At 47.7% G+C, this 55305-nt stretch carries 62 protein-coding genes, 3 rRNA genes and 1 pseudogene (2 of these 66 cut by a window edge); 48 read left to right on the forward strand and 18 right to left on the reverse strand.

The window, feature by feature from the left end; genetic code table 11:
• The 21 genes from rpsC to rplQ all read left to right on the forward strand — a co-directional run.
• On the forward strand, nt 1-29 hold the end of the coding sequence (gene rpsC, locus ACUZ8J_RS01320) for a 30S ribosomal protein S3 (RefSeq protein ID WP_011070621.1). 664 nt of this gene lie to the left of the window's left edge; 29 of the gene's 693 nt are visible here — the last part of the coding sequence; the start codon falls outside the window, past its left edge; it ends in the stop codon at nt 27-29.
• 11 nt (nt 30-40) lie between these two features.
• Nucleotides 41-451, forward strand: a complete 411-nt coding sequence (gene rplP, locus ACUZ8J_RS01325) for a 50S ribosomal protein L16 (RefSeq protein ID WP_006083593.1) — start codon at nt 41-43, stop codon at nt 449-451.
• Nucleotides 451-642 (forward strand): 50S ribosomal protein L29, encoded by a 192-nt coding sequence (rpmC, locus tag ACUZ8J_RS01330; protein ID WP_007644429.1) that lies wholly within the window; start codon nt 451-453, stop codon nt 640-642. The genes rplP and rpmC overlap by 1 nt, the downstream gene beginning before the upstream one ends.
• Nucleotides 642-890, forward strand: coding sequence for a 30S ribosomal protein S17 (gene rpsQ / locus ACUZ8J_RS01335; protein WP_011070622.1), 249 nt, complete (start codon nt 642-644; stop codon nt 888-890). Before rpmC ends, rpsQ begins: the two co-directional genes overlap by 1 nt.
• Nucleotides 891-1068: 178 nt before the next feature.
• The gene (rplN, locus tag ACUZ8J_RS01340) at nt 1069-1437 is read left to right on the forward strand and encodes a 50S ribosomal protein L14 (RefSeq protein WP_011715463.1); all 369 of its coding nucleotides are present in this window, start codon (nt 1069-1071) and stop codon (nt 1435-1437) included.
• An 11-nt stretch (nt 1438-1448) separates the two neighbouring features.
• A complete protein-coding gene (rplX, locus tag ACUZ8J_RS01345; RefSeq protein WP_011070623.1) occupies nt 1449-1763 on the forward strand; it encodes a 50S ribosomal protein L24 in 315 nt (104 codons plus the stop codon).
• A 12-nt stretch (nt 1764-1775) separates the two neighbouring features.
• Nucleotides 1776-2315 carry a 50S ribosomal protein L5 gene (gene rplE, locus ACUZ8J_RS01350; RefSeq protein WP_011715464.1) on the forward strand — a complete coding sequence of 180 codons (540 nt, stop codon included), beginning with the start codon at nt 1776-1778 and terminating at the stop codon, nt 2313-2315.
• A gap of 10 nt (nt 2316-2325) precedes the next feature.
• Nucleotides 2326-2631 (forward strand): 30S ribosomal protein S14, encoded by a 306-nt coding sequence (rpsN, locus tag ACUZ8J_RS01355; RefSeq protein WP_011621030.1) that lies wholly within the window; start codon nt 2326-2328, stop codon nt 2629-2631.
• Nucleotides 2632-2655: 24 nt separating this feature from the next.
• Nucleotides 2656-3048 carry a 30S ribosomal protein S8 gene (rpsH, locus tag ACUZ8J_RS01360; RefSeq protein ID WP_007644434.1) on the forward strand — a complete coding sequence of 131 codons (393 nt, stop codon included), beginning with the start codon at nt 2656-2658 and terminating at the stop codon, nt 3046-3048.
• A gap of 10 nt (nt 3049-3058) precedes the next feature.
• Nucleotides 3059-3592: a 50S ribosomal protein L6 gene (gene rplF / locus ACUZ8J_RS01365; protein WP_011715466.1), complete on the forward strand. Its 534-nt coding sequence runs from the start codon at nt 3059-3061 to the stop codon at nt 3590-3592.
• A gap of 10 nt (nt 3593-3602) precedes the next feature.
• A complete protein-coding gene (rplR, locus tag ACUZ8J_RS01370; protein ID WP_011715467.1) occupies nt 3603-3953 on the forward strand; it encodes a 50S ribosomal protein L18 in 351 nt (116 codons plus the stop codon).
• A 12-nt stretch (nt 3954-3965) separates the two neighbouring features.
• Entirely contained in the window at nt 3966-4469 is a 504-nt protein-coding gene (gene rpsE / locus ACUZ8J_RS01375) for a 30S ribosomal protein S5 (protein ID WP_007644438.1), read from the forward strand.
• A gap of 6 nt (nt 4470-4475) precedes the next feature.
• Nucleotides 4476-4658 (forward strand): 50S ribosomal protein L30, encoded by a 183-nt coding sequence (gene rpmD, locus ACUZ8J_RS01380; protein ID WP_007644440.1) that lies wholly within the window; start codon nt 4476-4478, stop codon nt 4656-4658.
• Nucleotides 4659-4661: 3 nt separating this feature from the next.
• A complete protein-coding gene (gene rplO, locus ACUZ8J_RS01385; protein WP_011070628.1) occupies nt 4662-5096 on the forward strand; it encodes a 50S ribosomal protein L15 in 435 nt (144 codons plus the stop codon).
• Between the two features lie 7 nt (nt 5097-5103).
• Nucleotides 5104-6444, forward strand: a complete 1341-nt coding sequence (gene secY, locus ACUZ8J_RS01390; RefSeq protein WP_011621032.1) for a preprotein translocase subunit SecY — start codon at nt 5104-5106, stop codon at nt 6442-6444.
• 21 nt (nt 6445-6465) lie between these two features.
• Nucleotides 6466-6579, forward strand: a complete 114-nt coding sequence (gene rpmJ, locus ACUZ8J_RS01395; RefSeq protein ID WP_006083579.1) for a 50S ribosomal protein L36 — start codon at nt 6466-6468, stop codon at nt 6577-6579.
• A gap of 115 nt (nt 6580-6694) precedes the next feature.
• Entirely contained in the window at nt 6695-7051 is a 357-nt protein-coding gene (gene rpsM / locus ACUZ8J_RS01400) for a 30S ribosomal protein S13 (RefSeq protein ID WP_089066698.1), read from the forward strand.
• A 14-nt stretch (nt 7052-7065) separates the two neighbouring features.
• Nucleotides 7066-7458 (forward strand): 30S ribosomal protein S11, encoded by a 393-nt coding sequence (gene rpsK / locus ACUZ8J_RS01405; protein ID WP_006083577.1) that lies wholly within the window; start codon nt 7066-7068, stop codon nt 7456-7458.
• Between the two features lie 31 nt (nt 7459-7489).
• Nucleotides 7490-8110 (forward strand): 30S ribosomal protein S4, encoded by a 621-nt coding sequence (gene rpsD, locus ACUZ8J_RS01410; RefSeq protein WP_011070631.1) that lies wholly within the window; start codon nt 7490-7492, stop codon nt 8108-8110.
• 24 nt (nt 8111-8134) lie between these two features.
• A complete protein-coding gene (locus tag ACUZ8J_RS01415; protein ID WP_446692859.1) occupies nt 8135-9124 on the forward strand; it encodes a DNA-directed RNA polymerase subunit alpha in 990 nt (329 codons plus the stop codon).
• A gap of 40 nt (nt 9125-9164) precedes the next feature.
• The gene (gene rplQ, locus ACUZ8J_RS01420) at nt 9165-9560 is read left to right on the forward strand and encodes a 50S ribosomal protein L17 (protein ID WP_011621033.1); all 396 of its coding nucleotides are present in this window, start codon (nt 9165-9167) and stop codon (nt 9558-9560) included.
• Nucleotides 9561-9633: 73 nt separating this feature from the next.
• Here the strand turns inward: rplQ and ACUZ8J_RS01425 are convergent, their stop codons facing one another.
• From ACUZ8J_RS01425 to ccmA, 7 genes and pseudogenes are all read right to left on the reverse strand, one after another.
• Complete coding sequence (locus tag ACUZ8J_RS01425) at nt 9634-10197, reverse strand: ABC transporter substrate-binding protein (protein ID WP_446692860.1); 564 nt, start codon at nt 10195-10197, stop codon at nt 9634-9636.
• Complete coding sequence (locus ACUZ8J_RS01430; RefSeq protein ID WP_446692861.1) at nt 10191-10628, reverse strand: hypothetical protein; 438 nt, start codon at nt 10626-10628, stop codon at nt 10191-10193. The genes ACUZ8J_RS01425 and ACUZ8J_RS01430 overlap by 7 nt, the downstream gene beginning before the upstream one ends.
• 114 nt (nt 10629-10742) lie before the next feature.
• Nucleotides 10743-11228, reverse strand: a complete 486-nt coding sequence (gene ccmE, locus ACUZ8J_RS01435; RefSeq protein WP_109287942.1) for a cytochrome c maturation protein CcmE — start codon at nt 11226-11228, stop codon at nt 10743-10745.
• Nucleotides 11225-11425, reverse strand: a complete 201-nt coding sequence (ccmD, locus tag ACUZ8J_RS01440) for a heme exporter protein CcmD (protein WP_011621036.1) — start codon at nt 11423-11425, stop codon at nt 11225-11227. The genes ccmE and ccmD overlap by 4 nt, the downstream gene beginning before the upstream one ends.
• Nucleotides 11425-12169: pseudogene (locus ACUZ8J_RS01445) on the reverse strand (heme ABC transporter permease). The gene ccmD and the pseudogene ACUZ8J_RS01445 overlap by 1 nt, the downstream one beginning before the upstream one ends.
• Before the next feature lies 1 nt (nt 12170).
• Nucleotides 12171-12857 carry a heme exporter protein CcmB gene (gene ccmB / locus ACUZ8J_RS01450; RefSeq protein ID WP_011621038.1) on the reverse strand — a complete coding sequence of 229 codons (687 nt, stop codon included), beginning with the start codon at nt 12855-12857 and terminating at the stop codon, nt 12171-12173.
• Nucleotides 12858-12868: 11 nt separating this feature from the next.
• Entirely contained in the window at nt 12869-13519 is a 651-nt protein-coding gene (ccmA, locus tag ACUZ8J_RS01455) for a cytochrome c biogenesis heme-transporting ATPase CcmA (protein ID WP_446692862.1), read from the reverse strand.
• Nucleotides 13520-13844: 325 nt separating this feature from the next.
• Between ccmA and ACUZ8J_RS01460 the strand changes: the two genes are divergently transcribed.
• The gene (locus ACUZ8J_RS01460; protein ID WP_374917640.1) at nt 13845-14144 is read left to right on the forward strand and encodes a c-type cytochrome; all 300 of its coding nucleotides are present in this window, start codon (nt 13845-13847) and stop codon (nt 14142-14144) included.
• Between the two features lie 85 nt (nt 14145-14229).
• Here ACUZ8J_RS01460 and ccmI read toward each other — a convergent pair whose 3' ends face one another.
• Nucleotides 14230-15477, reverse strand: a complete 1248-nt coding sequence (gene ccmI, locus ACUZ8J_RS01465) for a c-type cytochrome biogenesis protein CcmI (protein ID WP_126513270.1) — start codon at nt 15475-15477, stop codon at nt 14230-14232.
• A 399-nt stretch (nt 15478-15876) separates the two neighbouring features.
• On the opposite strand from ccmI, the gene ACUZ8J_RS01470 reads away from it, so the two are divergent.
• The 8 genes from ACUZ8J_RS01470 (at nt 15877) to ACUZ8J_RS01505 (ending at nt 26524) form a co-directional block, all read left to right on the forward strand.
• Nucleotides 15877-17856 carry a heme lyase CcmF/NrfE family subunit gene (locus ACUZ8J_RS01470; protein ID WP_126512271.1) on the forward strand — a complete coding sequence of 660 codons (1980 nt, stop codon included), beginning with the start codon at nt 15877-15879 and terminating at the stop codon, nt 17854-17856.
• Nucleotides 17857-17867: 11 nt separating this feature from the next.
• Nucleotides 17868-18422, forward strand: a complete 555-nt coding sequence (locus ACUZ8J_RS01475; RefSeq protein ID WP_109287945.1) for a DsbE family thiol:disulfide interchange protein — start codon at nt 17868-17870, stop codon at nt 18420-18422.
• Complete coding sequence (gene nrfF / locus ACUZ8J_RS01480) at nt 18419-18898, forward strand: heme lyase NrfEFG subunit NrfF (RefSeq protein ID WP_011621044.1); 480 nt, start codon at nt 18419-18421, stop codon at nt 18896-18898. Before ACUZ8J_RS01475 ends, nrfF begins: the two co-directional genes overlap by 4 nt.
• Nucleotides 18895-19476 (forward strand): TlpA disulfide reductase family protein, encoded by a 582-nt coding sequence (locus ACUZ8J_RS01485; RefSeq protein ID WP_109287946.1) that lies wholly within the window; start codon nt 18895-18897, stop codon nt 19474-19476. Before nrfF ends, ACUZ8J_RS01485 begins: the two co-directional genes overlap by 4 nt.
• A 478-nt stretch (nt 19477-19954) precedes the next feature.
• A 16S ribosomal RNA gene (locus ACUZ8J_RS01490) occupies nt 19955-21496 on the forward strand.
• Between the two features lie 357 nt (nt 21497-21853).
• Nucleotides 21854-24744 (forward strand): 23S ribosomal RNA (locus ACUZ8J_RS01495).
• Between the two features lie 131 nt (nt 24745-24875).
• Nucleotides 24876-24991, forward strand: a 5S ribosomal RNA gene (gene rrf / locus ACUZ8J_RS01500).
• Together the 16S, 23S and 5S rRNA genes form the textbook arrangement of a ribosomal RNA operon.
• Nucleotides 24992-25249: 258 nt before the next feature.
• Nucleotides 25250-26524: a CinA family nicotinamide mononucleotide deamidase-related protein gene (locus ACUZ8J_RS01505; protein WP_041416675.1), complete on the forward strand. Its 1275-nt coding sequence runs from the start codon at nt 25250-25252 to the stop codon at nt 26522-26524.
• Nucleotides 26525-26623: 99 nt separating this feature from the next.
• On the opposite strand, the gene ACUZ8J_RS01510 is transcribed toward ACUZ8J_RS01505, so the two are convergent.
• Nucleotides 26624-27169, reverse strand: a complete 546-nt coding sequence (locus ACUZ8J_RS01510; protein WP_086904083.1) for a DUF1439 domain-containing protein — start codon at nt 27167-27169, stop codon at nt 26624-26626.
• On the reverse strand, nt 27169-29838 hold the full coding sequence (gene ppc / locus ACUZ8J_RS01515) for a phosphoenolpyruvate carboxylase (RefSeq protein WP_086904084.1): 2670 nt from the start codon (nt 29836-29838) through the stop codon (nt 27169-27171). The genes ACUZ8J_RS01510 and ppc overlap by 1 nt, the downstream gene beginning before the upstream one ends.
• Before the next feature lie 665 nt (nt 29839-30503).
• Between ppc and argC the strand changes: the two genes are divergently transcribed.
• The 5 genes from argC (at nt 30504) to argH (ending at nt 35951) form a co-directional block, all read left to right on the forward strand.
• The gene (gene argC, locus ACUZ8J_RS01520) at nt 30504-31484 is read left to right on the forward strand and encodes an N-acetyl-gamma-glutamyl-phosphate reductase (protein WP_446692863.1); all 981 of its coding nucleotides are present in this window, start codon (nt 30504-30506) and stop codon (nt 31482-31484) included.
• A 31-nt stretch (nt 31485-31515) separates the two neighbouring features.
• A complete protein-coding gene (gene argB, locus ACUZ8J_RS01525) occupies nt 31516-32298 on the forward strand; it encodes an acetylglutamate kinase (protein ID WP_203432533.1) in 783 nt (260 codons plus the stop codon).
• A gap of 12 nt (nt 32299-32310) precedes the next feature.
• Nucleotides 32311-33216 carry an ornithine carbamoyltransferase gene (locus ACUZ8J_RS01530; RefSeq protein WP_011624429.1) on the forward strand — a complete coding sequence of 302 codons (906 nt, stop codon included), beginning with the start codon at nt 32311-32313 and terminating at the stop codon, nt 33214-33216.
• Between the two features lie 60 nt (nt 33217-33276).
• Nucleotides 33277-34500 (forward strand): argininosuccinate synthase, encoded by a 1224-nt coding sequence (locus ACUZ8J_RS01535; RefSeq protein WP_011624428.1) that lies wholly within the window; start codon nt 33277-33279, stop codon nt 34498-34500.
• A gap of 83 nt (nt 34501-34583) precedes the next feature.
• Nucleotides 34584-35951 carry an argininosuccinate lyase gene (gene argH, locus ACUZ8J_RS01540; protein ID WP_446692864.1) on the forward strand — a complete coding sequence of 456 codons (1368 nt, stop codon included), beginning with the start codon at nt 34584-34586 and terminating at the stop codon, nt 35949-35951.
• 61 nt (nt 35952-36012) lie between these two features.
• Here the strand turns inward: argH and ACUZ8J_RS01545 are convergent, their stop codons facing one another.
• The gene (locus tag ACUZ8J_RS01545; RefSeq protein WP_446692865.1) at nt 36013-38532 is read right to left on the reverse strand and encodes a penicillin-binding protein 1A; all 2520 of its coding nucleotides are present in this window, start codon (nt 38530-38532) and stop codon (nt 36013-36015) included.
• 191 nt (nt 38533-38723) lie between these two features.
• On the opposite strand from ACUZ8J_RS01545, the gene ACUZ8J_RS01550 reads away from it, so the two are divergent.
• The 9 genes from ACUZ8J_RS01550 (at nt 38724) to ACUZ8J_RS01590 (ending at nt 47734) form a co-directional block, all read left to right on the forward strand.
• The gene (locus ACUZ8J_RS01550; RefSeq protein WP_086904088.1) at nt 38724-39803 is read left to right on the forward strand and encodes a pilus assembly protein PilM; all 1080 of its coding nucleotides are present in this window, start codon (nt 38724-38726) and stop codon (nt 39801-39803) included.
• Nucleotides 39791-40375 (forward strand): PilN domain-containing protein, encoded by a 585-nt coding sequence (locus ACUZ8J_RS01555; RefSeq protein ID WP_086904089.1) that lies wholly within the window; start codon nt 39791-39793, stop codon nt 40373-40375. Before ACUZ8J_RS01550 ends, ACUZ8J_RS01555 begins: the two co-directional genes overlap by 13 nt.
• Nucleotides 40372-41010: a type 4a pilus biogenesis protein PilO gene (locus tag ACUZ8J_RS01560; protein WP_446692866.1), complete on the forward strand. Its 639-nt coding sequence runs from the start codon at nt 40372-40374 to the stop codon at nt 41008-41010. Before ACUZ8J_RS01555 ends, ACUZ8J_RS01560 begins: the two co-directional genes overlap by 4 nt.
• Complete coding sequence (locus tag ACUZ8J_RS01565; protein WP_011718625.1) at nt 41010-41525, forward strand: pilus assembly protein PilP; 516 nt, start codon at nt 41010-41012, stop codon at nt 41523-41525. Before ACUZ8J_RS01560 ends, ACUZ8J_RS01565 begins: the two co-directional genes overlap by 1 nt.
• Nucleotides 41526-41546: 21 nt before the next feature.
• Entirely contained in the window at nt 41547-43601 is a 2055-nt protein-coding gene (locus tag ACUZ8J_RS01570; protein WP_446692867.1) for a type IV pilus secretin PilQ, read from the forward strand.
• Nucleotides 43602-43820: 219 nt separating this feature from the next.
• The gene (gene aroK / locus ACUZ8J_RS01575) at nt 43821-44336 is read left to right on the forward strand and encodes a shikimate kinase AroK (RefSeq protein ID WP_011718623.1); all 516 of its coding nucleotides are present in this window, start codon (nt 43821-43823) and stop codon (nt 44334-44336) included.
• Nucleotides 44337-44341: 5 nt separating this feature from the next.
• Entirely contained in the window at nt 44342-45421 is a 1080-nt protein-coding gene (aroB, locus tag ACUZ8J_RS01580; protein WP_446692868.1) for a 3-dehydroquinate synthase, read from the forward strand.
• A gap of 18 nt (nt 45422-45439) precedes the next feature.
• Complete coding sequence (locus tag ACUZ8J_RS01585) at nt 45440-46846, forward strand: AAA family ATPase (RefSeq protein ID WP_446692869.1); 1407 nt, start codon at nt 45440-45442, stop codon at nt 46844-46846.
• 48 nt (nt 46847-46894) lie between these two features.
• Complete coding sequence (locus ACUZ8J_RS01590; protein ID WP_446692870.1) at nt 46895-47734, forward strand: Dam family site-specific DNA-(adenine-N6)-methyltransferase; 840 nt, start codon at nt 46895-46897, stop codon at nt 47732-47734.
• Nucleotides 47735-47758: 24 nt separating this feature from the next.
• Here the strand turns inward: ACUZ8J_RS01590 and ACUZ8J_RS01595 are convergent, their stop codons facing one another.
• Nucleotides 47759-47944: a DUF2970 domain-containing protein gene (locus ACUZ8J_RS01595; RefSeq protein WP_446692871.1), complete on the reverse strand. Its 186-nt coding sequence runs from the start codon at nt 47942-47944 to the stop codon at nt 47759-47761.
• On the reverse strand, nt 47944-48309 hold the full coding sequence (locus tag ACUZ8J_RS01600) for a hypothetical protein (protein ID WP_249556415.1): 366 nt from the start codon (nt 48307-48309) through the stop codon (nt 47944-47946). The genes ACUZ8J_RS01595 and ACUZ8J_RS01600 overlap by 1 nt, the downstream gene beginning before the upstream one ends.
• Nucleotides 48310-48571: 262 nt before the next feature.
• On the opposite strand from ACUZ8J_RS01600, the gene rpe reads away from it, so the two are divergent.
• The 3 genes from rpe to trpS are packed head-to-tail and all read left to right on the forward strand — an operon-like array spanning nt 48572 to nt 50968.
• Nucleotides 48572-49249 carry a ribulose-phosphate 3-epimerase gene (rpe, locus tag ACUZ8J_RS01605; protein ID WP_446692872.1) on the forward strand — a complete coding sequence of 226 codons (678 nt, stop codon included), beginning with the start codon at nt 48572-48574 and terminating at the stop codon, nt 49247-49249.
• Nucleotides 49249-49932 carry a phosphoglycolate phosphatase gene (locus tag ACUZ8J_RS01610; protein ID WP_446692873.1) on the forward strand — a complete coding sequence of 228 codons (684 nt, stop codon included), beginning with the start codon at nt 49249-49251 and terminating at the stop codon, nt 49930-49932. Before rpe ends, ACUZ8J_RS01610 begins: the two co-directional genes overlap by 1 nt.
• Nucleotides 49933-49969: 37 nt before the next feature.
• On the forward strand, nt 49970-50968 hold the full coding sequence (gene trpS / locus ACUZ8J_RS01615; RefSeq protein ID WP_011624823.1) for a tryptophan--tRNA ligase: 999 nt from the start codon (nt 49970-49972) through the stop codon (nt 50966-50968).
• Between the two features lie 106 nt (nt 50969-51074).
• Here the strand turns inward: trpS and ACUZ8J_RS01620 are convergent, their stop codons facing one another.
• Nucleotides 51075-51947, reverse strand: a complete 873-nt coding sequence (locus tag ACUZ8J_RS01620; protein WP_011624411.1) for a LysR substrate-binding domain-containing protein — start codon at nt 51945-51947, stop codon at nt 51075-51077.
• 120 nt (nt 51948-52067) lie between these two features.
• Here ACUZ8J_RS01620 and ACUZ8J_RS01625 point away from each other — a divergent pair, with 120 nt between their 5' ends.
• A complete protein-coding gene (locus ACUZ8J_RS01625) occupies nt 52068-52988 on the forward strand; it encodes a DMT family transporter (RefSeq protein ID WP_446692874.1) in 921 nt (306 codons plus the stop codon).
• An 18-nt stretch (nt 52989-53006) separates the two neighbouring features.
• Here the strand turns inward: ACUZ8J_RS01625 and dolP are convergent, their stop codons facing one another.
• The 4 genes from dolP to ACUZ8J_RS01645 all read right to left on the reverse strand — a co-directional run.
• On the reverse strand, nt 53007-53573 hold the full coding sequence (gene dolP, locus ACUZ8J_RS01630; protein ID WP_011624409.1) for a division/outer membrane stress-associated lipid-binding lipoprotein: 567 nt from the start codon (nt 53571-53573) through the stop codon (nt 53007-53009).
• Nucleotides 53570-54163: a phosphoheptose isomerase gene (locus ACUZ8J_RS01635; protein ID WP_011070670.1), complete on the reverse strand. Its 594-nt coding sequence runs from the start codon at nt 54161-54163 to the stop codon at nt 53570-53572. Before ACUZ8J_RS01635 ends, dolP begins: the two co-directional genes overlap by 4 nt.
• Before the next feature lie 106 nt (nt 54164-54269).
• Nucleotides 54270-54596, reverse strand: a complete 327-nt coding sequence (locus tag ACUZ8J_RS01640; RefSeq protein ID WP_023266395.1) for a YraN family protein — start codon at nt 54594-54596, stop codon at nt 54270-54272.
• A protein-coding gene (locus tag ACUZ8J_RS01645; protein ID WP_446692875.1) for a penicillin-binding protein activator crosses the window boundary here: on the reverse strand, nt 54593-55305 show its final stretch. Its footprint extends 1174 nt past the window's final position; the window shows 713 of its 1887 coding nt (coding positions 1175-1887); the start codon falls outside the window, past its right edge; it ends in the stop codon at nt 54593-54595. Before ACUZ8J_RS01645 ends, ACUZ8J_RS01640 begins: the two co-directional genes overlap by 4 nt.

A 55305-nucleotide genomic window follows, 5' to 3' on the forward strand; every position in this document is an offset into this window, starting at 1 on the left:
AACCTAAGCGCAAGCCTCGTGGTAAATAGGAGAGCCGGCAATGCTGCAACCTAAACGTATGAAGTTTCGCAAGATGTTCAAAGGCCGCAACCGCGGTCTAGCGAACGGTACCGAAGTTAGCTTTGGTACTTTTGGTCTGAAAGCAGTCGGCCGTGGTCGTTTAACTGCTCGTCAGATCGAATCTGCACGTCGTGCCATGACACGTCACATTAAGCGTCAGGGACAAATTTGGATTCGAGTTTTCCCGGACAAGCCAATTACCTCTAAGCCTCTCGAAGTGCGTATGGGTAAAGGTAAAGGTAACGTTGAATACTGGGTATGTCAGATTCAACCTGGTAAGGTTCTTTATGAGATGAATGGTGTTTCTGAAGTGATCGCTCGTGAAGCGTTTGCTTTAGCTGCTGCCAAGCTTCCAATTAAGACTACCTTCGTAACTAAGACGGTGATGTAATGAAAGCGAGCGAACTAAGAGAAAAGAGCGTTGAAGAATTGAACGCTGAACTACTTGGTCTGCTGCGTGAGCAGTTCAACCTGCGTATGCAACACGCCACTGGTCAGTTGACTCAGACTCATCAACTGAAATTAGTGCGCCGTAACATTGCGCGCGTTAAGACCATTATTACTTCTAAGGCGGGTGCATAATGTCTGATAAAATCCGTACTTTGCAAGGTCGTGTGACAAGCAACAAAATGGATAAAACCATTACTGTAGCTATCGAACGCCAAGTGAAACACCCAATCTATGGGAAGTACATTAAGCGTACGACTAAGATCCATGCACACGATGAAGCTAATCAGTGCAACGAAGGCGATGTAGTAGCGATCCGCGAATGTCGTCCTCTGTCTAAGACTAAATCTTGGACTCTGGTTGAAGTAGTATCAAAGGCCTAATTGTATTAGGTATTTAGGTAAACGGCTCCAGTATTTGGGGCCGTTTGTTTTTTAATACTATACATTCCATATTTATGGTGTTATATTTGCGCGCCATTTTTGACTAAATTCAAAGCAAAAATGGTGTTTATAGTCCCAATTGTGGGAATTGTGTAGTAACGATAGCGGAGCACTTAAAATGATCCAAATGCAATCGACTCTTGACGTCGCATGTAACAGCGGCGCACGCAGAGTTCAGTGTATTAAGGTCTTGGGTGGCTCTCATCGTCGTTATGCCGGTATCGGCGACATCATCAAGGTTTCTGTTAAAGAAGCAATTCCTCGCGCTAAAGCGAAGAAAGGTGATGTGTATAACGCGGTGGTAGTCCGTACTAAGAAAGGCGTACGTCGTCCAGACGGTTCTGTCATTCGCTTCGATCGGAATGCAGCAGTTCTTCTGAACAACAACCTGCAGCCGATTGGCACTCGTATCTTTGGACCAGTGACACGTGAATTGCGCTCTGAGCAGTTCATGAAGATTGTCTCGCTGGCACCAGAAGTACTGTAAGGAGCTTCAAAATGGCAGCTAAAATCCGTCGTCAAGACGAAGTAATCGTATTAGCAGGTAAAGACAAGGGCAAACGCGCTAAAGTTGCTCAAGTACTACCTACTGGTAAGTTAATTGTTGAAGGCATCAATCTTGTCAAGAAACACCAAAAGCCAAACCCACAACTGGGTGTAGCCGGTGGTATTGTTGAGAAAGAAGCACCGATTCAAGCATCAAATGTTGCGATCTTTAACCCTGTCACTGGCAAGGCGGATCGTGTTGGTTTCCGATTTGAAGACGGCAAAAAAGTTCGTTTCTTTAAATCGAACAGTGAACTCGTTAAGTAACTGGAGTAAACGATGGCGAAACTGCATGATAAATATCAAGAGACTGTTGTCGCTGAACTGACTAAAAAGTTCGGTTATACCAGTGTCATGCAAGTCCCTCGGATTGAGAAAATCACCCTGAACATGGGTGTTGGCGAAGCCGTTGCAGACAAAAAAGTTATGGAACATGCTGTTCGTGACATGACTGCAATCGCTGGTCAAAAACCAGTAGTGACTGTTGCTCGTAAATCAGTTGCTGGTTTTAAAATCCGTGAAGGCTACCCTATTGGCTGTAAAGTGACCCTGCGCGGTGAGCGTATGTGGGAATTCTTAGAGCGTTTAGTTGACATCGCAATCCCACGTATTCGTGACTTCCGTGGTCTGAGCGCTAAAGCGTTCGACGGCCGTGGTAACTACGCAATGGGCGTGCGTGAGCAGATCATTTTCCCAGAAATCGATTACGATAAAATCGATAAAATTCGCGGTATGGATATTGTTATCACTACCTCTGCGAATTCTGACGAAGAAGGTCGTGCTTTGTTAGACGCTTTTAACTTCCCATTCAAGAAATAAGGGTAGCGTAATGGCAAAAACATCAATGAAAGCACGTGAAGCAAAGCGTGCACAGCTCGTAGCTAAGTTCGCTGAAAAGCGCGCTGCTCTGAAAGCAATTATTGCAAATCCAGCTTCTTCTGACGAAGACCGTTGGGATGCAGTATTAAAGCTGCAAGCTCTACCACGTGATTCCAGCGCATCGCGTCAACGCAATCGTTGTAATCAAACTGGTCGCCCACATGGTTTCCTGCGTAAGTTCGGTTTAAGCCGTATCAAGTTACGTGAAGCAACCATGCGTGGTGAAGTTCCTGGCCTGCGTAAGGCTAGCTGGTAAGCACTTGTCACGGAGTAAGCTAATATGAGCATGCAAGATCCTATTGCGGATATGTTAACCCGTATTCGTAACGGCCAAGCTGCTAACAAAGTATCTGTGAAGATGCCTTCTGCTAAGCTGAAAGTCGCTATTGCGAAACTGCTTAAAGAAGAAGGTTACATCGCTGATTACGCCGTAGCAGATGAAGCCAAGCCTGAACTGGAAATCACTTTAAAGTATTTCCAAGGCCAACCAGTCGTTGAGACTATCCAGCGCGTAAGCCGTCCTGGTCTTCGTATTTACAAAGGTAAAAACGAATTACCAAAAGTGATGGGCGGACTGGGTGTCGCAATTGTGTCCACTTCTAAAGGCCTGATGACTGATCGTGCCGCCCGCCTTGCAGGCATGGGTGGCGAGGTTATCTGCTACGTAGCATAAGGAGCTAGGAATGTCTCGTGTAGCAAAAGCACCAGTATCTATTCCAGCTGGCGTAGAGGTGACCTTAAACGAACAGACCCTGACCGTCAAAGGCGCGAAAGGAAGTCTGACTCGAGTGATCAACAATGCGGTCAATGTTGTTATTGAAGATGGCGTGATCAAGTTCCTACCTGTTGAAGGCGCTGTTGGCGCTTGGGCACAGGCTGGTACCACACGTGCATTAGTAAACAACATGGTTGTTGGTGTATCTCAAGGTTTTGAGCGTAAGTTAAAGTTAGTTGGCGTTGGTTACCGTGCGAAGCTCGTCGGTTCTGACATTGACCTGACTTTAGGTTTCTCTCATCCGTTAGTACACAAACTGCCCGCAGGCGTTACTGCAGAGTGTCCAAGCCAAACTGACATCGTCCTACGTGGCGTTGATAAGCAGTTAATTGGCCAAGTCGCTGCTGAGATTCGCGGATACCGTCCACCAGAGCCATACAAAGGCAAGGGTGTTCGCTATGACGACGAAGAAGTACGCCGTAAAGAGGCTAAGAAGAAGTAGGTAACGCGATATGGATAAGAAAACATCTCGCTTACGTCGCGCTATTCGCGCTCGTAAGAAGATCCAAGAGCTGGGCGTGAACCGTCTGGTTGTACATCGTACACCGCGTCACATTTATGCTCAGGTGATCAATCCTGAAGCTCAGGTGGTGGCAGCTGCTTCAACCGTGGAAAAAGCGGTTAAAGAGCAACTGAAGAGTACCGGTAACGTAGACGCGGCTAAAGCAGTAGGTAAATTTATTGCTGAACGCGCGATCGAGAAAGGCGTAACGACTGTTGCGTTCGATCGTTCTGGTTTCAAGTATCACGGTCGTGTAGCTGCTCTGGCAGATGCTGCTCGTGAAGCTGGCCTCCAGTTCTAAGGGGTTATAAAAATGGCTAAATTAGAAGCTCAGCAAAAAGACGATCTGCAAGAGAAATTAATTGCAGTTAATCGTGTTTCTAAAGTAGTTAAGGGCGGTCGTATCTTTAGCTTCACTGCACTAACAGTAGTAGGTGATGGTAACGGTAAGGTCGGCTATGGCTATGGTAAAGCGCGCGAAGTTCCAGCAGCGATTCAAAAAGCTATGGAAAAAGCCCGTCGTAACATGGTGACCGTTGAGTTGAATGCAGGCACTCTGCATCACCCAGTTAAAGGTCGTCATACTGGTTCACGTGTATACATGCAACCAGCATCACAGGGTACCGGTATTATCGCCGGTGGCGCAATGCGTGCCGTATTGGAAGTAGCAGGCGTTCATAACGTTCTGTCAAAAGCATACGGTTCTACTAACCCGATCAACATCGTTCGCGCGACTGTAGATGCTCTGGTGCACATGAAGTCACCTTCGCAAATCGCAGCTAAGCGTGGCCTGAATGTTGACGAAATTCGGGGGTAATGCACCATGGCAACTAAAACTGTAAAAGTTACTCAGACTAAAAGTGCTATCGGTCGTTTACCAAAGCACCGTGCGACCTTAACTGGTCTTGGTCTGCGTCGCATTGGTCACACTGTTGAATTAGAAGATACTCCTTCAGTTCGCGGTATGATCAACAAGGTCTACTACATGGTTAAGGTGGAGGATTAATAGATGCGTTTAAATACTCTATCTCCAGCTGCAGGCGCTAAGCATGCACCAAAGCGTGTAGGCCGTGGTATGGGTTCAGGCTTAGGTAAAACTGCTGGTCGTGGTCACAAAGGCCAAAAATCTCGTAGCGGTGGCGGTGTACGCCCAGGCTTCGAGGGTGGTCAAATGCCACTTAAGATCCGTTTACCTAAATTTGGTTTTACCTCGCGTCGCGCTATGGTAACAGCTGAAGTTCGTGTACTCGAACTGGCTAAAGTTAACGGTGATGTTATCGACTTAAACGCTCTGAAAGATGCGAACGTTATTACTCGCAACATCCAGTTTGCGAAAATCGTTCTTTCAGGTACCATTGAGCGCCCAGTGACCGTAAAAGGTCTGAAGGTAACCAAAGGTGCACGTGCAGCGATTGAAGCTGCTGGCGGTAAGATCGAGGAATAATACGTCGATGGCAAAACCAGGACTTGATTTAAAAAGCGCGAAAGGTGGACTTTCTGAGTTGAAAGCTCGCCTCCTGTTCGTGATTGGTGCGATTATCGTCTTTAGAGCCGGTTCGTTTGTGCCAATTCCTGGTATTGACGCAGCTGTATTAGCAGAGCTGTTTGCTCAGCAAAAAGGTACCATCCTTGGCATGTTTAACATGTTCTCGGGTGGTGCTCTTTCCCGTGCTTCTATCTTTGCATTAGGTATCATGCCGTATATTTCGGCGTCGATTATCATGCAGTTATTGACTGTTGTGCATCCTGCACTCGCTGAATTGAAAAAAGAAGGCGAGTCTGGACGTAAAAAAATCAGTCAGTATACACGTTGGGGTACGTTGGTGCTGGGTACATTCCAGTCGATCGGTATTGCAACAGGGTTACCAAACTTAGTCCCTGGCCTTGTGGTCAACATTGGATTCGGTTTCTACTTTGTAGCGGTTGTGAGCTTAGTAACAGGAACCATGTTCCTTATGTGGCTAGGTGAGCAAATTACCGAACGAGGTATAGGTAACGGTATCTCGATTTTAATTTTCGCAGGTATTGTTGCTGGATTACCTTCCGCTATCGGCCAAACGGCTGAGCAGGCGCGTCAAGGTGACCTGAATGTGTTAGTATTGTTGTTGCTCGCGGTAATTATTTTTGCTGTGACTTATTTCGTGGTGTTTGTAGAACGTGGTCAACGTCGTATCGTTGTTAACTACGCTAAGCGCCAGCAAGGCCGTAAGGTGTTCGCTGCGCAATCTACTCATTTGCCACTGAAAATAAACATGGCGGGTGTAATTCCCCCAATTTTTGCGTCAAGCATCATTTTGTTCCCAGGCACACTGGCTCAGTGGTTTGGTCAAAATGAGTCTATGTCATGGTTAAGTGATTTTTCACTGGCTGTGTCACCAGGACAACCGCTTTACTCATTATTGTATGCAGCAGCGATTATCTTCTTCTGTTTCTTCTATACTGCGTTGGTATTTAACCCACGTGAAACAGCAGATAATCTGAAGAAGAGTGGTGCATTCATCCCTGGGATCCGTCCTGGAGAACAGACTTCGCGTTACATTGATAAAGTAATGACTCGCCTGACATTAGCTGGCGCGTTATACATTACCTTTATCTGTTTAATTCCGGAGTTCATGTTAATTGCGTGGAAAGTACAGTTCTATTTTGGCGGTACTTCACTACTAATTATGGTAGTCGTAATCATGGACTTCATGGCTCAGGTTCAGACCCATATGATGTCACATCAATATGAGTCTGTGATGAAGAAAGCTAACCTAGTAAACAAAGCGAACTTAGATCGCTTTGGTCGCTAAGTAGCTTTACGGAGTGATGAAATGAAAGTTCGAGCTTCCGTGAAGAAGATCTGCCGTAACTGCAAGATCGTCAAGCGTAGTGGCGTTGTACGCGTTATCTGTGTTGAACCAAAACACAAACAGCGTCAAGGCTAATAGAAAGATTGTTCAGCCCAATGTTGGGCTGAACAAAATATTGTTTGCAAATCTGTCAACTGTCGAGTATCCTTTCGGGCTTTTCGCAGTTGGCCTTTAACTTAAGGAGTGCATAGTGGCCCGTATCGCTGGCATTAACATTCCTGATCAAAAGCATACAGTCATCGCATTGACTGCAATTTTCGGCATCGGCCGTACTCGCGCTAGAGCAATCTGCGCGGCTACAGCAATTGCTGAAACTGCTAAGATCAAGGAATTGAGCGAAGCTCAAATCGACACCCTACGCGAAGAAGTTGCCAAATACTTAGTAGAAGGTGACTTACGTCGTGAGATTTCTATGAACATCAAGCGTCTTATGGATCTTGGTTGTTATCGTGGTCTCCGCCATCGTCGTAGCCTGCCTCTTCGTGGGCAACGTACTAAGACCAATGCGCGTACGCGTAAAGGTCCACGTAAACCAATCAAGAAGTAACGGGAAGGTAGACAATGGCTAAAGTTCCGTCACGTTCTCCGCGTAAGCGCGTACGTAAACAGGTTGCAGATGGCATGGCTCATATCCATGCTTCTTTCAACAACACAATTGTCACCATTACAGATCGTCAAGGTAATGCGTTGTCATGGGCTACTTCAGGTGGTTCAGGTTTCCGTGGTTCACGTAAATCTACTCCATTTGCTGCACAGGTAGCTGCTGAGCGTGCAGGTGCTGCTGCTCAAGACTACGGTTTAAAAAACCTTGAAGTGTTTGTGAAGGGTCCAGGTCCAGGTCGTGAATCAGCCATTCGTGCGCTGAACGCTGTTGGTTACAAAATTACCAACATTACCGATGTGACGCCGATCCCTCATAATGGTTGTCGTCCTCCTAAAAAGCGTCGTGTATAACGCGTTTCATTAGGATAGTTGGAGAAAGATCATGGCAAGATACTTGGGTCCCAAGCTCAAGCTCAGCCGCCGAGAAGGTACTGACCTTTTCTTAAAAAGCGGTGTGAGAGCAATCGATTCAAAGTGTAAACTGGAATCAGCACCTGGACAGCATGGCGCACGTAAGCCACGTCTGTCAGAGTACGGTTTACAGTTACGCGAAAAACAAAAAGTTCGTCGTATTTACGGTGTGTTAGAAAAACAATTCCGTAACTACTACAAAGAGGCTGCACGTCTGAAAGGCAACACTGGTGAGAACCTGTTGCAACTTTTAGAAACTCGTTTAGATAACGTTGTTTATCGTATGGGTTTCGGTGCGACTCGTGCAGAATCACGTCAGCTAGTGAGCCATAAGTCAGTTATGGTAAACGGTCGTGTTGTTAACATTCCGTCATTCAAAGTGTCTGCGAATGATGTTGTAAGCATCCGTGAAAAGTCACGTACTCAAGCTCGTATCAAAGCAGCTTTAGAAGTGGCAGCTCAACGCGAGAAGCCTACATGGGTTGAAGTCGACAGCGCGAAAATGGAAGGTGCTTTCAAGCGTATTCCAGAACGTAGCGATTTGTCTGCGGAAATTAACGAACAGCTGATCGTCGAGCTTTACTCTAAGTAAGGCTAACAAACAAGAGAGGACACAATGCAGGGTTCTGTTACAGAATTTCTTAAACCGCGTCTCGTTGATATCGAGCAGGTTAACTCAACACGTGCCAAGGTTACTTTGGAACCGCTTGAGCGTGGTTTCGGCCACACTTTAGGTAACGCGTTGCGTCGCATCCTATTGTCGTCTATGCCCGGCTGCGCGGTTACCGAAGTCGAGATTGACGGCGTACTGCACGAATACAGCAGTAAGGAAGGCGTACAAGAAGATATCCTTGAAATCTTGCTGAACCTGAAAGGGTTAGCAGTGACTATCGAGGGTAAAGACGAGGCTATGCTTACATTAAGCAAGTCCGGCGCAGGCCCTGTCATCGCAGCAGATATCACGCATGATGGTGATGTCACTATCGTGAATCCTGATCATGTTATCTGTCATTTAACAGGTAACAATGATATCAGCATGCGTATTCGCGTTGAGCGTGGTCGTGGTTATGTGCCAGCATCTGCTCGTGCACAGACTGAAGACGATGATCGCCCAATCGGCCGCTTGCTGGTTGATTCTTCTTTCTCGCCAGTTGCACGTATTGCCTACAATGTAGAAGCAGCTCGTGTGGAACAGCGTACTGACTTGGATAAACTCGTTATCGATATGACCACTAACGGTACTATCGATCCTGAGGAAGCTATCCGTCGTTCTGCAACCATCTTAGCTGAACAGCTGGATGCGTTTGTTGAGCTGCGCGACGTGACTGAGCCAGAAATGAAAGAAGAGAAGCCGGAGTTCGATCCGATTCTGTTGCGTCCTGTCGACGATTTAGAGCTAACTGTACGTTCGGCTAACTGTTTGAAAGCCGAAGCGATTCATTACATCGGAGATCTGGTACAGCGTACTGAAGTTGAGCTGCTGAAGACCCCTAACTTAGGTAAGAAATCTCTTACTGAAATTAAGGACGTTTTAGCTTCTCGCGGACTGTCGTTAGGTATGCGTCTGGAAAACTGGCCTCCAGCTAGTTTAGCAGACGACCTATAAGTCTCAGGTTTGTACAGATTTAGGTTATAAGGATTAGGTCATGCGCCATCGTAAGAGTGGTCGTCAACTTAACCGCAACAGCAGCCACCGCCAAGCTATGTTCCGTAACATGGCAAGCTCACTGGTTCGTCATGAGATCATCAAGACAACCGTAGCTAAAGCGAAAGAACTGCGTCGCGTAGTTGAGCCTCTGATAACACTTGCTAAGAGTGACAGCGTTGCAAACCGTCGTTTAGCGTTTGCACGTACTCGCGACGCTGAAGTCGTAGGTAAGTTATTCACTGAATTGGGTCCACGTTACCAGGAACGTCCTGGTGGCTACACCCGTATCCTTAAGTGCGGTTTACGTGCTGGTGATAAAGCCCCAATGGCTTACATCGAGCTAGTAGGTCGTCCAGAAGCTGCTCAAGCTGTTGAAGTTGAAGCTGCTGAGTAATTAAGGCTACAAAGTTTGAAAAACCGGGCTCTAAGCCCGGTTTTTTGTTTTTAGCGCTTTTGGGTTAATCAACTCAAGTCGTTTGTTTTTCAATTTCCTTCGGCAATGTCAATTGCCATTTCTTCATTCCTGAGCGAGTAAATCGGTATTGTCCAAGATCGTCTGTTACCGGGAAGATGCTCTCAGGCTTTTCCCCGGCGAGTATGCGTTGTGCCATGTCAGCTGCGATGCTGCCGTGATGATAACCATCGAGCACATAACCACCGATATTACCGTTGGCATTAATACTAAATCCCCAGAAGCCAAAATTAGGCACTGGCGTATTACTTTCTATCCACTCTAATAATTGGTCGGCATTAACCGACTGATCCTGTTCATCCCTCACCGCATGATATAGGGCAACGACAATAGCGCTATAGCCATTAGCTTTGGCGGATAACACCTGTTGCTGCCAGTCTTTTAGGCTTGCCAATTTCAGTATATGGATCTCGATATCACTTAGATGGCTGGTTGGGTGGTTGCTGATATAGTCTGCGGCGAGCTTAGAAGTATTGCTGTCATCGAATAACACTAAAATTTTCTGGTGCTTTTGTGATGGTAGGACGCGCTGTAGTAATAACAGTGAGCGTTTCAGCAAGGGTCTCTGAGTACGCCTGTAAAGCGCTTATAGTCATTTAAATGGTATTGCCTAGGATTCATATTTACTCCTAGATAAACCACCGGAAGTTGACTGGCATTGAGTCGTTCATGCAGATAATTGACGGCATTGTCGTCGGCAAGAATAACGAGTTGAGGTTGTTGTTGCACAATGAACTGCCAGGCTAACTCGGCGCGTTCGCCATAGCGCTCCTTAGGTAGTCGCTTGGTGTCTATTTCGAAATGCGTGACTCGATGTTCAGGCGTGAGTTTATCGAGTATGGCCTGATAATATTGCCTATCCCAAAGATAGCTCTGATGATAGCTCTCAATCACCACCATCTTTGCCGCATAGAGCGTGGGAGAGATGCTGGCGAGTAGTAAGATAAGGAGTTGTCGCCATCTTCTTTGTTGTGGCTTTATTGGTTGCATACACAGTTTCCTGTGGGAATACTGCGTTAATTATAGTTCAGTCTCTGAGGGTGTTCGGCCAATAAAAAAGCCTCCGAAGAGGCTCTTTAGGTATTAACAGAGACGGGATAACAGCTATTGTGTTGCCGATTTCTGCTGGCTGTAATCTAGCTTCTCATGTTTTTGGCCCATGGCTTCGGCCACTTCTGGCGGCATGTAGTTTTCATCATGCTTTGCCAGAACCTCGGTCGCGGCCAACTTGCCGTCTTCCCCTAGTACGCCTTGCGCCACGATACCTTGTCCTTCACGGAACAGATCGGGCAGCAGATCGTCGTAGGTCACCATGATTTCGCCGCCTAATGAATCGTGAACGGCAAACTGTACATGCAGGCTGTTTGGATCGCGTACCATAGAGCCGACCGTTACCATGCCGCCCACACGAATACGCTGACCCGCTTCGGGTTTAACGCCGGTGTCGGCCTTACCGTTAACGATTTCAGACGGGGTATAGAATAAGTTCAAGTTGGAGTTCAGCGCATACAGCAGTAGCGAAGCAATCGCGGCTACGCCACCGATCAATGCTATGGCTAACGTCAGTCTCTTTTTGCGTCTTGGGTTCACGATTTGGTACTCCTAGTTTCTTTGAGGCGCTCTTCGCGGTTCATCTTCTTCGCTATTTCAATTAGCACTTTGCGCTTTTGGCGCGCGCTGGTGATGATCAGCGTCGATAAACAGAAGAAAGTCACGCCATAGGCAAGCCACACATAAAAGGCATAGCCACCCATGTTAAAAAAATCACTGATAGAATCGAATTGCATTATTTGACCTCCTCAGCTTTGGCAAGTTCACGCACCCAAGGGCGCATGCCGTTTCTTGCTAAGATTTCTGCTCTAAATCTCACAATAGTGATAGCCCCTATCATAAGGCCGAAACCTAAAATATTGATTAAAAGTGGGTACAACATTTCACTCGACATAGTCGATTTAGAGGTAATTTTAATGGTGGACGGTTGGTGCAGTGAGCTCCACCATCACAGAGTATTTGATGATCGGAATATTGATCACGCCAACGATCGCTAAGATCCCCGCTGCACGCGCAGCGAGTACTTTATCCTCAAAGGAAGCGTAGAGGGAAATCACACCTAAGTAGAGGAACAACAGCACCAATTCAGAGGTTAAGCGCGCATCCCATACCCACCAAGTTCCCCACATGGGTTTACCCCAAGCGGCGCCAGTAAAGAGTGCGATAAAGGTGATTACCGCACCAATGGGTGCAATAGAAGCGGCAGCCCAGTCAGCCAGTTTAACTTGCCAAACTAAGCCGATAAATGCAGCCGTCGCCATACCCATATAAGCTGCCATCGACATTGATGCTGCTGGCACATGGATAAAGATAATCCGGTAGCTGTCGCCCTGTTGGTAATCTGTTGGGGCAAACATCAATCCCCAAACGGTGCCTACGGTAATGAAAAGACAGGCTAGGGTAGCAAACCATGGAAATAACGTTCCTGATAATTTGTAAGCGCGTTCAGGATCCGCGTAAGGGTGTAACCATTTCCACATTTTAGTTAGTACTCACTCGCAGAGATGCACCAATAGCAAAGGGTGCTAAGGTTAACGAACCGATCAACATGGCGCCAATTATAGCGAGCTGACCATCATAGGGTAAATTCATTCCTGCCGCATCTATGGCGCTGGTCGCGAAAATCAGCACAGGAATATAAAGCGGTAGGATCAGTAAACTCAGTAACACGCCGCCTTTACGTAAACCAACGGTTAAAGCCACACCAATGGCACCGAGGAGCGACAATACCGGTGTTCCTAACGCCAGAGTCGCGATCAGCGCGCCATAACTGTTGGCTTCTAAGTTGAGTAATACCGCGAGCAGGGGCGCGATAATAATTAATGGCACGCCGGTCAGTAGCCAATGGGCTAGCACTTTGGCCAATACTAATACCGAGAGTGGCTGTGGGCTGAGCAGCATTTGCTCTAAACTACCGTCACTGAAGTCGGCTTTAAATAGGCGCTCGAGTGACAACATAGATGCCAGTAGTGCTGCAACCCAAATAATCCCTGGGGCAATACGCGCTAACATTTGTGGTTCAGGGCCAATACCGAGTGGGAATAAGGTCACGACCATGATGAAGAATAACAAGGGATTAAAGATATCACCGCGATGACGAATGGCGATTTTTAGATCCCGCTGCAGTAACGTGAAAAACGCTGTAGTAAAGCTGATGCCTCTTTTCATTATGCCAAACCTTATACGAAGCGATAATCTAGACGAATTTTACGAAGCCTATCATCTTTGATAATGCCCATATCTTGGTGGGTGGTGAGGATCACACAGCCACCATTATCCGCATGTTGAATAAATAATTGCTCAAGCTCTTCGACACCTTTTTTATCAATGGCAGTAAAAGGTTCATCGAGGATCCACACTTTACAATCGTTATGCCAAAGTCTTGCTAATGCGGTGCGGCGATGTTGACCTGCGGATAAATGTCCAGCCAGCGCTTCTTCGAATCCAGCTAAATTCACTTTAGCTAAAATAGCTGAAGTATCAAAATCATCATAGCCACTGATTCTTAAATTGAAGTTAAGGTTTTCTTCCGCGGTTAATTCGGATTTCACCCCCGCAAGGTGGCCTAAATACAATAAATCTTCGTTATATTCATCGCGGCAACGATTGATATCTTCGTTGAGATAAAAGGTTTGCCCAGCGTAAGGGCGAGATAAGCCTGCCAATATACGTAATAAGCTGGTTTTGCCGGCGCCATTTGGGCCTTCAATCTGGACGATATCGCCAGCATTAATATCAAAACTTAATTCATCAAATAGGATGCGTTCTTCGCGGATACATGTCAGCTTGCTCGCCGATACCAGTGTGTTTACTGAAGTTATATTTGTCACTGAACCCTCTATCTCAAGCCGGAAGGAAACACAAGTGATTCTAACACAAACGATATTGCGGGGTTTACACTTGCTTAATACTAGATGTCAGCAATTTGATGTGGTTCCAATAACCGCAATATTTCTCGTACAAATCGAACTTTTTTAATACTTGCTAATATATTAACGAATTTGTCACGCTTGTCGCCTCATATCATTTGCGCTGAGATTCTAATCACAAAAAGATGAGATTTATTGAAGTTTGTAGTAATCTTAACTCGCTATAATGAGTCTGCCTCAAAGGGCAGCGAGAGCTTTGTACGTATTTGCATTAGGAACATTGAACATGAAAAAACTGTTAGCAATGACTGCAGTCGCTGCTTTGACTATGTCAGTCAACGTTTCAGCTCAAGATGCTGAAGCTATTTTCAACAAGGCATGTACCGTATGCCACAGCATGGGTGTTGCTGGTGCTCCAAAGGCGCACAATGCTGCTGAGTGGGAACCACGCTTAGCAAAAGGTATCGACACTCTGTTACACAGTGTGAAAACAGGTTTAAACGCAATGCCACCAGGTGGTATGTGTACTGATTGTACTGACGAAGATTACAAAGCAGCTATCGAGTTTATGTCTAAAGCTCAGTAATTTTTTCAGTGTTAATAAAAAAACCGGCATCAGCCGGTTTTTTTATGTCTGCGCTAAGCCGAAACTTAGCGCTTGAGGTCGGTCATTATTGGACTTGAGTATCCAATACTAAGCTTGCAGTATCACCCACATTCACTTTGCTGACCTTACCTTGAATGTCACCCGCTTGAGGCTTGATGTTGCCATGCTTAGACAACACCGCAATCACTTCAACACTCGCGGTTTGGCTCAGTTTCATATCGCCGCCCATACCCGTGCTGTCATCGAGTGTCACTGTCACAGGTAAAGATTTTGCGCTGACCTTAGTCGCCGCTAATGGCACTTTAGGGCCTTCAGTTGCACGGGCGAATACAAAGATTGTGTCTTCAGGGCTTGCTTGGGCTGCTAGCTCTGGCGAAATTGAAATCGCAATGCTCACCGATTTTGTCGCAACTTTTGCCTGCTTATGTACGTCATCGTTAGGCATGCCAGCGGTTTCGCCTTGCATACGCAGGTTGGCTGTTTCAATCGCATTCATCAGTGCGGCGCGGTCTACATCGGTGCGGTCGCTGCTGAGAATGGTTTGCCATGAATCAATGGCTTTTTGATAGTTAGCCGTGAAGAAAGCATCCATACCCACGAGCAGTAAGGTCGATGGATCCTGTGGATCTAATGCTAATGATTCATCGATCAGGGCTTGAATCTGTGGCGTCATTTGCTGACCAGCTTTGTAGTACAGTGCGGTCGCTTTCGGGCCTAACAGTTCTGCATGCTTACCGACTAAGTCCATGACTTTATCGAACGCAGCAACGGCTTTATCGAACTGGTTAGCCGAAATATAAGCATGACCCAAACTGAACCAAGCTTGGCTGTTTTCAGGCTCGGCTTGTACTTGAGCTTCCATCATCTGTACGCGCTGCGCCATGATTTGCGCTGCGTCCATACCCGCATGTGGATTCGCTGGCTGAGTGTTACCAATATTCTCAAAGGCGCCCAAGTGCTGATAGAGATAACCTGAGATCGCAATCAAGCAGACAGACATGACAGATGGCCACAGTATGCTCTTAGGTTTGATCTGGTTGACGAGTGAATCATCGCTCGCTTGTTTGATGTCTTGGAGTAGGCTGATTTCTAGCTCTTTCTTCAGTGCATCAAATTCAGCTTGGTCGAGCAGTTCTTCATTGAGTTCTTTCTCAAGAGTGGCAAGACGTTCATTGAACAATTCAAGGTTAGTTTGTCTGCGAACGCCGGCTTCTTCAGTGCGTAACAACTTTTGCTGTCTGAAATGCGGGATCCAGATCAGCAGTAAGCTGACCAACACAACAAGCGCAATAAAAATCCAAAATGTCGTCATTGTTTCTATATTCACTTTAGTTTGCATAAAAGCGGTTGTTACCGCCGGCTTGGAAGCAAGATTATACGTAAAGATTATTCATTGAACAGTAATATAAGACCATCATTGCAGTGAAAACTGAGAGTTGGGCACTGGTTCACAAATTGATCCATCTAGTAAATTTTGTATGAAACTTAAGGCTCATTTATCTGTCACATGCAAAACTGTAGGCCTGTGGTGGCAACATTTAGTCAAAAACTGAGAATGAGACAAGTCACCCAGTTTTGTATGAAATAGGCAGACAGGAACAATAGCAAATACTAAAATGAACCAAATTTCGTGCATTTGTGTGAACAGCATGTTGTGCGTTGGTCTAGAGTCTTTCTAAATCAACATATTATTAGAGACTGAGGAAAACCCATGATCCCAGAACTTGGACACTTTTCGCTGATTATAGGAGTGGCATTCGCCTTCTTATTAGTCAGCGTTCCCCTTATAGGTGTTGCCCGTAAAGACCAATATCTAGTGAGGTATGCTTGGCCGTTAACCTACGGAATGTTCTTCTTTATCGCTTTATCCGTAGTATCTCTTGGTTACAGCTTTGCCGTTGATGACTTCTCCGTTGCCTATGTGGCACATCACTCGAATTCCCAGTTACCTATCTTCTTTAAGATTGCGGCCGTATGGGGCGGTCATGAAGGGTCACTGCTGTTCTGGGTGTTTGCACTATCGACCTGGGCGGCTTCAGTTGCCTTATTCAGTAAAGGCTTAGAAGAAGTGTTCACCGCGAGGGTACTGGCGGTACTGGCACTGATCGTGATTGGCTTCAGCTTATTTATGCTGCTCACATCCAGCCCATTTGAACGCCTATTCCCAATGCCTGCCGAAGGTCGCGACTTAAACCCAATGCTGCAGGACGTGGGCTTAATCTTCCACCCTCCAATGCTGTACTTAGGTTATGTTGGTTTCTCGGTGAGTTTTGCCTTCGCGATTGCCGCTCTCATGAGTGGTCACCTTGACTCTGCGTGGGCGCGTTGGTCACGTCCTTGGACCTTAGCCGCTTGGATTTTCCTCACGGGCGGTATTGCTTTAGGTTCTTGGTGGGCATACTACGAATTAGGCTGGGGTGGCTGGTGGTTCTGGGATCCCGTCGAAAACGCCTCCTTTATGCCTTGGTTAGTGGGTACGGCATTAGTGCATTCGCTGATCGTGACCGAAAAACGTGGTGCGTTCCGTAACTGGACCGTATTACTGTCTATCTTCGCTTTCTCGTTAAGCTTACTCGGTACCTTTATCGTACGTTCGGGTGTACTGACTTCTGTACACTCCTTCGCTGCCGATCCAAGCCGCGGTATGTTTATTCTGTTGCTGCTTGGTTTAGCCATCGGCGGCTCGCTCACGCTGTTTGCCTTCCGTGCCAGTGAAATGAGCAGCCCAGCACGTTTCGAACTGAAATCAAAAGAAACCATGCTGTTAGTCTGTAACGTGTTACTCACGGTTGCAGCGGGTACTGTGTTATTAGGTACTTTATATCCACTGCTGATCGATGCATTAGGCATGGGTAAGATTTCTGTTGGGCCTCCATACTTCAACGCAGTGTTTGTACCAATTGTCCTCGTACTGTTTGGCTTTATGGGTGTCGGTCCAATCATTCGTTGGAAGAAATCCAAAGCAGGTGAGCTCAAGCGCCAATTACTGGTGCCAGCTTTAGTCTCGGCAGCGATTGGTATCGTGACACCGTTTATTGTGGATGGTGCGTTCAACGCTTGGGTTGCCTTTGGTATCGCCGCAGCTTCTTGGATCGTGTTAGCGACGGCAAGAGCCGCTTATAACATCGTTAAACCAAAAGAAGGCGAAGTGAGCGTGGCACGTATGGGCCGCAGCGAGCTAGGGATGATCTTAGCCCACTTAGGTATTGCCGTATCGGTGATTGGTGCCACTATGGTATCGAACTACTCGGTTGAGAAGAGTGTGCGTATGGGACCTGGCGTGAGCCAAGAGCTTGCGGGTTACACCTTTAAGTATCTCGAGACTAAGAACGTTGTCGGTCCTAACTACACCGCGCAGCAAGGTCAAATTGAGATCTATAAAGGCGATAAACTGCTGACCTTACTCAAGCCCGATCGTCGCCAATACAATGTGCGTACTATGGATATGACCGAAGCCGGTATCGATTGGGGTCTGTTCCGTGATTTGTATGTCACTATGGGCGATCCAATCAGCAGCACTGAGTTTGCTGTGCGCTTGAACTACAAACCTTTTGTTCGTTGGTTATGGTTTGGAGCAATATTCATGATGGTCGGTGGTTTCTTTGCCGCATCGGATAAACGCTATCGCTCAAAAGTGGCCGCTACGGTTAAGCCACAAGCTGAAAAAGCGAAATTAGCTACCGCGCAATAATTGGGGAATGTATGAAGAAGTTGGTTCTGTTTATCCCATTAGTCATCTTTCTTGGCATGGGGGTATTTTTATACAAAGGATTGTTTTTAAATCCACAGAAACTGGATTCAGCTCTGGAAGGAAAGCCGATCCCGGCTTTCCAACTGGAACGTCTCGAAACACCAAGCGAGATGATTACCAATGAGCAACTGAAAGGTAAAGTGTCACTACTTAACGTATGGGCCACTTGGTGCCCATCTTGTAAGTATGAGCATCCTTTCTTAGTCATGCTGAAACGCCAAAATATTCTGCCTATCTACGGGATTAACTACCGCGATGAGCGTATTCCCGCACTGGAAGAATTGAAACGTCAAGGCGATCCATACCATATCAACATCTTCGATAAGGATGGGCGCTTAGGGTTAGATTTGGGTGTGTATGGCGCGCCAGAAAGCTTTATTGTCGATCATAAAGGTATTATTCGCTTCCGTTACGCGGGTCCAATCGACCAACGCGTGTGGAGCGAAACTCTGTACCCTATGATCCAACAATTACAAGCTGAAGCGGCGAAGGATGGTGCAGCGTGAAAACTCTGACAAAAATCATCGGTGGTTTAGTGTTGTTGCTGAGTATGGCAACAACGGCGATGGCGACACCTGTCGATACCTACGAGTTTAAATCGCCAGAAAACCAAAAACGCGGTCTATCACTGGCCCATGAGTTGCGTTGCCCGCAATGTCAAAACCAAAACCTGATCGACTCTAACTCACCCGTTGCCCGAGATCTGCGTCTTGAAGTCTACAAGATGGTCGATGAAGGCAAGGGCGATGATGAGATCATCGAGTTTATGACCAGCCGTTATGGTGAGTTTGTCCTCTACAAACCGAAAATGGAAACCAAAACCTATATTCTTTGGTTAGGTCCAGTAGGTTTGTTGCTGCTCGGTCTTATCATTGGTTTCATCTTTATCCGCAAGCAGCGCATCGGTGGCACGACCGAGCCTGAAATCAGCGCCGAAGATCAAAAAGCGCTTGATGCTCTATTAAAGCGTGATAATAAATGAAGTCATTTGCCTTAGCTGCAATCCTAGCGAGTCTGTCTGTTGCCTTTGCTGGTGGTGCTCAAGCGTACCCTGGCATGCAGCAGGCAAATAAGCCGATAGAGTCGACTGTCGATCTGATTAACGTTTTGCCAAAAACTTATCCTATCGAACCCGTTGCCTTTAGTGACGTCGATGGCAAGGCTATCGATTTCAGCCAATACAAAGGCAAAGTCGTGATGGTGAACATGTGGGCGACTTGGTGTCCTCCCTGTGTCAGAGAGTTACCAGCGATTGAACGATTGGCGACAAAGTTTAAAGCGGAAGAGTTTGCACTATTACCTATTTCTATCGATGCGGATGGCAAACAGCAAGTTCAGCCGTTTCTAACCTCATTAGGCATGGCGAACTTTAACTCCTACTACGATCCTGAACAAAACCTCGGGCAAGTGTTTCCATTAGATACTATCCCCGCGACCTTTATTCTCGATCAAAACGGCCAATTGATCGCGTTTGTGCGATCATTTGTCGACTGGGATGACGCAAAAGCCGTATCGCTGATCCAAGGTTTTATCGATAAAGGCGCGAAAAAGCTGAATTAAGCAGCAAATTGCGCGTAAATAGAACGCCATTGTAGAAAAGATCGCCATGCGATCTTTTTTCTTTTAAAAAGCCCTTGCACAAAAGTTTTCGGTGCCTATAATGCGCATCCACTGACACGGCAGACAGCGAAAGCAAGCGCGGTGGACAGTGCGAATCGAATGCAAAATGTGCAGTTGATTCGAAAGCGCCAAGAAGTTTGCAAAAACGCCTTGACGCGACAAGGGAAATGCGTAGAATACGCAGCCCTGACCCGCTGAGCGGTAGCGCGAAGTGAATGGTCAAATGCTCTTTAACAATCTAAACAAGAAATCTGTGTGGACACTCACAGGTGTTGAGTTAATCGAAATTACTCTGCCGTTTGGCGAGTAATCAAAATTTACATCAATGAATGAGTGTTCATAGCAATATGTACAACGACTTATTAAGTTAAGTCGATTCAGAATTCATTGAGCCGAATCTTCGGATTCACAAAACTTTTAATTGAAGAGTTTGATCATGGCTCAGATTGAACGCTGGCGGCAGGCCTAACACATGCAAGTCGAGCGGCAGCACAAGGGAGTTTACTCCTGAGGTGGCGAGCGGCGGACGGGTGAGTAATGCCTAGGGATCTGCCCAGTCGAGGGGGATAACAGTTGGAAACGACTGCTAATACCGCATACGCCCTACGGGGGAAAGAGGGGGACTTTCGGGCCTCTCGCGATTGGATGAACCTAGGTGGGATTAGCTAGTTGGTGAGGTAATGGCTCACCAAGGCGACGATCCCTAGCTGTTCTGAGAGGATGATCAGCCACACTGGGACTGAGACACGGCCCAGACTCCTACGGGAGGCAGCAGTGGGGAATATTGCACAATGGGGGAAACCCTGATGCAGCCATGCCGCGTGTGTGAAGAAGGCCTTCGGGTTGTAAAGCACTTTCAGTAGGGAGGAAAGGTTGTAAGTTAATACCTTGCAGCTGTGACGTTACCTACAGAAGAAGGACCGGCTAACTCCGTGCCAGCAGCCGCGGTAATACGGAGGGTCCAAGCGTTAATCGGAATTACTGGGCGTAAAGCGTGCGCAGGCGGTTTGTTAAGCGAGATGTGAAAGCCCCGGGCTCAACCTGGGAATTGCATTTCGAACTGGCAAACTAGAGTCTTGTAGAGGGGGGTAGAATTCCAGGTGTAGCGGTGAAATGCGTAGAGATCTGGAGGAATACCGGTGGCGAAGGCGGCCCCCTGGACAAAGACTGACGCTCAGGCACGAAAGCGTGGGGAGCAAACAGGATTAGATACCCTGGTAGTCCACGCCGTAAACGATGTCTACTCGGAGTTTGGTGTCTTGAACACTGGGCTCTCAAGCTAACGCATTAAGTAGACCGCCTGGGGAGTACGGCCGCAAGGTTAAAACTCAAATGAATTGACGGGGGCCCGCACAAGCGGTGGAGCATGTGGTTTAATTCGATGCAACGCGAAGAACCTTACCTACTCTTGACATCCAGAGAATTCGCTAGAGATAGCTTAGTGCCTTCGGGAACTCTGAGACAGGTGCTGCATGGCTGTCGTCAGCTCGTGTTGTGAAATGTTGGGTTAAGTCCCGCAACGAGCGCAACCCCTATCCTTATTTGCCAGCGCGTAATGGCGGGAACTCTAGGGAGACTGCCGGTGATAAACCGGAGGAAGTGGGGACGACGTCAAGTCATCATGGCCCTTACGAGTAGGGCTACACACGTGCTACAATGGCGAGTACAGAGGGTTGCAAAGCCGCGAGGTGGAGCTAATCTCACAAAGCTCGTCGTAGTCCGGATTGGAGTCTGCAACTCGACTCCATGAAGTCGGAATCGCTAGTAATCGTGGATCAGAATGCCACGGTGAATACGTTCCCGGGCCTTGTACACACCGCCCGTCACACCATGGGAGTGGGCTGCAAAAGAAGTGGGTAGCTTAACCTTCGGGAGGGCGCTCACCACTTTGTGGTTCATGACTGGGGTGAAGTCGTAACAAGGTAGCCCTAGGGGAACCTGGGGCTGGATCACCTCCTTACCTATACGACTAACTCGATGTTTGGTTGGTAAGAAACTGCTCCATGCGTTTCTTACACACGGCACATCCATGTGCCTGAGTGTTCACACAGATGGCTTGTTGAACTTCTCGAAAGAGGAGGGAGAGCGAAATGTGCCGCGAGCCGGTAAGCATTGTTCTTTAACAATTTGGAAAGCTGATAGTAATTAATACAATGATGTCTGTCGTTGTGTTAATACGAAAAAAATTGAGTTCTTAAAACACTTTTTAAGTGTCTTGAATATTCAAGTCTAAGGCGAGTCCATCTTCTTGGTCGAAGATGAGACAAGTAAAACCAGCTGGTCGCAACAATTCAAGTGAAACTCATTTGGGTTGTATGGTTAAGCGACTAAGCGTATACGGTGGATGCCTTGGCAGTCAGAGGCGATGAAGGACGTAGTAACTTGCGAAAAGCGTTGGCGAGCTAGTAACAAGCATTTGAGCTAACGATGTCCGAATGGGGGAACCCAGCAGCGTAAGCTGTTATCACTGCATGAATACATAGTGTAGTGAGGCAAACGAGGGGAACTGAAACATCTAAGTACCCTTAGGAAAAGAAATCAACCGAGATTCCCCTAGTAGCGGCGAGCGAACGGGGATTAGCCCTTAAGTCAGAGGGGTGTTAGTGGAATGGTCTGGAAAGTCCAGCGGCACAGGGTGATAGCCCCGTACACGAAAACTAACCTTTGATGAAAACGAGTAAGGCGGGACACGTGATATCCTGTTTGAATATGGGGGGACCATCCTCCAAGGCTAAATACTCCTGACTGACCGATAGTGAACCAGTACCGTGAGGGAAAGGCGAAAAGAACCCCTGTGAGGGGAGTGAAATAGAACCTGAAACCGTATACGTACAAGCAGTGGGAGCGGTACTTGAGACCGTGACTGCGTACCTTTTGTATAATGGGTCAGCGACTTACGTTTTGTAGCGAGGTTAAGCGAATAGCGGAGCCGTAGGGAAACCGAGTGTTAACTGCGCGTTTAGTTGCAAGGCGTAGACCCGAAACCCGGTGATCTAGCCATGGGCAGGTTGAAGGTTGAGTAACATCAACTGGAGGACCGAACCGACTAATGTTGAAAAATTAGCGGATGACTTGTGGCTGGGGGTGAAAGGCCAATCAAACCGGGAGATATCTGGTTCTCCTCGAAAGCTATTTAGGTAGCGCCTCGGACGAACACCTTTGGGGGTAGAGCACTGTTAAGGCTAGGGGGTCATCCCGACTTACCAACCCTTTGCAAACTCCGAATACCAAAGAGTGCTATCCGGGAGACAGACGGCGGGTGCTAACGTCCGTCGTCAAAAGGGAAACAACCCAGACCGTCAGCTAAGGTCCCAAAGTGTATGTTAAGTGGGAAACGATGTGGGAAGGCTTAGACAGCTAGGATGTTGGCTTAGAAGCAGCCATCATTTAAAGAAAGCGTAATAGCTCACTAGTCGAGTCGGCCTGCGCGGAAGATGTAACGGGGCTAAACATACCACCGAAGCTACGGGTGCAATCCATTAGGGTTGCGCGGTAGAGGAGCGTTCTGTAAGCCGTTGAAGGTGAAGGGGTAACCCACGCTGGAGGTATCAGAAGTGCGAATGCTGACATGAGTAACGATAAAGGGGGTGAAAAACCCCCGCCGAAAGACCAAGGGTTCCTGTCCAACGTTAATCGGGGCAGGGTGAGTCGACCCCTAAGGCGAGGCCGAAAGGCGTAGTCGATGGGAAACAGATTAATATTTCTGTACTTCCGCTAACTGCGATGGAGAGACGGAGAAGGCTAGGCTAGCGCGGCGTTGGTAGTCCGCGTTTAAGGTGGTAGGTGGAATGCTTAGGCAAATCCGGGCGTTCTTAACACTGAGAGCTGATGACGAGTCCCCAAGGGGATGAAGTAGTTGATGCCATGCTTCCAGGAAAATCTTCTAAGCTTCAGGTTAGCGGGAATCGTACCCCAAACCGACACAGGTGGTCGGGTAGAGAATACCAAGGCGCTTGAGAGAACTCGGCTGAAGGAACTAGGCAAAATGGTACCGTAACTTCGGGAGAAGGTACGCTGCTGTTGGTGATGGGACTTGCTCCCTAAGCTGACGGCAGTCGCAGATACCAGGTGGCTGCAACTGTTTATCAAAAACACAGCACTGTGCAAAATCGCAAGATGACGTATACGGTGTGACGCCTGCCCGGTGCCGGAAGGTTAATTGATTGGGTTATCGCAAGAGAAGCTCATGATCGAAGCCCCGGTAAACGGCGGCCGTAACTATAACGGTCCTAAGGTAGCGAAATTCCTTGTCGGGTAAGTTCCGACCTGCACGAATGGCGTAATGATGGCCACGCTGTCTCCAGCCGAGACTCAGTGAAGTTGAAATTGCGGTGAAGATGCCGTATACCCGCGGCTAGACGGAAAGACCCCGTGAACCTTTACTATAGCTTGGCACTGAACATTGACCCTACATGTGTAGGATAGGTGGGAGACTTTGAAGCGGGAACGCTAGTTCTCGTGGAGTCGTCCTTGAAATACCACCCTTGTAGTGTTGATGTTCTAACTTGGGCCCCTAATCGGGGTTAAGGACAGTGCCTGGTGGGTAGTTTGACTGGGGCGGTCTCCTCCCAAAGAGTAACGGAGGAGCACGAAGGTGGCTAAGTACGGTCGGACATCGTACGGTTAGTGCAATGGCATAAGCCAGCTTAACTGCGAGACAGACACGTCGAGCAGGTACGAAAGTAGGTCATAGTGATCCGGTGGTTCTGAATGGAAGGGCCATCGCTCAACGGATAAAAGGTACTCCGGGGATAACAGGCTGATACCGCCCAAGAGTTCATATCGACGGCGGTGTTTGGCACCTCGATGTCGGCTCATCACATCCTGGGGCTGAAGTCGGTCCCAAGGGTATGGCTGTTCGCCATTTAAAGTGGTACGCGAGCTGGGTTCAGAACGTCGTGAGACAGTTCGGTCCCTATCTGCCGTGGGCGTTGGATGATTGAGGGGAGTTGCTCCTAGTACGAGAGGACCGGAGTGAACGAACCGCTGGTGTTCGGGTTGTCATGCCAATGGCATTGCCCGGTAGCTATGTTCGGAATCGATAACCGCTGAAAGCATCTAAGCGGGAAGCGAGCCCCAAGATGAGTCATCCCTTGGACTATAAGTCCACTAAAGAGCCGTTCGAGACTAGGACGTTGATAGGTCAGGTGTGTAAGCGTTGTGAGGCGTTGAGCTAACTGATACTAATGACTCGAGAGGCTTAACCATACAACCCAGATGGGTTTTACTAAGTGATACTTAGACGAATACAAACACTTAAGAAGTGCAACTCAATCCAGCTTTCCGAATTTAATTTACTGCCTGCATGAGATAAGACGGGTAAGTAAATACCAAATTTGCTTGGTGACAATAGCATTGTGGTCCCACCTGATCCCATCCCGAACTCAGAAGTGAAACGCAATCGCGCCGATGGTAGTGTGGGGTCTCCCCATGTGAGAGTAGGTCATCGCCAAGCGCCTAATTAAACGATAAAGCCAGCTGAATAAGCTGGCTTTTTTGTTTTTCGCGTTTGCCATTTTTAGATTGTGATTTTGAAATCATTTATTCCAATTTTCAGCCTCTTTCACTCACCCCCGCTAATGTGCGCTAAATCGCGACTTGCAACCTATTTTCTTCACGTTACTGAACCATACCTGCCGATGGCAACTCTTGCTATTACTTCAGAGGTTACTTACCTTATGCAGTAATTTATTGGGGTAGCTAAGGATCTATGATGAAGTTAGAGATGATTTGCACTGGGGAAGAGGTGCTGTCGGGTCAGATTGTTGATACTAACGCGGCCTGGTTTGCCAGCACTATGATGGAGCATGGCATTGAGATCCAACGACGAGTGACTGTGGGGGATCGCCTCGAGGACTTAATTGCGGTTTTCCAAGAGCGTAGCTTGCATGCCGATGTCATCTTAGTGAATGGCGGCTTGGGTCCGACCAGTGATGATATGTCTGCCGAAGCAATGGCTAAGGCTAAGGGAGAGTCTCTGGTTGAGAATCGCGAATGGCGTCAGCATTTAGAAGATTGGTTTACGCGTAATAACCGTGAGATGCCAGTCAGTAATTTGAAGCAGGCGATGCTGCCTGAGTCTGCAGTGATGGTGGATAACCCCGTCGGTACGGCCTGTGGATTTAGAGTGAAGTTGAATCGAGCTTGGTTATTCTTCACCCCAGGTGTGCCATTTGAACTCAAGCATATGGTGAAGGAACAATTTATTCCTTTTATCCGTGAAGAGTTTGACCTCGATGCTAAGGTGGCGCTGAAGAAGTTGCTGACCATAGGTCATGGTGAGTCTTCCCTTGCCGACAAAATTGAGCCATTGGAGTTGCCTGAGGGGATTACCATTGGTTATCGCTCCTCAATGCCACATATTGAGATTAAGATCTTTGCCCGCGGTGAGAAGGCGATTGCTTTGCTGCCACGGGTGACTGGGCACATCAAAATGGTGCTGGGTACTGCGGTTGTCGCCGAAGATAAAGCGACGCTTGCCGAGGAAATCCATGCGAAGTTACTGAATTCTGGCTTGACCTTGAGTGTTGCCGAGTCATGCACGGGCGGGATGATTACTAGTCAGTTAGTGGATTTCCCAGGCAGTTCTTCTTATTTACAACACGGTCTGGTGACTTACAGTAACGAGTCTAAGGTACGAGTGTTAGGCGTTAATCCGGCGACGTTAGACGATCACGGCGCAGTGTCTATTCCCACGGTCGAAGAAATGGCCAAGGGCGCGCGTGCTATCTTAGACAGTGATTTTGCCTTAGCGACCAGTGGAATAGCGGGACCAGATGGCGGAACCGAAGAGAAGCCCGTCGGTACGGTAGCAATTGCCTTGGCAACCCGCAGTGGCGTCTACAGCCAAATGATAAAACTGCCGCGACGTTCACGGGATTTAGTGCGTAGCTTAAGTGCGGCAGTGGCCTACGATATGTTAAGACGTGAATTACTCACAGAAGCTGTGATTGTAGATTATCAATCGATAGGGCGTTTCAGCAAGTAACTCTTTGGATGCTGAAGGGTTTTAGTCAGTCTAGCTGAATTAATAAAAAATGCTCCCGAGGGAGCATTTTTTATGGCGAATGATTTGCAACACAAGCCGCTATTTAGTGAATTTAAGGACTAATTTGCCAGGGACGACTTGAATGCTCTCGGTCATCTTGGCCATCAGCGCTTGATTGCTGTCCTTCGTATCGAGAACATAAACTGGCTGATTCTCGAGGAAATGCCTTAAGTAGCCCATAACCTGTGGCGTCGCGCTACTGATGGCTTTCTCGATATCCTTAGGGGTTGATTCGACTTTCACCAATTCAAGCTGGCGCAGGTAGACGCTGTGGGTGGCACTGTCATACCAAGGCTTGGCCTCAAAGGTGGTTGAAAGCTGCGCCTTCAACGGAAAAATAGGATTAGTGATGGACACTTGAGTAGCCGCACTGACGCTCATAGTGTCAGGCTTTTCGCCGAGTCTGACACTGATGTCGTTAATGCGCACTTGCGCGCCCACGAGTTGATTACCTTGTTTCACCTCAAAATGGATCTCTTTGCTGAGATACTGCTCCATTTCATGCTCGCTAATACTGTACTGCGTGACGCAGCCGCCAAGCAGTACAGATAATCCCAAGCAAAGGCTAAGCGTGAGTTTTTTCATTAACCTGTGTTTCTCATGCCCGCCGCGACACCGGCAATCGTCAGCATTAAGGCGAGTTGCACGTGTTCGGAAGCGGGAGCTTCGGTTGTTTCCTTGCGAGTACGAGCTAATAACTCGGTCTGCAGGAAGTTTAATGGATCGATATAGGGATTGCGCAGTTTGACTGATTCGCGATTCCACGGTGTATGCGCCATTAAGGTATCCGATTTAGTCAGCTCCAGCACCACTTTAATACCGAGATCTAAACGCTGGCGTAAAGTTTCGCCTAAGTGGTGAAGATTGGGCGGTACTAAGCAGGTTTCGTAGTAGCGCGCTAAGTTAGGTTCCGCCTTGGCGTACACCATCTCCAGCATGGAAATCCGCGTGCTAAAGAAGGGCCATTCGCGCTCCATATCCTGTAGCAAGCCTATTTCGCCACGTTGGCAGGCCGCCTGTAATGCTTCACCGGCGCCTAGCCATGCTGGCAACATTAAGCGGTTTTGAGACCAAGCAAAAATCCAAGGAATGGCACGTAAGCTCTCGATACCGCCATCGACACGGCGTTTTGCCGGGCGACTGCCTAATGGTAGTTTGCCCAGTTCAACCTCCGGAGTGGCTGCGCGGAAATAAGGCACAAAATCCGGCTCTTCACGGACAATACCGCGGTAAGCACTCACTGACTCCTCAGCAATTCGCTCCACACAATTGCGCCATTCCTGCTTAGGCTCAGGCGGCGGAAGCAAGGTCGCTTCTAACACCGCTGAGGTGTACAGGGCTAAGCTTTGCACCGCCAATTTAGGCAGGCCGAACTTAAAGCGGATCATCTCACCTTGTTCGGTGACGCGAATACGACCATCAACTGAGCCGGGCGGTTGTGACAGAATCGCTTTGTGAGCTGGGCCGCCGCCGCGACCAATACTGCCACCACGACCATGGAACAGCGTCAGCTTCACGCCAGCCTGTTTACAGACGGCGACTAACTGCTCCTGAGCACGGTATTGCGCCCAAGCGGCCGCCATTACACCCGCGTCTTTGGCCGAGTCTGAATAACCGATCATCACCTCTTGCATACCTTTGGTGTAACCACGGTACCAGTCAATATCGAGCAGTGCGGTAATACACTCGGCGGCGTTATTTAAGTCGCTTAAGGTTTCAAATAGCGGCACAACACGCATCGGATGAGTGCAGCCGGTTTCTTTGAGCAGTAATAATACGGTTAATACATCTGAAGGCTTGCTCGCCATCGAGATCACATAGGAGCCCAACGCCTTCGCCGGATGCTTAGCAATTAAGCGGCAAGTGTTAAGCACTTCGGCCACATCGGCGGAAGGTTGCCAGTTACTCGGGATCAGCGGGCGACGGTTACTGAGTTCGCGGAGTAAGAAGGCTTGTTTTTCGGTTTCATCCCAATGATTAAAGTCACCCATACCTAGATAACGGGTTAACTCTGCAAGAACATCGCAGTGACGGCCTGCATCTTGGCGGATGTCGAGCCTTAACATATGGATGCCAAAACAAGCGAGACGGCGCAGAATGTCGAGGAGTAAACCGTTAGCAATCAAACGCATGCCGCAGTCACATAAACTCTTATACAGCATCTCTAGCGGCGCTTTAAGATCGCTTTCTTGCCAAATCAGCGTCGATTTATCGACTTCTGGGTTATGTCCTTCGATGCGGGCGTTTAAGTAGTCGATGGTGTCGCGTAGTTTTTGTCTTAATGAACGCAGCACAAAACGATAGGGTTCGCAACTATTGTTGGTATATGCCATCAACTCGCTGTTGGCTTCTTCCATCGATAACTCGCCAACCAGCAACACTATATCCTTGAGGAATAAACGGGCAGCGGCATGGCGATTACGATCTAACACTTCTTGGGTGACTTTAGCGGTCACAAAAGGGTTGCCGTCGCGATCGCCACCCATCCAGCTTGAGAAACGTACCGGTGCGATATCGATAGGCAATTGCTGGCCTGTGCGATCTTGTACTTGATCGTTGAGCTGCCTTAAAAAGTCGGGCACAGCATGCCAGAGGGATTCTTCAATCGTCGATAACCCCCAGCGGGCTTCATCCACAGGCGTTGGGCGTTCACGGCGAATTTCATTGGTGTGCCAGATTTGGGCGATTAACTGGCGCAGACGCAGATTAATTTGGCGGCGCTCTCTGTCCGACAGTTGATTGTTTTCTTGCTCGGCGAGGCAATCCACAATCGCAGCATATTTTTGGATCAGTGTGCGGCGAGAGATTTCCGTTGGATGCGCGGTGAGGACTAAGTCGATATCCAGCGTTTTTAAGCAATCCAACATCTTGGTTTGATCGATACGGCCATTCAGCATGCGGCCAAGCAACTGTTCGACCGGATCCGGTACGCAAACCAGCTCATCGCAGTTACGGCTAATAGTATGAAATTGTTCGGATAAGTTTGCTAAGTTGAGGAATTGGTTGAAGGCTTTGGCAAAAGGCACTAACTCTTCATCGGGGAGTGCGGTGAGCAGTTCTAGCATTTGCTCACGTGCCGCTTCGTCGCCACGGCGGGAATCTTTTGCGAGTTTACGAATTTGCTCAACCTTCTCGAGGAAAGAATCACCGAGGTGGGTGCGCATCGTATCGCCTAAGATTTGCCCTAACATACTCACGTTCGATCTTAACGACGCATACATGTCGGTCACATTGTCTGCCACATTACCTGCCATAGTTACTCCGAATTGAAAAATATAAAAATCCGCAATATACCCAAACAACCTGTAGGTGATGAGAGTCTTCAGGTCGCTTGGGTATATAGCCCGCTAGCACAATACCCACCACTGAGGGCAATGGTCAACAGCAGAACTTATAACTTATACGACTGGCTTATCTTATATGCAACTAATCACGATAATTGTTGAAGAATATTCAATATAAATGCGAGCTAACGCAATATTTTATTATGTTTAGTGGAAGTGAATATGAACTGCATCATTTTCGGCTTTGCGGGTATGTGTATTCGGTGTTAATAAAAAGGACTGATTTTTCCGTCTTTCATCTATAGATAACTGAGTTATTAAGCAGTTAGTGAAGTATTGTGTTATTTGCTAAGCGTGCTTGAACGCAGATAAAAGATAAAATTTAATAAAAATATATATTCACATATATTGCATAAATAGATCTTTGTGGTAGTCTAGCCAGCAGTTGAGATGAGTCACCCCTTGTGACCTGTAGAGTAAATATCATGATGTATAGCGTTAAGCCGTCAGTGAATAAAATAACGACCCATTACGATTTCCTACGACGATAGTCTTGTCATCATAGATATACGCTGGTGCGTGTACGCTATTCATCTATTCTTTAAGTCTCTTTGATTCGGTTTATAAAAATACATATGAAAAACATCGCCATTATCGGTGCCAGTGGTTACACAGGCGCACAACTAACAGCTTTAGTCCATGCGGAGTCTGAATTAGCGATTCAAGGTCTGTATGTCTCTGAAAATAGTTTAGATAAAGGTAGAGCTTTAGCAGATTTGTACCCTGTCTACAGCCACATTGATTTAGCTCTGTCACCACTGATCGAAGAAGCTAAGGCGAAGATCGTCGCCGAGGCGGATGCCGTGGTGTTAGCGACCGAACATTCGGTGAGTTTGCATTTAGCGGCTTGGTTCTATAACCAAGGTTTAGCCGTGTTTGACTTGAGCGGTGCCTATCGTTTCAGCGATGTGGCACAGTACCCCAAGTGGTATGGTTTTGAGCACGAATATCCTGAAGTGTTGGCCAAGGCTGTCTATGGTCTCGCCGAGTGGAATGCCAAAGAAGTCGCCGCGACTAAAATGATTGCTGTGCCAGGTTGTTACCCAACAGCATCATTAACAGCATTGAAACCATTAAAGAATTTACTGACGTCAGCCTATCCAGTGATCAATGCGGTTAGTGGTGTGACGGGCGCGGGTCGTAAGGCACAGCTGCATACCAGTTTTTGCGAAGTGAGCCTCACACCCTACGGCGTATTAGGCCACAGACATCAACCCGAAATTGCCACTCAACTGGGGCAAGAGGTGATCTTCACGCCGCACCTAGGCAACTTCAAGCGCGGCATTTTAGCGACCATCACGGTACAGCTAAAACCAGGCACTACCACTGCCGATGTGGCTGCGGCATACAGTGTGTATGACCAAGCTCCGCTGGTGACAGTGAAACAGAACCAGTTCCCGAAAGTGGATGATGTGGTGCTGACCCCGAATTGCCACTTAGGTTGGAAGTTTGATGAGAACAGTGGCTACTTAGTGGTTGCCAGTGCGATCGACAATTTGATGAAAGGCGCGGCGAGCCAAGCCCTGCAATGCATAAAGATTCACTTTAACCTTTAACCGTTCATCCTTATTTAAGAGAGTCGTCAAGATGTCTACCAACAACTCAGTATTAGTTCTTAAAGTCGGCGGCGCCCTGCTGCAGTGTGAAATGGGGATGGCGCGTTTAATGGATACCGCCGCAGTAATGATCGCTAATGGTCAGCAAGTGCTGATGGTGCATGGCGGCGGCTGTTTGGTCGATGAGCAATTAGCCGCAAACGGCATGGAAACCGTCAAGTTAGAAGGCCTGCGGGTGACCCCGCCGGAGCAAATGCCGATCATTGCTGGTGCACTGGCCGGAACATCAAACAAGATCCTCCAAGGCGCAGCGACAAAGGCTGGGATTGTGAGTGTGGGCATGAGCTTAGCCGATGGCAACACAGTATCGGCCAAGATCAAAGATGAGCGTTTAGGGTTAGTGGGCGAGGTTTCCCCTAAAGACGCCACTTACCTCAAGTTTATTCTGTCCCAAGGTTGGATGCCGATTTGTAGCTCAATTGCCATGATGGACGATGGCCAAATGCTGAACGTGAACGCCGACCAAGCGGCGACGGTATTAGCTAAGTTGGTCGGTGGTAAGTTGGTGTTGCTATCGGATGTGTCTGGCGTGCTGGATGGTAAAGGTCAATTAATCCCTTCACTGAATGGTAAGCAGATTGCCGATTTGGTGAAGCAAGGCGTGATCGAAAAGGGAATGAAAGTAAAAGTAGAAGCTGCGCTCGAAGTGGCGCAGTGGATGGGGCAGGCGGTTCAAGTTGCCTCATGGCGTGATGCAAGCCAATTAGTCGCATTAGCAAAAGGTGAGGCCGTGGGCACACAAATCCAACCATAAGCGGAGTAGGTTATGAAGCATTTACTATCGATAAAAGAGTTAACCCAGCAACAGTTGCTGGATCTGATTACCTTAGCCAAGACGATTAAAGCGAATCCCGCTGAATATCGTCATGCGCTGGACGGTAAGAGTGTGGTGATGTTATTTGAAAAGCCATCCCTACGTACTCGTGTTAGCTTCGATATCGGTATTAACAAGCTCGGCGGCCACTGTTTATACCTAGACCAACAGAATGGTGCCTTAGGTAAGCGGGAATCGGTCGCAGACTTTGCTTCTAACCTGTCCTGTTGGGCCGATGCTATTGTGGCGAGAACTTTCTCCCACAAGACCATCGAACAATTGGCCGAGTTTGGCACTGTGCCTGTGATAAATGCGCTTTCGGATTTATATCATCCCTGCCAAGCGCTGGCCGATTTCTTAACTTTGGCCGAGCATTTTGAAAATATCAGTGATGTTAAGCTAGCGTACGTAGGTGACGGTAATAACGTGACGAATTCATTGATGTATTGCGCGGCCATTCTCGGTGCCACCATGACAGTGATCTGCCCTGCGGGTCACTTTCCTGATGGCTACGTCGTGGCCGAAGTACAAGAACTTGCCAGCCGATATGGCGGCAAAGTTGTACTGACTTCAGATATTGGTGCTATCGAAGGTCACGATGCTATCTATACTGATACCTGGATTTCCATGGGTGATCCAACACCGTTAGCGGAAATTAAGGATAAGTTTGCACCTTATCAGGTCAATAAGGGCTTGATGGCGAAAGCGGGTGCTCACTTCTTTATGCACTGCTTACCCGCTCACCGCGGTGTTGAAGTGACCGATGAAGTGATGGATGGCGAAGGCTCCTTGATCCTGCAACAAGCAGAGAATCGGATGCACGCCCAAAACGCAGTACTGGTAACCCTATTTAGTTAATTTAACCCTGTTTAGCAGCCTACTTTCTCCAAGGTGAGAAACGAGTTATAGGAATTTAAGATGTCTATCGAGAACAAAAACACTGGCGTGAAAAAAGTCGTTTTAGCCTATTCGGGTGGTCTAGATACTTCGGCCATTATTCCTTGGTTAAAAGAAACCTACGACAACTGTGAAATCATCGCCTTTTGCGCTGACGTAGGTCAGGGTGAAGAAGAGTTAGTGGGTCTGACTGAAAAGGCATTAGCTTCTGGCGCCTCAGAATGTCATATCGTCGATCTGAAAGAAGAATTCGTTAAAGATTACATCTACCCAACCATGGCAACGGGTGCTATCTACGAAGGTACTTACTTGTTAGGTACTTCAATGGCGCGTCCAATCATTGCTAAGGCGCAGGTTGAAGTGGCACGTAAAGTGGGGGCCGATGCCCTGTGCCACGGTTGTACCGGTAAGGGTAACGACCAAGTGCGTTTTGAAGGTTGCTTTGCGGCATTAGCACCTGATTTAAAAGTGATTGCACCATGGCGTGAATGGACCATGCAGAGCCGTGAAGATCTGCTGGCTTACTTAGCTGAGCGTAATATCAAGACGTCGGCTTCTGCGACTAAGATCTACAGCCGTGATGCTAACGCATTCCACATTTCCCACGAAGGTGGCGAGTTGGAAGATCCATGGAACGAGCCAAGCAAAGGTGTGTGGACGCTGACTGCCGATCCAGAAGATGCGCCAAATCAAGCAGAATATGTGTCACTCGAAGTTGAACATGGCCGTGTGACTAAAGTAAACGGTGAAGCATTAACACCTTACGCTGCACTGATGAAGCTGAATGCCATCGCTGCACCACATGGCGTGGGTCGTATCGATATCACCGAAAACCGTTTAGTGGGCATGAAGTCTCGTGGTTGTTACGAAACTCCAGGCGGCACTGTGATGTTTGCTGCGCTGCGCGCAATTGAAGAGTTAGTACTGGATAAAACCAGCCGTACCTGGCGTGAGCAAGTGGGTGCCCAAATGGCACACTTAGTGTACGACGGTCGTTGGTTTACACCTCTGTGTAAGTCGCTGCTGGCAGCATCTGAGTCATTAGCCGAGTCTGTTAACGGTGAAGTTGTGGTTAAGCTCTACAAAGGTCACGCGATTGCCGTTAAGAAGCGTTCGCCAAACAGCTTGTACTCTGAAGCGTTTGCCACCTTCGGTGAAGATCAAGTGTATGACCAGAAACACGCTGAAGGCTTTATCCGTCTGTACTCGTTAGCAAGCCGCATCCGCGCGCTCAACGCTAAGTAATAGGCAGACTCAAAGGGCGCCTAGCGCCCTTTTTTATATCTTAAGTTTTAACGTATTCAAAGCAGTGACCGAGGGGATTGAGCATGGCTTTATGGGGTGGAAGATTTCAGGGCGAAACCAGCGCGCTATTTAAATTATTCAACGATTCACTGCCTGTGGATTACCGTTTGTTTGAGCAGGATGTGGTCGGCTCTATCGCTTGGGCCGATGCGATTGCCAGTGTCGGCATTATCACTGCCACTGAATGCAGCGATTTGAAGAAAGCACTGAACGAGCTGCTGGTGGAAGTGAAGGGCGATCCTGCGATTATTCTCGCATCGGGCGCGGAAGATATTCACAGCTTCGTGGAGTCGGCGTTGATCGCTAAAGTCGGCGATCTGGGGAAAAAACTCCATACGGGCCGTAGCCGTAACGACCAAGTCGCTACCGATTTAAAACTCTGGTGCCAATCCGAAGGTGCGGCATTAGTGGCTCGCCTGCAAACCTTACGCAGCGAACTTATCGCGCTTGCTGAGCGTGAATTCGATGCTGTTATGCCGGGTTATACTCATTTGCAACGTGCTCAACCAGTCACGTTTGGCCACTGGTGCTTAGCCTATGTGGAGATGATTGAGCGTGACCTTGGCCGCTTAACTGATGCCCTAAAGCGTGCCAATACCTGTCCGCTCGGTTCGGGCGCCTTGGCGGGAACAGCCTATCAAATGGATAGACATGCGCTGGCTGCGGCACTGAACTTTGCATCGCCAACCTTAAATAGTTTGGACAGTGTGTCGGACCGCGACCATGTAGTTGAGCTATGTTCTACGGCTTCAATCAGCATGATGCACTTAAGCCGTATGGCCGAAGATTTGATTTTCTTCAACTCGGGTGAAGCGGGTTTTATCTCATTAAGTGATGAAGTGACCTCGGGCTCATCGTTAATGCCACAAAAGAAAAACCCCGATGCGCTGGAGCTTATTCGCGGTAAAACGGGCCGTGTGTACGGCAGTTTAGTGGGTATTCTCACCACGATGAAGGCATTGCCTCTGGCCTACAACAAAGACATGCAGGAAGACAAAGAAGGCTTGTTCGATGTGGTCGACAGCTGGGCAATCTGCTTAGATATGGCCGCATTAGTGTTATCAGGCTTAGTCGTTAATCGCCCGAATGCGCTGTTAGCCGCGCAGCAAGGTTATGCCAACGCGACCGAATTGGCGGATTATCTGGTGTCAAAAGGCATGCCGTTCCGCGAAGCGCACCATGTGGTCGGTGTGGCTGTCGTTGCCGCGATCGCCAAGAAGATCCCGTTAGAAGCCTTCTCTCTCGCTGAGTTTAAAACTTTTGCCGATATCATCGAGGCGGATGTGTATCCCAACCTCACTATCGAAGCCTGTTTGGCAAAACGTGATGTCCTCGGCGGCACGGCGCTGACTCAGGTGAAGCAAGCCATCGCGGCGAAGAAAGTTGTTTAATGCTTTAATCGAGTAATAAAAAACGCGACTCTAGGGTCGCGTTTTTTTATGGTGATTCATTCTATTGGAATAAATCGTCTGTCGGCGCATCGATGAATAGGTTGTTTTCATCTTGGCTTTCACTGATATATTCCTTGGGTTCAGTGCCCGAGATAAAGTATTCAAATGCGCTAGTGTAGTCTGTCTTACGAGTCAGCTTGCCGGTCGCAAGATCGATCCGCACCGAGACAATCCCTTCTGGCGGAATCGCTGTGGTTTCGGGTACGCCCTTCAGCACGTTATTCATAAACTCGTTCCAGCCTGGGCCTGCGGTCTTAGCGCCCGCCTCGGTACCCGTAATTTGATCCTTCTCACCGTTGGAGTTCCATGCGGTTCTGCCTAACTGGCGACCGTGGTCATCAAACCCTACCCAGAAGGTACTGGTCAGTGTCGGACCAAAACCACTGAACCAAGTATCGCGTGATTCGTTGGTTGTACCCGTTTTACCTGCAATATCATGACGTTTGATTAACTGCGCCGCACGCCAAGCTGTACCTTGCCAGCCTGTGCCTTTACTCCAATCGCCACCACCCCAGATCACGCTCTTCAGCGCTTCGGTGATCAGGAATGCCGTTTGTTCAGAGATAATTTGCGGAGCATAACGGCCTGTTTGCTCGAAGCAATGGGCGACAGGTTCATCGGTTTGAGTGGTTGGCTCACCAAAACTCATTGGATCGCTGCTAGGCTGCACAGAGCTGTTGTTAGGCTTACAGGCTAAGGTTGGATTTGCCTTCTCAATCACATTACCGAAGGAGTCTTCTACTCGTTCGATATAGTAAGGTTCAACCAAGAAGCCACCGTTCGCGAACACGTTGAAAGCGGTTGCCACTTGTAGCGGGGTGACCGAAGGAGAACCTAAGGCTAACGACTCGTTACGAGGTAAGTCGTTAGGGTCAAAGCCAAACTTAGTCAACTCGGCGATGGCTGCATCTAAACCAATATGGCGCATGGCGCGAACCGACATTACGTTGATCGATTGCGCTAAGCCCACACGCAGACGTGTTGGACCGCCATAGATATCGGGCGAGTTTTTAGGACGCCACGCAGTACCTTGGCTAATATCGGGTTTGTTAATCGGTGCGTTGTTAATCAGAGTCGCGAGGGTAAAGCCTTTCTCTAATGCCGCAGCATAGATGAAAGGTTTAATATTCGAACCTAATTGACGTTTCGCTTGGGTCACGCGGTTGTACTGGCTTTGGCTGAAGCTGTAGCCACCCACTAAGGTACGGATTGCACCATTTATTGGGTCGAGTGCAACAGTGGCACTTGCCACTTCTGGCACTTGCGATAATTGTAAGTATTGACCGTTATCGCGGATCCAAATGCGCTCACCGACTTTTAGCATATCGGAAGCCGATTTTGGCACCGAGCCTTGGCGTTTATCGGTGATAAATTTACGCGCCCATTTTAGGCCATCCCACTTAATGACTTTGGTTTCGCCCTTGGCGGTTAACACGCTGGCTTGCTGACCATCGATGCTTAATACCGCAGCAGGTTGCAACTCTTGTACAGGCGTAATTTTTGCGAGCTCGGCTTTGATTTGTGCATCGTCCGGCTTGGCGTCGGTCCAAAGAACCGCCGCAGGACCACGGTAACCGTGGCGCTCATCATAGGCATAGACGTTATTGCGTAATGCTTGCTGTGCTAGCAGTTGCTGCTCTGATGAAATCGTGGTGTAGACGTTATAGCCATTCGTGTAGGCCTCTTCTTCACCGTATTTTTGCACCATGTAATCTCGAGCCATTTCAGAGATATAAGGGGCGTAAAGGTCGATTTCAGCGCCATGGTATTTGGCGACGAGCGGCTCTTGCACTGCAGCTTGATATTCTGCTTTGCTGATGTAACCCACTTCGTTCATTCGCATCAATACCACGTTGCGGCGTGCGAGTGCGCGTGAAGGGGAGGTAATAGGGTTTAGGGTAGACGGTGCTTTAGGGAGGCCCGCGATCATACTCATTTCGGAAAGCGTGAGATCTTGTACGTTTTTACCAAAATACACTTGAGCAGCCGCGCCAACACCATAGGCTCTCTGACCTAAATAAATACGGTTAACGTAGAGTTCTAAAATCTCATCTTTAGTTAACAATTGCTCGATGTGGTAGGAAATAAAAATCTCCTTCACTTTACGAATAATGGTCTTGTCGCGGGTCAGGAAGAAGTTACGCGCCACCTGCATGGTGATAGTACTCGCGCCTTGTTTCTTTTCACCCGTGGTGAGCATGACGATTGCGGCACGCATCACCCCAACAGGATCGATACCGCCGTGCTCATAAAAGCGTGCATCCTCGGTGGCGAGGAAGGCTTGGAGCAGCGGTTTAGGCACTTCTTCGAGTTTCAGCGGAATGCGACGCTTCTCACCAAACTGAGAGATGAGCTTGCCATCGCTACTGTAAATGCGCAAAGGTGTTTGTAATTGCACATTTTTTAGTGTCGATACATCCGGCAGATCCGGCAAAACATAAAAGTATGCTGCAACAATGGCGCCCACGCCCAAAAGGGCTAGACTGAATAGAGCTATAACAATACGTTTTAACCACTTCACCTAAATTGATCCTAATGTTCAGTTAAGTGCGACAGTATATAAGGCGCGCACGTTTGGGTGAAGCAAAAACGTGACGTCCCTAAAATAGCGTTTGTAAAATCTTGAAACATTCTATACAAATACGTATAACGGGTTGATTTTGTGCTAATCTCTTTTACTACTGAATACAAATAATAAAGTGACAACGGACTATGCTTTCAAATTTATGGAAGCGTCAGGCTCCGCAAATGGTCGGGATTGATATTGGTTCCCATGAAGTAAAGGCTATTCTGCTGAGTAAGACTGCTGATGGATATAAAATACTAAGTCATGCAGCGGTTCCCGTAAAAAAGGGGGCTATTAACGATCATGATATTCGTGATGCCGATGCCGTTGTTGAATGTCTCAAACAGATTAAGCGTATTTTGCCAAAGTCGGTTAAATATGCAGCGGTTGCGGTCTCAGGTTCTGCGGTGATGACTAAGGTTATCTACATGGATGCCTCGCTGAGCGAGGAGGAAATGGAAGCGCAAATTGAGATTGAAGCCGATAACCTGATCCCATACTCCCTCGATGAAGTTAGCATTGATTTTGAAACCTTAAATGTCAACAGCACCGATCCTTCTAAGGTTGATGTGCTGCTTAGCGCGTGCCGCACTGACAATATTGATGCCAGAGTCGATGCGCTCGATGAAGTCGAGCTCGAAACCAAAGTTGTTGATGTGGAGGGTTATGCTCTGGGCAGAGCCGTTGAGTTGGTGCTAGGACAGTTACCCGAAGGCGCTCGACAGAAGGCGGTGGCCATGGTCGATATTGGCGCCAACATGACGACCTTCAGTGTGGTGGAGTCGGGCGAAACGACTTTTATTCGTGAGCAAGCCTTTGGCGGTGAGTTATTTACTCAGTCGATTCTGTCTTTTTATGGCATGTCCTACGAACAAGCAGAGAAGGCCAAAATTGAAGGTGATTTGCCACGTAATTATATGTTCGAAGTGCTATCTCCCTTCCAAACGCAATTACTGCAACAAATTAAACGAACGCTGCAAATTTATTGTACGTCGAGTGGCAAAGATAAAGTCGATTATCTCGTATTATGCGGTGGAACATCTAAACTGGAAGGCATGGCTAACTTATTAACGAATGAGTTAGGCGTCCACACGATTATTGCCGATCCTTTCCAAGGGTGTCTGCACGCGGATGAATCCGTTAAAAATATACTGCAACCTAGCATTAGCAAATATATGGTTGCTTGTGGCTTAGCGCTGAGGAGCTACGGTCAATGGCGAACATAAACCTGCTTCCTTGGCGTGAAGAAGCAAGAGAAAAGCAGAAGCGCGATTATATTGGAATATTAGCGGCGGTATTTTTAGGCTCGGCAGTTTTAGTCTATGTTGCCTTGTCTTTACTCGACATGATGACCGATGAACAGCGCGGACGTAATGCTTATTTACAGTCCGAAATTCAACAACTCGATGCGCAAATCGCCGAGATTAAAAAGATCACCGAGCGTAAGAAAGATATTGAGCGTCGTACCGAGATCATTTTGAACCTTCAGCAATCCCGTAATTTGCCGACACACGTATTAGATGAGCTGGTGCGTATCGTGCCGCCCGGAATATATCTATCTAGTCTAGAGAAAAAAGGCAGTTTATTACTGATTGAAGGCCGCAGTGAATCGAACAACAACGTGGCCAACATGATGCGTAAGGTGAAGGCATCCGAATGGTTAACTGATCCCAATATGCAATCTATCGTGTCTCAAGATGATGAGCTAAGACAATTACAACGCTTTAGCTTAAGAGTGAGCATTAAAGGCGCCATGGCTGATGAGCCTATTAAAACGGCAAAAGGAGCGAGTAAATGAAGCTCGATCTAAGTCAGTTTAATGATATCGATTTTGAGAACATCGGCGGTTGGCCAAATCAAGTCAAAGTATTTTTCGCTGTGCTATTGGCGCTTTGCGTGTTCGCTGCGGGTTATTTTCTCGTGGTTTCGGATGCTATCGATGTGTATAACGCGGAGCAAACAAAGGAAGAGCAGCTGAGAGAGGATTTTAAGACTAAATATCAGCTTGCCGCCAACCTTAAATTATACCGTGAACAGTTAGCTGTGATGGAGGAGCAATTTGCCGAGCTACTCAAAATGCTGCCCTCTGAAAATGAAATGCCAGGGCTGCTCGATGACTTAACCTTTGTGGCCACTGACGCCGGATTACGGATTAATAGCTTAAATTGGGAACCTGAAATTCAACGGGATTTCTATATTGAGTTCCCGATAAAAATGTCGGTCACAGGTGATTATCATCAAATCGGCAATATGGTCAGCGGCGTGGCTAAACTGCCTCGTATCGTCAGCTTGCACGACTTTACGATTAAGCGCGACGAGAGCGGTAATCTGGCCATGGATATTCTGGCGAAAACCTATCGCTTTAAAGAGGGGGCTGAATTACCACCCGAAAAGCCTGCCAAAAATAATGCCAAAAACAAGGGGAAGAAATAATGAAACTCTTACCTCTGTTAGCATTAAGTCTTTTTTTAATGGGTTGTGTTGGCGATCGTAGTGATTTAGAGCTATTTGTTACTACTACCAAGGCACAGCATGTGGCGCATATTCCACCCTTAAAAGAGCCGCCTAAGTTTGAGCATTTTGCGTATCAAGCCGAATTAATGCGTAGCCCCTTTGTCCCACCTTCTCGAGAGTTAACGGAAGAAGTGGTTGATACCAGCAAAAACTGCTTACAGCCGGATTTAAAACGTCGTAAAGGCCGTTTAGAAACCTATGCTTTAGACAATCTAAAAATGCGCGGCACCTTAAGCGAAGGAAATTCGATTTGGGCGCTTATTGAGACCAATGATGGCAGTGTATATCGGATGGGCGTAGGTGAGTATCTTGGATTGTTTAATGGACATATAGCGAAAGTGACTTCTCAAAATGTGGAAGTTGTAGAATTAATTCCGGATGGTTCTGGTTGTTGGTCTGAACGGACAAACAACATCGAACTTTCTGGAAAATAACAAGCGAAGGATGAGGGAATAATGAAATCTTCTGCCGCGATAAAAATCCCGTTATCGTTTTTATCTTCAGGCTTAGCCAAGTCTGTTATTGGGATCGCATTAGTATTTGGATTTTTGCCATCGAGTTTTGCGGCAAATAGGTTGATGGATGTCAAATACCATGCTCTTGTCGATCATCAATTAGAAGTCGAGTTAGTATTTGAGGAGGCAATTAGCGCACCCACAATTGACTCTAATGCGTCTCCTGCACAGTTGGTATTAACCTTCGATGACAGTATTTCTGGCCTGTCTAAGGACCGCCTGCCGATTAATCAAGTCGGTGTGAAGGACATAGTGACGGCGCAGCAAGATACCCATTTAATGGTGACGTTGGGTTTATCTAAGGTTAAGTCATATCAAGGTAGTGTCGTTGGTAATTCTTATCGTTTAACCATTAACGATGAAGTTGCGGGATCACAAGTTGGCAATAATCCGTTCGTTAATAGCGTTAAAAATATCGATTTTCGTCGCAATGCAAATGGCGGTGGTGATTTATTAGTCTATTTGAATAATCGCTCGGTTGCCGCGAATGTTGAACAAATTGGTGCCAAGCTTGAGGTTCAGCTTTACAACACAGATATCAACAGCGACTTGTTATATGTGATGGACGTGCAGGATTTCTCCACACCGGTAAAGCATTTTGAAACCTTTAAGGACGATTTAACGACTCGGATTTTAGTCGATGTCTCGGGTAACTATGAGTTCAATTACAAACAGGAAGATAATCTCTTTAGGCTCTCAATTAACAAAGTAGAGCGCGCTGCGGCGACCAAAGAGGTCAAGAAATATAACGGTAAAACCCTTTCGTTAAATTTCCAGAATATTTCAGTCCGTACTGTGTTGCAGATTATTGCCGACTATAACAACTTCAACTTAGTTACCAGTGACACGGTTGAGGGAGATATCACCTTAAGACTCGATGACGTGCCTTGGGACCAAGCATTGGATTTGATTCTGCAAACCAAAGGACTCGACAAGCGTATCGAAGGTAATATTCTGATGGTGGCGCCAAGTGAAGAACTGGCGATTCGCGAAAGCCAAAACCTCAAGAATAAGCAGGAAGTAAAAGAGCTTGCGCCACTCTACTCAGAGTATCTGCAAATCAACTATGCCAAGGCGACTGATATTGCCGAGTTACTCAAAGGGGCAGATTCTAGTTTATTGTCGCCACGTGGTTCAGTGGCCGTCGATGAGCGTACCAACACAGTGTTAGTGAAAGATACCGCTGAAATCATCGAGAATATCCATCGTTTGGTCGAAGTGCTCGATATTCCTATCCGCCAAGTGTTGATTGAATCTCGCATGGTAACGGTAAAAGACGACGTGTCTGAAGATTTAGGTATCCGTTGGGGCGTGACTGATCAGCAGGGTAGCAAAGGGACGTCAGGAACCCTTGAAGGCGCAGGCAGCATTGCCAATGGTACTGTGCCAACGCTGGATAATCGTCTGAATGTGAATTTACCTGCGGCGGTGACAAACCCAACCAGCATCGCTTTTCATGTGGCAAAGCTTGCCGATGGCACCATCTTAGATTTAGAGCTGAGTGCGCTTGAGCAGGAAAACAAAGGTGAGATTATCGCGAGCCCTCGCATTACCACCTCTAACCAAAAAGCGGCGTATATCGAGCAGGGTGTGGAAATCCCTTATGTGCAATCCACTTCCAGCGGTGCGACGTCGGTGACCTTTAAGAAGGCGGTATTGTCATTAAGAGTGACACCACAAATTACTCCTGATAACCGCGTGATTCTGGATCTTGAAATCACTCAAGACTCTCAGGGTAAAACGGTAGATACTCCCACAGGTCCGGCAGTTGCTATTGATACTCAACGTATTGGTACGCAAGTGTTAGTGGATAATGGTGAGACCATTGTGCTCGGTGGTATTTATCAGCAGAATTTAATCAGCCGCGTGAGCAAGGTGCCTATCTTGGGTGACATTCCTTTAGTTGGTTTCTTATTCCGTAACAGTACCGACAAGAATGAACGCCAAGAACTGTTGATTTTCGTGACGCCTAAAATTGTGAACGAGAAACTCTAATCGTTTGTTACGAGTCGAATAAAGCCAGCATACCTTGCTGGCTTTATTGTGTCTGAAATACAATTCTTATCATAAATAGCGTGCATCACTTGCCAGACTAGACATGAAACTGAGATAATCCTCGGTCAAGTCTCATTAGAGCAAGGTAACATACAGTAGGTCGGCTTGTTCATGAGTCGACATAGGCATACTTTTCATTAAGATTCAGACGTACAAGAAATGGCTGAAAAACGTAATATTTTTCTGGTAGGCCCAATGGGCGCAGGTAAAAGCACAATTGGTCGCCATCTGGCGCAAATGCTGCATTTAGAATTCCACGATTCAGATCAAGAGATTGAGCAACGCACAGGCGCCGATATTGCTTGGGTGTTTGACGTTGAAGGCGAAGAAGGTTTCCGCCGTCGCGAAGCTCAGGTTATTGCTGATCTGTCTGAAAAACAAGGTATTGTCCTTGCCACTGGCGGTGGTTCAGTTCAGAGCAAAGATATCCGTAATCATTTATCTGCTCGCGGTATCGTGGTGTATCTCGAAACCACTATCGACAAACAGGTTGCGCGCACTCAAAGAGACAAGCGTCGCCCATTACTGCAAGTAGATGATCCGCGAGAAGTATTAGAAAACCTCGCAGAAATCCGTAACCCTCTGTACGAAGAAATTGCTGATGTGATCGTTAAGACCGACGATCAAAGTGCAAAGGTTGTTGCGAATCAAATCATTGAGCAATTAGGTTTCTAGGCAGAATGACAAAACAAATTCAGGTTGATTTAGGTGAACGTAGTTATCCCATTTATATTGGCCAGAGTTTGATGAGTGATGGCGAGACCTTGTCTCGCTACCTGCTGAAAAAACGTATCCTTATCGTCACCAATGAAACTGTCGCGCCCTTGTATCTTAAGCAGATCCAAGACACGATGGCTTCGTTTGGTGAGGTAACCAGCGTCATCCTTCCCGATGGCGAACAATTCAAAGATTTAACGCATTTAGATTCCATTTTTACGGCTTTGCTGCAACGCAATTATGGCCGTGATTCAGTGCTGGTGGCTCTCGGTGGTGGAGTTATTGGTGACATGACGGGTTTTGCCGCAGCCTGTTACCAACGTGGTGTCGATTTTATTCAAATTCCGACCACGCTATTATCACAAGTAGATTCCTCCGTTGGCGGAAAAACCGCCGTTAATCATCCGCTTGGCAAAAATATGATCGGGGCTTTTTATCAGCCACAGATCGTTATTATAGATACTGAATGCTTACAGACCTTGCCCGCGCGAGAATTCGCTGCGGGGATGGCAGAAGTCATTAAGTATGGCATCATGTGGGATGGTGAGTTTTTTCAATGGCTTGAGAACAATGTTGAAGCATTGAAAAGCCTAGATACTCAAGCTTTGGTCTATGCGATTTCTCGCTGCTGTGAGATTAAAGCCGATGTCGTGAGCCAGGATGAGACCGAGCAGGGCGTCCGCGCGCTATTAAACCTTGGGCATACTTTTGGTCATGCGATCGAAGCCGAGATGGGCTATGGTAATTGGCTGCATGGTGAAGCGGTTGCGGCTGGCACAGTCCTTGCTGCACAAACGGCTAAGTCCATGGGATTGATTGATGAGCCAATTGTTCGTCGTATTGTGCAATTGTTCCACGCTTTCGATCTGCCAGTAACAGCGCCGGAATCGATGGATTTCGACAGTTTTATTAAACATATGCGTCGCGATAAGAAAGTCTTAGGTGGTCAGATCCGGCTGGTACTCCCGACGGCTATTGGTCGAGCTGATGTCTTTAGCCAAGTTCCGGAATCTACCCTAGAACAGGTTATCTGCTGCGCATAAACCTTGTGTGGTGGATGAGTGACGTTTCAGGGGCAAGTCTTGCTTCCTTCACAGGAAGCCCTCGTAGAAAGATTACATCATGTGGCCAGTTATAGCGACCAGCTACTGGTGCTAGTGGGTGCGCACGGTTCGGGTAAGACGACACTGCTGACTGCGTTAGCCACAGATTTTGATGAGTCGAATGCAGCGTTAGTCATTTGTCCTATGCACGCCGACAATGCTGAAATTCGTCGCAAGATTTTAGTGCAATTGGTGTCATCTCCGATTTTTGATGATGAAATCTCCCTCGCTGAAACCATACTGCGCGTCGCGCCGAAACAAAGTAAGCCGCTGCACATCATTATCGATGATGCTCATTTACTCTCTAAAGAATTGTGGGCCGAGTGCATCATACTCAATCAAGTGCAATGCGCGGGTCAGCGTATCGCCGTGACGTTAGCTGTACCGCCTGCATTTCTAGCCGACTTACTCCCTCAGCTGCCAGAGTCGTTAAGACGACAAATTCTGCCAGTCAGCATTGATCCCTTAAGCCTGCCGGAGCGCGAGGCGCTGTATCAAACCTTGCTGCGATATAGTGACCAAAATCCGTTTACGCCAAGGGATATAGTGCGTGCTCAGCTCGAGAAGCAAACGGGCACTCCTCAGGAGGTGGTGTCCTTGCTGGAGCTGGCTCTACATGGTCAGGGTGAGAAAAAATCAGTATGGACACAATACAAAGTCGCGCTAATTGGGCTCGCCAGTGTGTTGATTGCCATAGTAATTTGGCTTGGTCTGGCTAAACCCTTTTCCAGTGAGCCAATTCCCGAGGTCGTGACTTATCCTGCTGTGGATTCCGCGGAGTTTCTTGCCCATGGCAAACAGATACTAGCGCCGTATTTTAGGCAGCGATCCGAGTCGTTAGCGCAGGCATTATTAGCGGAAGCGGTGGAACAAGCGGACCCATTGGCTAAGTTCCATGGGGAAGAGCCTCAAGTGGAAGGAGAGACTGGCATAGCGCCACCAGTCGATGAAGCGACAAGTAAGGGCGACAGAACCGTCACCGAGGTTGATGAGGCAGAGCCTGCGCCAGCTCCTACAGAGCACGCGAAAGATGACTCCGCTACTCAGGTGGTGAATGCAACTCCTGAGCCTGTATCGGTGCGGCCGAAAACGGGCTATGCGATCCAAATTGCGACCGTTTCACAACGTGAAACTGTACAGTCGCTCCTTAAGAAACTGCATAATGTGCCAGAGGTGCGAGTCGCCAAATACAAACAGTTTTGGGTGGTATTAGTAGGGCAGTTTAACGACAGTCAATCGGCACAGCAGGCGGCCGCAGAATTGGTCAAAGAGTATCATCTTAGCCAACCCCTGATAAAAAAATGGGCAGAACTCGGCGGTTATCAACTACAAGAAACGCGCTCAAGCGGTGAAATCTCAGAATAAACAGAGTACAATCATGGCCTTTATTTTTGTCGGCATTCATCAAGTTAAATGATCAAAAAACATAGAGCCTTCCTGAAATGGGCCGGCGGAAAATTTAAATTGGTGGATGAGCTCGCGAACTACTTACCGACAGGTGAGCGATTAGTTGAGCCCTTTGTCGGCGCAGGTTCAGTCTTTTTAAATACTGACTACCCCAGCTATTTACTCTGCGACATCAATCAAGATCTGATTAATCTCTACAACATAGTGAAAGAAAGGCCTGCCGAATACATTGAGGCGGCCAAGAAGCTATTCGTCGATGAGATGAATCAAAAGGATGCCTACTACCGCGTGCGTACAGACTTTAATAAATCCTGCGATCCTTTTTTGCGCTCGGTTTATTTTTTGTACTTGAATCGCCATGGTTTTAATGGTCTATGCCGTTATAACCGCAAAGGGGGCTTTAATGTGCCCTTTGGCTCCTACAAGAAACCGTATTTCCCTGAGAAGGAAATTCTAGCCTTTTCAAAGAAAGCTCAGCGCGCCGAGTTTAAGTGCATCGGCTATGAAAAAGCCTTCGAGCAAATCCGTACAGGCGATGTGATCTATTGCGATCCGCCTTATGCGCCACTCTCGATCACTGCAAGTTTTACCACCTATGTCGGTGCCGGTTTTAGCTTGGATGATCAGGCGCTGCTAGCGCGTTATTCGCGGCATATGGCGTTAGAGCAACGCATTCCTGTCGTGATCAGTAACCATGATATTCCACTGACACGTGAGTTGTATCGCGGTGCCCACCTTGCCAAGATCCAAGTGCAGCGCAACATTAGCCAAAATGGCAGTGGTCGCAACAAAGTCGACGAGCTGATTGCGTTGTACGACGAGAATTATGATCCGCAGGATGATTGATACTGGGTTGTAGTATCGAGTGGTTTAACCAACGACTTGGCTAACAAGCAGAATCAGGCTGGCGACTAAGGCAATCGCTAATACTATCCCCATCAAGATATAGGGTAATGGTGAGTTGGTATGGAAGTCTTTTTGACGATTTCTATCTGACTGCACCCCAAAGAAGGCGGCTATTGTACTGTGAAAGACTTGCCAGATCCGGCTGAGCATCAATAGGACTGTTGTGAATTAGCGGGCTTCAGGTCATCGATAGGTTTGTCTTGATGACCATGGAGTAGTTCAAGCAAGTCAACAAAATGGAACTGGCTAGAGCGATTTTTACCAGTGAGCCAAGTCTTCCAGCTTAAGGTTTGCGTCTGTTCGGCACAGCGATTATTTGGATGGCTGCTAGGTAAGCTGTTGTTGTAGCGGGTATCGCTGCTGCAAGCGCAGGCAGAGGTATCGTTACTCGCGGTGAGTTTTTCCACGCCAAAGGCTAAGGAGGCGACTACCACTGCGGTAAATGCCAACATCATTGATGACTTAAAGGTCACCGAGCCTAAAATGTGTGAAAACTGTGTTAACCGCCCCTTCATGATACTTCCTTTGCAACCACTAAATGATCCACGATAGCGACCCGAGTATAACAAACTCGCTTAGTTTATGAACAATAATTTATCAATCTTCACTAAAATCTTTCTAACGCTTCAGCATCTCCTTGAGTTTACCGTACGTTATGAGTGCGCCAATTGCGCCTCTATTGGGTTTCAATCGCGATAAATGTGGCATTTGCTATAGAGGCATGACCTAGCTAAGGGTAAAATAAGGCACTTTTTGTTCAATAGCAGCGAGTGTCCTATGCGCCCATTTTTAATTGCTCCATCGATTTTATCCGCCGATTTCGCCCGTTTAGGGGATGACGTTAAAGCCGTGTTAGATGCAGGGGCTGACGTAGTGCATTTTGATGTGATGGATAACCACTATGTGCCCAACTTAACCATTGGCCCTATGGTGTGCAAAGCGTTACGTGACTATGGCATCACGGCCGATATCGATGTGCATTTAATGGTTAAGCCTGTTGATCGTATCGTGCCTGATTTTGCCAAGGCGGGTGCGTCTATTATTACTTTCCATCCCGAGGCCTCTGAGCATATCGACCGCACTCTGCAACTGATTAAAGAATTGGGCTGTAAAGCGGGTTTAGTGTTTAACCCGGCAACACCGCTGCACTATCTTGACCATGTCATGGATAAGTTAGATGTGATTCTGCTGATGTCGGTCAATCCAGGTTTTGGCGGCCAATCCTTTATTCCTTCGACTTTAGATAAATTACGCCAAGTGCGTGAGCGTATCGATGCCAGCGGTTTCGATATTCGCTTAGAGGTCGATGGTGGCGTTAAAGTGGATAACATTGCCGAAATCGCCGCCGCAGGCGCCGATATGTTTGTCGCCGGCTCTGCCATTTTCGGTAAGCCAGACTATAAAGCCGTCGTCGATGAGATGCGCGCCGAGTTAGCGAAAGTTGAGGTCAAATAATGCGGGAACAGATTAAAGCGATTGCTTTTGATCTCGACGGCACACTGATTGACAGTGTGCCCGATCTTGCGGTCGCGACCCAGGCGGTACTCGCCGAATTAGGTTTAGCAACGTGTAGCGAGGCGCAGGTGAGAACTTGGGTGGGCAATGGGGCCGAGATGCTGATGCGCCGCGCCATGAGCCACGCTTTAGGCACAGACGTTGAGCAAACGGCATTGGATGCGGCTATGCCCATCTTTATGCATCACTATCAAGAAAACCTTGAGAAGCACAGTGCACTCTATGCCGATGTGCATCAAGTGCTGCAAATCCTATTTGATGCGGGATTTAAGCTGGCGGTGGTGACCAATAAACCTTATCGCTTTACCTTGCCTTTGCTTGAAGCCTTTAAGATTAATGACTTCTTTAGCTTAGTACTTGGCGGCGATTCGCTGGCGAAGATGAAGCCCGATCCATTACCGCTCGAGCATCTATTAGCCGAATGGCAACTCGATAAAAGTGAGTTGTTGATGGTGGGCGATTCTAAAAATGACATTTTAGCGGCGAAAGCGGCGGGTGTTGCATCAATCGGCTTGACCTATGGCTACAACTACGGTGAAGATATTGGGCTCACTGGCCCTGACGCTGTATGTGAGCAGTTTGTCGAGATCCTGCGCTGGCTAAATCTCGCTCAGCCAGTTTAATCGAATCTTTTTTATTTTTATTTGGAGCAATGACGTAATGACCAAACCCATAGTACTCAGCGGTGCACAGCCGTCCGGCGAATTAACCATAGGTAACTACATGGGTGCATTGCGTCAATGGGTTGCCATGCAAGATAGCCACGACTGCCTATATTGTGTGGTGGACTTGCATGCCATTACCGTGCGCCAAGACCCTCAAGCATTGCGTGAAGCCTGTTTAGATACGCTTGCACTGTATTTAGCCTGTGGTGTCGATCCAAAGAAGAGCACAGTGTTTATCCAATCCCAAGTGCCACAGCATACCCAACTGGGTTGGGCGTTAAATTGCTATACCCAAATGGGTGAATTGAGCCGTATGACGCAGTTTAAGGATAAGTCACAAAAGCACGCCAACAATATTAACGTCGGTCTGTTTGGTTATCCTGTACTGATGGCGGCGGATATTCTGCTCTATCAAGCAAATGAAATCCCCGTTGGCCAAGATCAGAAACAACATCTTGAGTTAACACGTGATATCGCGACTCGCTTTAACAACGCTTACGGCGAGACGTTTACCATTCCTGAGCCTTTTATTCCTGAGCATGGCGCTAAGGTGATGTCGCTGCAGGATCCGCTGAAGAAGATGTCTAAGTCGGACGACAACCGTAACAACGTGATTGGCCTGCTTGAAGATCCCAAAGCGGTCATGAAAAAGTTGAAAAAAGCCATGACCGACAGTGACGAGCCGCCAGTCGTGCGTTTCGATATGGAAAACAAGCCAGGCGTATCTAACCTGTTGAGTTTAATGTCGGGTATCACGGGTCAAAGCATTGCCAGCCTCGAAGCTGAATTTGAAGGCAAGATGTATGGTCACTTAAAAGGTGCCGCGGGTGAAGCCGTCGTGGGCATGTTAGAGCCGCTGCAAGAGCGTTATCGTGCGCTGCGTGCCGACCGTGCTTACCTCGACCAAGTGATGAAAGCTGGCGCTGAAAATGCCCAGGCTCGCGCCGAAGTGACGCTTAAAAAGGTGTACGAGAAGATTGGTTTGTTGGTGTAATTTGCCCTAAAAAGTCCATTACACAACACGTTATTAAGCCGACCAATTCTTAGGTCGGCTTTTTTGTGTCTGTTATTCATTGGGCTGTTTGATACAGAACTAAGTGTTAGGCCTGCGATTTTAGCCAGGAGGAAAAGGCGGCTATGGCAGGCTCTGTGAGACGACGCTGCTTACAGATAAAACTAAACTCAAAGCCCGTATGAACATCGGGCAGATTAACCGCCACCAGTCTGCCGGTGCTGATATCACCTGCCACCATAAAATCTGGGGCGAGGGCGAGGCCTTGGCCCGCAATCGCCGCCTCAATCGCCATTACGATATGACTAAAAATATGTTGCTGCTCGTTATTCAGCGGGATCTGATGGGCTGATGACCATTTGTGCCAATCGAGTCCTAGCGGCCCCTCGTCCACAATCAGTAGTGCCTGTTGCTGGAAATTGCTTAAGTTAATATCACGCCATTTGGGGTAAAAACTCGGGCTGCACACTGGAATGAGCCGCTCCTTATGCAGTAACTGTTGCCAATAGCCGCGTTGATTGAGTTTGCCCGCGATAAAGATATCGGCCGTGCTAGTGCTGAGATCGGGGTCTTGAGTGATCATCTCGAGGCGAATTTTAACGCTGGGATATTGGCGCCTAAAATCCGCCAATCTTGGGATCAACCATTTCACCGCAAAAGAGCTGTACACCGCCAAACAGAGTTGTTGGTTCGGGGTGTCGCGGATCTTGAGATTAAGATCGCTTAACTCATTAAAAATCCTTTCTAACTCAATAAATAAGCTTTGGCCTTTAGGCGTGAGTTGCAATTTTCGTCCCTGACGGTCGAAAAGCTGCTCACCAAAATATTCCTCTAATACACGCACTTGGTGTGAAACCGCGCTTTGGGTAATGCAAAGTTCGGCGGCAGCCTTGGAAAAATGCTGCTGCCTTGCGGCGGTCTCAAAGACTTGTAGTGCGCGTAATGGAGGAAGCTTTCTCATGATTTTCAACGCCTAAAAGATTTAGTATGAATTTAATTCATCTAGCATGAGAAAGCATCATTTCTGCTTAAGTTTTGTGGGGATTATCATGCCAGCATTGAGATTTGTGGATGGTAAAAAATGCAGCGCCCTGTAGTTATCGGTTTGATTTTATTGATAGTGGGTAATCTATTTAGTGCTTTTTACGATGTATCGATCAAATGGCTGCCAGAAGATGCAAATGCGGCCACTTTTCTACTCGTGAGACAAATCACTTCAGTATTGATGTTAATCCCCATTTGGTTGTACTCGCAGCGACCCAAGACGGAACATATTTCGGTCCACCTTTGGCGTGCCAACATAGGCTCGGTTGGCGCGCTTTTTTTAATTATTGGCCTAATGGCTTTGCCGCTCGCGACGGTCAGCTCCCTGTTTTACTCGGCGCCGCTGATGATTATTCTGATGGGCTATTGGTTTTTAAAGGAGCGGATCACTACAGGACAAGTGGTATGCACATTACTTGGGTTTGTCGGGATCTTAATTATCCTCAGACCGAGTGAGATGAATTGGTTTGGGTTGGCAGTGTTATTTTCAGCATTTACCTTTGCCGTTAACCAGTTGACCCTGAAAAAAGTCCCAAATACTGAGCATCCAGTATTAACCTTAATGCTGTATAACCTACTGGGTATTCCTGCGACCTTAATCATCGCTGCTTTTCAAGGGCTTGAGGGGCTGAGCTGGGGATTATTAGCCGTAGCACTGCTCAGTAATGCCTTCTTGCTGATTTATCACTGGTTCTGCGTGCTGGCCTATCGTCGCGCGCAAGCGAGCGATATTGCGATTGCCGAATATACTGGCCTGTTATTTATCGTCTTTTTGGGCTGGTTGTTATTCGATGAATGGTTAGATAGCCTAAGTTGGTTGGGCGCCGCATTGATTGTGTTGCCGTCACTGTTTTTACCTTGGATTGGCATGTGGGTGGCCAAGTCACCCAAGGTGATGAATGACATCCAAGTAAAAGCGTTAGGACTAGATGCGGTAGAAGGCGAGCCTAAACCCTAAGGGCTTAGGCTCAATCGGTTATTCGATGTATTCGAATACTTTAACGACTTTACGCACGCCCGCGGTGTTGCGCGCGATATCGACAGCCATGTCGGCCTGAGAGCGGTGAATGAGTCCGAGTAGGAAGACTTCACCGTTTTCAGTAATGACCTTAATTCGGGTGACATCCAGCTCTTTCTCGTTGAGCATGCGTCCCTTCACTTTCGTCGTCACCCAAGTGTCATTGCTACGGGTGGTGAAAGAGGTTGGGTTACCGATGCGGATCTGATTGTGGATTTTACCGCCAAGCTTAAGGTCTTGTACGACCTTAATCGCCTTATCCCTCAACATTGAGTTAGGGGCTTGGCCAATCATCAGCACATTACCGTTAACCGAAACACCCGTGATATTCGTTTGTTTCTTCAGATCTTCATGCTCTAGCAGGGCACTGGTGATCTTAAAATCGGTATTGGTATCGTCGAGCTGAGTCTTCACCGAACGCTCATCGTTGGCCATCATGGCGCCACTGACTGCGCCCACCATAACGGCACCGGCGCAACCTTGCAGCAGCATGCAAACCATTAACAGTGGGGCAGCATATCTCATTGCTGTTCGTCCTGCGGGAAGAGCGTGCGGTCGATATTGTCACACAGGCAGTGGATAACCAGTAAGTGTACTTCTTGAATACGTGCCGTCACGTTAGAAGGTACACGGATTTCCACGTCGCCGACGCTCAGTAATCCCGCCATCGCGCCACCGTCTTTACCGGTCAAGGCAACGATAGTCATATCGCGGCTCAGGGCGGCTTCCATGGCTTTAATCACGTTGCCTGAATTACCGCTGGTGGAAATCGCCAGCAGAATGTCACCGGGTTGACCTAAGGCTAAGATTTGTTTTGAGAAAATCTCATCATAGCTGTAGTCGTTGGCAATCGCTGTGATGGTTGAAGTGTCAGTTGACAGCGCAATCGCGGGCAATGGTGGACGTTCAATTTCGTAGCGGTTTAATAGCTCGGCCGAGAAGTGCTGTGCATCACCGGCACTGCCACCGTTACCGCAGGCAAGAATTTTATTGCCGCCCAAAAGACATTGCACCATCATCTCGGCCGCTTTGGCGATGGATTCTGGCAGTGCTTCGGCTGCATCGATTTTGGTCTGGATAGATTCAGTAAAGCTGTCTTTAATGCGTTCTAACATGGATACATCCTTTCAGGATAAAGTGTGGCTATGATGCCATATTTCCACGGTGGAGTTGAGGCATAAGCGTTAAAAATTATTCGATTAGCTGAGTCGAAGGCCTCGTTTAAAAGGCATCGACTAGCCAGTGGATTTGCGCGTCCTCGATGGCGACAACGTCGAATCGGCACGGCACATCCAGTTTATGCGTCTGTAAATAGTGGCTGGCCGCCATGCGGATCCTGCCGATTTGTGCTTTGCTAAGTGCTTGTATTGCTCCGCCAAATTGATTTGCTGAGCGATATTTTACTTCAACAAATACCCAGTGGTGTTTATGGCGCATGACGAGGTCTATTTCACCAAAGGGGTAGCGGACATTGCGCTCGACAAAGGTTAACCCTTGCTGTTCGAGGTAACCTTGGGCGAGCGACTCTGCCTGCTGTCCGAGTGTCATAGTTGACGGAAACTGCCTCTCTGATAGCGTCCCCAGCTTAATTGGCGGTTAATCACGCCGTCAGGATTGACGGATAACACGCCGCTACGTCCATTGAACTGGTAACCTGTGAATGAGCGCATCTGCGCCAGTTTGCTGATCAAATCCATGGCATCATAGCCCATCACGAATAGGCGTTTCTGGCCGTTATTCCAGCCCGACCATAGAGTGTTAACCATCAGGTTTTCTTCACTGTTTTGCATCAGCCAAGGTGCATCGCTCATGGTCAGGTTATTTAAATCCTGCGCCGTTTGGCTCGATTCGTTGTCGATGCGGCTGCGGCTTGAGGTGTACAGCGGCACTGGCTGAGTAAAGACGCTGAAGTTCACATCGATAAAGGCCTTGAGCAAGGTTAAATCCTGCGGCGTCGAGATCATATAAATTGCATCGATATCTTGGCGCGAACGAAAATCGGCTTGTACCGAATTACCGAGCAGCTCCTTTATCCGCGCGATACGCGCTTGGCTATCACGGACACCGAGTGCATCCTGCACTGTGGTTTTCATCTTATCGCCACCATCGTAGTAATAGACTTCGATAGGGGTATCGCTTTTCTTTTTCCAGGCTTGGATAAAGCTTTCTGCCATGCGTTTGCCTGTGGCATCGTTGCTGGCAAGCAGTAATGGCATAGTCACGCCATCTTGATACATACGCGTTGCGGCATCGGCAG

It is taken from the genome of Shewanella sp. Koi 1, from assembly GCF_052907445.1.

Coding starts and splice junctions, on each gene's coding strand:
- rplP (WP_006083593.1), top strand. CDS start 41: ATGCTGCAACCTAAACGTATGAAGTTTCGCAAGATGTTCAAAGGCCGC.
- rpmC (WP_007644429.1), top strand. CDS start 451: ATGAAAGCGAGCGAACTAAGAGAAAAGAGCGTTGAAGAATTGAACGCT.
- rpsQ (WP_011070622.1), top strand. CDS start 642: ATGTCTGATAAAATCCGTACTTTGCAAGGTCGTGTGACAAGCAACAAA.
- rplN (WP_011715463.1), top strand. CDS start 1,069: ATGATCCAAATGCAATCGACTCTTGACGTCGCATGTAACAGCGGCGCA.
- rplX (WP_011070623.1), top strand. CDS start 1,449: ATGGCAGCTAAAATCCGTCGTCAAGACGAAGTAATCGTATTAGCAGGT.
- rplE (WP_011715464.1), top strand. CDS start 1,776: ATGGCGAAACTGCATGATAAATATCAAGAGACTGTTGTCGCTGAACTG.
- rpsN (WP_011621030.1), top strand. CDS start 2,326: ATGGCAAAAACATCAATGAAAGCACGTGAAGCAAAGCGTGCACAGCTC.
- rpsH (WP_007644434.1), top strand. CDS start 2,656: ATGAGCATGCAAGATCCTATTGCGGATATGTTAACCCGTATTCGTAAC.
- rplF (WP_011715466.1), top strand. CDS start 3,059: ATGTCTCGTGTAGCAAAAGCACCAGTATCTATTCCAGCTGGCGTAGAG.
- rplR (WP_011715467.1), top strand. CDS start 3,603: ATGGATAAGAAAACATCTCGCTTACGTCGCGCTATTCGCGCTCGTAAG.
- rpsE (WP_007644438.1), top strand. CDS start 3,966: ATGGCTAAATTAGAAGCTCAGCAAAAAGACGATCTGCAAGAGAAATTA.
- rpmD (WP_007644440.1), top strand. CDS start 4,476: ATGGCAACTAAAACTGTAAAAGTTACTCAGACTAAAAGTGCTATCGGT.
- rplO (WP_011070628.1), top strand. CDS start 4,662: ATGCGTTTAAATACTCTATCTCCAGCTGCAGGCGCTAAGCATGCACCA.
- secY (WP_011621032.1), top strand. CDS start 5,104: ATGGCAAAACCAGGACTTGATTTAAAAAGCGCGAAAGGTGGACTTTCT.
- rpmJ (WP_006083579.1), top strand. CDS start 6,466: ATGAAAGTTCGAGCTTCCGTGAAGAAGATCTGCCGTAACTGCAAGATC.
- rpsK (WP_006083577.1), top strand. CDS start 7,066: ATGGCTAAAGTTCCGTCACGTTCTCCGCGTAAGCGCGTACGTAAACAG.
- rpsD (WP_011070631.1), top strand. CDS start 7,490: ATGGCAAGATACTTGGGTCCCAAGCTCAAGCTCAGCCGCCGAGAAGGT.
- ACUZ8J_RS01415 (WP_446692859.1), top strand. CDS start 8,135: ATGCAGGGTTCTGTTACAGAATTTCTTAAACCGCGTCTCGTTGATATC.
- rplQ (WP_011621033.1), top strand. CDS start 9,165: ATGCGCCATCGTAAGAGTGGTCGTCAACTTAACCGCAACAGCAGCCAC.
- ACUZ8J_RS01430 (WP_446692861.1), bottom strand. CDS start 10,628: ATGCAACCAATAAAGCCACAACAAAGAAGATGGCGACAACTCCTTATC.
- ccmD (WP_011621036.1), bottom strand. CDS start 11,425: ATGCAATTCGATTCTATCAGTGATTTTTTTAACATGGGTGGCTATGCC.
- ccmB (WP_011621038.1), bottom strand. CDS start 12,857: ATGAAAAGAGGCATCAGCTTTACTACAGCGTTTTTCACGTTACTGCAG.
- ACUZ8J_RS01460 (WP_374917640.1), top strand. CDS start 13,845: ATGAAAAAACTGTTAGCAATGACTGCAGTCGCTGCTTTGACTATGTCA.
- ccmI (WP_126513270.1), bottom strand. CDS start 15,477: ATGACGACATTTTGGATTTTTATTGCGCTTGTTGTGTTGGTCAGCTTA.
- ACUZ8J_RS01470 (WP_126512271.1), top strand. CDS start 15,877: ATGATCCCAGAACTTGGACACTTTTCGCTGATTATAGGAGTGGCATTC.
- ACUZ8J_RS01475 (WP_109287945.1), top strand. CDS start 17,868: ATGAAGAAGTTGGTTCTGTTTATCCCATTAGTCATCTTTCTTGGCATG.
- ACUZ8J_RS01485 (WP_109287946.1), top strand. CDS start 18,895: ATGAAGTCATTTGCCTTAGCTGCAATCCTAGCGAGTCTGTCTGTTGCC.
- ACUZ8J_RS01505 (WP_041416675.1), top strand. CDS start 25,250: ATGAAGTTAGAGATGATTTGCACTGGGGAAGAGGTGCTGTCGGGTCAG.
- ACUZ8J_RS01510 (WP_086904083.1), bottom strand. CDS start 27,169: ATGAAAAAACTCACGCTTAGCCTTTGCTTGGGATTATCTGTACTGCTT.
- ppc (WP_086904084.1), bottom strand. CDS start 29,838: ATGGCAGGTAATGTGGCAGACAATGTGACCGACATGTATGCGTCGTTA.
- argC (WP_446692863.1), top strand. CDS start 30,504: ATGAAAAACATCGCCATTATCGGTGCCAGTGGTTACACAGGCGCACAA.
- argB (WP_203432533.1), top strand. CDS start 31,516: ATGTCTACCAACAACTCAGTATTAGTTCTTAAAGTCGGCGGCGCCCTG.
- ACUZ8J_RS01530 (WP_011624429.1), top strand. CDS start 32,311: ATGAAGCATTTACTATCGATAAAAGAGTTAACCCAGCAACAGTTGCTG.
- ACUZ8J_RS01535 (WP_011624428.1), top strand. CDS start 33,277: ATGTCTATCGAGAACAAAAACACTGGCGTGAAAAAAGTCGTTTTAGCC.
- argH (WP_446692864.1), top strand. CDS start 34,584: ATGGCTTTATGGGGTGGAAGATTTCAGGGCGAAACCAGCGCGCTATTT.
- ACUZ8J_RS01550 (WP_086904088.1), top strand. CDS start 38,724: ATGCTTTCAAATTTATGGAAGCGTCAGGCTCCGCAAATGGTCGGGATT.
- ACUZ8J_RS01555 (WP_086904089.1), top strand. CDS start 39,791: ATGGCGAACATAAACCTGCTTCCTTGGCGTGAAGAAGCAAGAGAAAAG.
- ACUZ8J_RS01560 (WP_446692866.1), top strand. CDS start 40,372: ATGAAGCTCGATCTAAGTCAGTTTAATGATATCGATTTTGAGAACATC.
- ACUZ8J_RS01565 (WP_011718625.1), top strand. CDS start 41,010: ATGAAACTCTTACCTCTGTTAGCATTAAGTCTTTTTTTAATGGGTTGT.
- ACUZ8J_RS01570 (WP_446692867.1), top strand. CDS start 41,547: ATGAAATCTTCTGCCGCGATAAAAATCCCGTTATCGTTTTTATCTTCA.
- aroK (WP_011718623.1), top strand. CDS start 43,821: ATGGCTGAAAAACGTAATATTTTTCTGGTAGGCCCAATGGGCGCAGGT.
- aroB (WP_446692868.1), top strand. CDS start 44,342: ATGACAAAACAAATTCAGGTTGATTTAGGTGAACGTAGTTATCCCATT.
- ACUZ8J_RS01590 (WP_446692870.1), top strand. CDS start 46,895: ATGATCAAAAAACATAGAGCCTTCCTGAAATGGGCCGGCGGAAAATTT.
- ACUZ8J_RS01595 (WP_446692871.1), bottom strand. CDS start 47,944: ATGCTCAGCCGGATCTGGCAAGTCTTTCACAGTACAATAGCCGCCTTC.
- ACUZ8J_RS01600 (WP_249556415.1), bottom strand. CDS start 48,309: ATGAAGGGGCGGTTAACACAGTTTTCACACATTTTAGGCTCGGTGACC.
- rpe (WP_446692872.1), top strand. CDS start 48,572: ATGCGCCCATTTTTAATTGCTCCATCGATTTTATCCGCCGATTTCGCC.
- ACUZ8J_RS01610 (WP_446692873.1), top strand. CDS start 49,249: ATGCGGGAACAGATTAAAGCGATTGCTTTTGATCTCGACGGCACACTG.
- trpS (WP_011624823.1), top strand. CDS start 49,970: ATGACCAAACCCATAGTACTCAGCGGTGCACAGCCGTCCGGCGAATTA.
- ACUZ8J_RS01620 (WP_011624411.1), bottom strand. CDS start 51,947: ATGAGAAAGCTTCCTCCATTACGCGCACTACAAGTCTTTGAGACCGCC.
- ACUZ8J_RS01625 (WP_446692874.1), top strand. CDS start 52,068: ATGCAGCGCCCTGTAGTTATCGGTTTGATTTTATTGATAGTGGGTAAT.
- dolP (WP_011624409.1), bottom strand. CDS start 53,573: ATGAGATATGCTGCCCCACTGTTAATGGTTTGCATGCTGCTGCAAGGT.
- ACUZ8J_RS01635 (WP_011070670.1), bottom strand. CDS start 54,163: ATGTTAGAACGCATTAAAGACAGCTTTACTGAATCTATCCAGACCAAA.
- ACUZ8J_RS01640 (WP_023266395.1), bottom strand. CDS start 54,596: ATGACACTCGGACAGCAGGCAGAGTCGCTCGCCCAAGGTTACCTCGAA.